The 57671-nt window shown below is 53.1% G+C and carries 50 protein-coding genes and 2 pseudogenes (1 of these 52 running past the window's edge); 23 read left to right on the forward strand and 29 right to left on the reverse strand.

The window, feature by feature from the left end; all coding sequences use genetic code 11:
- The first annotated feature begins 91 nt into the window (after nucleotides 1-91).
- Nucleotides 92-1299, forward strand: a protein-coding gene (locus OGV38_RS15340) for an IS3 family transposase (RefSeq protein WP_117086587.1) whose coding sequence is annotated in 2 segments (ribosomal slippage) — nucleotides 92-413 and nucleotides 413-1299 — 1209 coding nt in all. Because the reading frame shifts where the segments join, the coding sequence is not laid out codon by codon here.
- 37 nt (nucleotides 1300-1336) lie between these two features.
- On the opposite strand, the pseudogene OGV38_RS15345 reads toward OGV38_RS15340, so the two are convergent.
- From OGV38_RS15345 to puuD, 14 genes and pseudogenes are all read right to left on the reverse strand, one after another.
- Nucleotides 1337-2197 (reverse strand): annotated as a pseudogene (locus tag OGV38_RS15345) (integrase arm-type DNA-binding domain-containing protein); the annotation flags it as partial.
- 466 nt (nucleotides 2198-2663) lie between these two features.
- Complete coding sequence (cbdX, locus tag OGV38_RS15350) at nucleotides 2664-2753, reverse strand: cytochrome bd-II oxidase subunit CbdX (protein ID WP_016151902.1); 90 nt, start codon at nucleotides 2751-2753, stop codon at nucleotides 2664-2666.
- Nucleotides 2754-2766: 13 nt separating this feature from the next.
- Nucleotides 2767-3903 carry a cytochrome d ubiquinol oxidase subunit II gene (gene appB, locus OGV38_RS15355; RefSeq protein WP_137352770.1) on the reverse strand — a complete coding sequence of 379 codons (1137 nt, stop codon included), beginning with the start codon at nucleotides 3901-3903 and terminating at the stop codon, nucleotides 2767-2769.
- An 11-nt stretch (nucleotides 3904-3914) separates the two neighbouring features.
- Nucleotides 3915-5459, reverse strand: a complete 1545-nt coding sequence (gene appC, locus OGV38_RS15360) for a cytochrome bd-II oxidase subunit 1 (RefSeq protein ID WP_286473870.1) — start codon at nucleotides 5457-5459, stop codon at nucleotides 3915-3917.
- Nucleotides 5460-5548: 89 nt separating this feature from the next.
- Nucleotides 5549-6406, reverse strand: coding sequence for a hydrogenase expression/formation protein (locus OGV38_RS15365; RefSeq protein WP_016151905.1), 858 nt, complete (start codon nucleotides 6404-6406; stop codon nucleotides 5549-5551).
- The gene (gene hyaE, locus OGV38_RS15370) at nucleotides 6399-6806 is read right to left on the reverse strand and encodes a hydrogenase-1 operon protein HyaE (RefSeq protein ID WP_046276294.1); all 408 of its coding nucleotides are present in this window, start codon (nucleotides 6804-6806) and stop codon (nucleotides 6399-6401) included. The genes OGV38_RS15365 and hyaE overlap by 8 nt, the downstream gene beginning before the upstream one ends.
- 5 nt (nucleotides 6807-6811) lie before the next feature.
- Entirely contained in the window at nucleotides 6812-7393 is a 582-nt protein-coding gene (gene hyaD / locus OGV38_RS15375; RefSeq protein WP_047357642.1) for a hydrogenase 1 maturation protease, read from the reverse strand.
- Nucleotides 7390-8124, reverse strand: coding sequence for a Ni/Fe-hydrogenase b-type cytochrome subunit (gene hyaC / locus OGV38_RS15380; protein WP_286473872.1), 735 nt, complete (start codon nucleotides 8122-8124; stop codon nucleotides 7390-7392). The genes hyaD and hyaC overlap by 4 nt, the downstream gene beginning before the upstream one ends.
- Before the next feature lie 18 nt (nucleotides 8125-8142).
- Entirely contained in the window at nucleotides 8143-9936 is a 1794-nt protein-coding gene (hyaB, locus tag OGV38_RS15385) for a Ni/Fe-hydrogenase large subunit (RefSeq protein ID WP_286473875.1), read from the reverse strand.
- Complete coding sequence (gene hyaA, locus OGV38_RS15390) at nucleotides 9933-11060, reverse strand: hydrogenase 1 small subunit (protein ID WP_286473878.1); 1128 nt, start codon at nucleotides 11058-11060, stop codon at nucleotides 9933-9935. Before hyaA ends, hyaB begins: the two co-directional genes overlap by 4 nt.
- 208 nt (nucleotides 11061-11268) lie before the next feature.
- Nucleotides 11269-12549 carry an NAD(P)/FAD-dependent oxidoreductase gene (locus OGV38_RS15395; RefSeq protein WP_016155784.1) on the reverse strand — a complete coding sequence of 427 codons (1281 nt, stop codon included), beginning with the start codon at nucleotides 12547-12549 and terminating at the stop codon, nucleotides 11269-11271.
- A 2-nt stretch (nucleotides 12550-12551) separates the two neighbouring features.
- The gene (gene puuC / locus OGV38_RS15400) at nucleotides 12552-14039 is read right to left on the reverse strand and encodes an aldehyde dehydrogenase PuuC (protein WP_016151912.1); all 1488 of its coding nucleotides are present in this window, start codon (nucleotides 14037-14039) and stop codon (nucleotides 12552-12554) included.
- Between the two features lie 137 nt (nucleotides 14040-14176).
- The gene (gene puuR / locus OGV38_RS15405; RefSeq protein ID WP_016151913.1) at nucleotides 14177-14734 is read right to left on the reverse strand and encodes an HTH-type transcriptional regulator PuuR; all 558 of its coding nucleotides are present in this window, start codon (nucleotides 14732-14734) and stop codon (nucleotides 14177-14179) included.
- A gap of 25 nt (nucleotides 14735-14759) precedes the next feature.
- Nucleotides 14760-15524 (reverse strand): gamma-glutamyl-gamma-aminobutyrate hydrolase, encoded by a 765-nt coding sequence (puuD, locus tag OGV38_RS15410; RefSeq protein ID WP_286473882.1) that lies wholly within the window; start codon nucleotides 15522-15524, stop codon nucleotides 14760-14762.
- A 211-nt stretch (nucleotides 15525-15735) separates the two neighbouring features.
- On the opposite strand from puuD, the gene OGV38_RS15415 reads away from it, so the two are divergent.
- The 3 genes from OGV38_RS15415 to OGV38_RS15425 all read left to right on the forward strand — a co-directional run bounded on the left by OGV38_RS15415 (nucleotide 15736) and on the right by OGV38_RS15425 (nucleotide 19658).
- Nucleotides 15736-17154 (forward strand): glutamine synthetase family protein, encoded by a 1419-nt coding sequence (locus tag OGV38_RS15415; RefSeq protein ID WP_046276299.1) that lies wholly within the window; start codon nucleotides 15736-15738, stop codon nucleotides 17152-17154.
- A 386-nt stretch (nucleotides 17155-17540) separates the two neighbouring features.
- Nucleotides 17541-18929, forward strand: a complete 1389-nt coding sequence (locus OGV38_RS15420; protein ID WP_286473885.1) for an APC family permease — start codon at nucleotides 17541-17543, stop codon at nucleotides 18927-18929.
- Nucleotides 18930-19094: 165 nt separating this feature from the next.
- The gene (locus OGV38_RS15425) at nucleotides 19095-19658 is read left to right on the forward strand and encodes a DJ-1/PfpI family protein (protein ID WP_016151930.1); all 564 of its coding nucleotides are present in this window, start codon (nucleotides 19095-19097) and stop codon (nucleotides 19656-19658) included.
- 49 nt (nucleotides 19659-19707) lie between these two features.
- Here OGV38_RS15425 and OGV38_RS15430 read toward each other — a convergent pair whose 3' ends face one another.
- Together OGV38_RS15430 and OGV38_RS15435 are read right to left on the reverse strand one after the other, a co-directional pair.
- Nucleotides 19708-20454, reverse strand: a complete 747-nt coding sequence (locus OGV38_RS15430) for an SAM-dependent methyltransferase (RefSeq protein WP_109017856.1) — start codon at nucleotides 20452-20454, stop codon at nucleotides 19708-19710.
- Nucleotides 20455-20467: 13 nt separating this feature from the next.
- A complete protein-coding gene (locus OGV38_RS15435; protein WP_131347817.1) occupies nucleotides 20468-20725 on the reverse strand; it encodes a YjhX family toxin in 258 nt (85 codons plus the stop codon).
- Nucleotides 20726-22044: 1319 nt separating this feature from the next.
- Here OGV38_RS15435 and pepT point away from each other — a divergent pair.
- From pepT to foxA, 8 genes and pseudogenes are all read left to right on the forward strand, one after another.
- The gene (gene pepT / locus OGV38_RS15440; RefSeq protein ID WP_016155790.1) at nucleotides 22045-23301 is read left to right on the forward strand and encodes a peptidase T; all 1257 of its coding nucleotides are present in this window, start codon (nucleotides 22045-22047) and stop codon (nucleotides 23299-23301) included.
- On the forward strand, nucleotides 23298-24659 hold the full coding sequence (dcuC, locus tag OGV38_RS15445) for a C4-dicarboxylate transporter DcuC (protein ID WP_286473888.1): 1362 nt from the start codon (nucleotides 23298-23300) through the stop codon (nucleotides 24657-24659). Before pepT ends, dcuC begins: the two co-directional genes overlap by 4 nt.
- Before the next feature lie 528 nt (nucleotides 24660-25187).
- Nucleotides 25188-25823: a DUF2913 family protein gene (locus OGV38_RS15450; RefSeq protein ID WP_016151935.1), complete on the forward strand. Its 636-nt coding sequence runs from the start codon at nucleotides 25188-25190 to the stop codon at nucleotides 25821-25823.
- 91 nt (nucleotides 25824-25914) lie between these two features.
- On the forward strand, nucleotides 25915-26154 hold the full coding sequence (locus OGV38_RS15455) for a hypothetical protein (RefSeq protein WP_016151936.1): 240 nt from the start codon (nucleotides 25915-25917) through the stop codon (nucleotides 26152-26154).
- Between the two features lie 220 nt (nucleotides 26155-26374).
- A pseudogene (locus OGV38_RS25135) lies at nucleotides 26375-27139 on the forward strand (HAMP domain-containing protein); the annotation flags it as partial.
- Between the two features lie 57 nt (nucleotides 27140-27196).
- Nucleotides 27197-27931 (forward strand): methyl-accepting chemotaxis protein, encoded by a 735-nt coding sequence (locus tag OGV38_RS25140; RefSeq protein WP_436968436.1) that lies wholly within the window; start codon nucleotides 27197-27199, stop codon nucleotides 27929-27931.
- Between the two features lie 286 nt (nucleotides 27932-28217).
- Nucleotides 28218-29201 carry a helix-turn-helix transcriptional regulator gene (locus tag OGV38_RS15465; protein WP_032931274.1) on the forward strand — a complete coding sequence of 328 codons (984 nt, stop codon included), beginning with the start codon at nucleotides 28218-28220 and terminating at the stop codon, nucleotides 29199-29201.
- Nucleotides 29202-29322: 121 nt separating this feature from the next.
- Complete coding sequence (gene foxA / locus OGV38_RS15470; RefSeq protein ID WP_269518785.1) at nucleotides 29323-31431, forward strand: ferrioxamine B receptor FoxA; 2109 nt, start codon at nucleotides 29323-29325, stop codon at nucleotides 31429-31431.
- Between the two features lie 106 nt (nucleotides 31432-31537).
- Here foxA and OGV38_RS15475 read toward each other — a convergent pair whose 3' ends face one another.
- From OGV38_RS15475 to OGV38_RS15490, 4 genes are all read right to left on the reverse strand, one after another.
- A complete protein-coding gene (locus OGV38_RS15475) occupies nucleotides 31538-32047 on the reverse strand; it encodes a hypothetical protein (RefSeq protein ID WP_223307927.1) in 510 nt (169 codons plus the stop codon).
- 183 nt (nucleotides 32048-32230) lie between these two features.
- Complete coding sequence (locus OGV38_RS15480; protein ID WP_047499123.1) at nucleotides 32231-33325, reverse strand: 4Fe-4S binding protein; 1095 nt, start codon at nucleotides 33323-33325, stop codon at nucleotides 32231-32233.
- A gap of 219 nt (nucleotides 33326-33544) precedes the next feature.
- On the reverse strand, nucleotides 33545-34933 hold the full coding sequence (locus OGV38_RS15485; protein WP_286473897.1) for a diguanylate cyclase: 1389 nt from the start codon (nucleotides 34931-34933) through the stop codon (nucleotides 33545-33547).
- A 79-nt stretch (nucleotides 34934-35012) separates the two neighbouring features.
- Entirely contained in the window at nucleotides 35013-35645 is a 633-nt protein-coding gene (locus OGV38_RS15490; RefSeq protein WP_016151943.1) for a LysE family transporter, read from the reverse strand.
- Nucleotides 35646-35918: 273 nt separating this feature from the next.
- On the opposite strand from OGV38_RS15490, the gene yahO reads away from it, so the two are divergent.
- Nucleotides 35919-36194, forward strand: a complete 276-nt coding sequence (gene yahO / locus OGV38_RS15495) for a DUF1471 family periplasmic protein YahO (protein ID WP_016151944.1) — start codon at nucleotides 35919-35921, stop codon at nucleotides 36192-36194.
- Nucleotides 36195-36226: 32 nt separating this feature from the next.
- Here yahO and prpR read toward each other — a convergent pair whose 3' ends face one another.
- Nucleotides 36227-37837, reverse strand: a complete 1611-nt coding sequence (prpR, locus tag OGV38_RS15500; RefSeq protein ID WP_046275626.1) for a propionate catabolism operon regulatory protein PrpR — start codon at nucleotides 37835-37837, stop codon at nucleotides 36227-36229.
- 252 nt (nucleotides 37838-38089) lie between these two features.
- Between prpR and prpB the strand changes: the two genes are divergently transcribed.
- From prpB to prpE, 4 genes are all read left to right on the forward strand, one after another.
- Nucleotides 38090-38971: a methylisocitrate lyase gene (gene prpB / locus OGV38_RS15505; protein WP_016155797.1), complete on the forward strand. Its 882-nt coding sequence runs from the start codon at nucleotides 38090-38092 to the stop codon at nucleotides 38969-38971.
- Between the two features lie 64 nt (nucleotides 38972-39035).
- The gene (gene prpC / locus OGV38_RS15510; protein WP_016151947.1) at nucleotides 39036-40205 is read left to right on the forward strand and encodes a bifunctional 2-methylcitrate synthase/citrate synthase; all 1170 of its coding nucleotides are present in this window, start codon (nucleotides 39036-39038) and stop codon (nucleotides 40203-40205) included.
- Between the two features lie 38 nt (nucleotides 40206-40243).
- Nucleotides 40244-41695, forward strand: a complete 1452-nt coding sequence (locus OGV38_RS15515; RefSeq protein ID WP_269518777.1) for a bifunctional 2-methylcitrate dehydratase/aconitate hydratase — start codon at nucleotides 40244-40246, stop codon at nucleotides 41693-41695.
- Nucleotides 41696-41734: 39 nt separating this feature from the next.
- Nucleotides 41735-43621 carry a propionate--CoA ligase gene (prpE, locus tag OGV38_RS15520; RefSeq protein WP_286473902.1) on the forward strand — a complete coding sequence of 629 codons (1887 nt, stop codon included), beginning with the start codon at nucleotides 41735-41737 and terminating at the stop codon, nucleotides 43619-43621.
- A 44-nt stretch (nucleotides 43622-43665) separates the two neighbouring features.
- On the opposite strand, the gene OGV38_RS15525 is transcribed toward prpE, so the two are convergent.
- The 4 genes from OGV38_RS15525 to OGV38_RS15540 all read right to left on the reverse strand — a co-directional run bounded on the left by OGV38_RS15525 (nucleotide 43666) and on the right by OGV38_RS15540 (nucleotide 49686).
- The gene (locus OGV38_RS15525; RefSeq protein ID WP_016151950.1) at nucleotides 43666-43938 is read right to left on the reverse strand and encodes a YceK/YidQ family lipoprotein; all 273 of its coding nucleotides are present in this window, start codon (nucleotides 43936-43938) and stop codon (nucleotides 43666-43668) included.
- 154 nt (nucleotides 43939-44092) lie between these two features.
- Nucleotides 44093-45346: an MFS transporter gene (locus tag OGV38_RS15530; protein WP_153646530.1), complete on the reverse strand. Its 1254-nt coding sequence runs from the start codon at nucleotides 45344-45346 to the stop codon at nucleotides 44093-44095.
- Nucleotides 45347-45398: 52 nt separating this feature from the next.
- Nucleotides 45399-48482, reverse strand: coding sequence for a beta-galactosidase (locus tag OGV38_RS15535; RefSeq protein WP_286473905.1), 3084 nt, complete (start codon nucleotides 48480-48482; stop codon nucleotides 45399-45401).
- A gap of 121 nt (nucleotides 48483-48603) precedes the next feature.
- The gene (locus tag OGV38_RS15540) at nucleotides 48604-49686 is read right to left on the reverse strand and encodes a LacI family DNA-binding transcriptional regulator (RefSeq protein WP_047497888.1); all 1083 of its coding nucleotides are present in this window, start codon (nucleotides 49684-49686) and stop codon (nucleotides 48604-48606) included.
- A gap of 164 nt (nucleotides 49687-49850) precedes the next feature.
- Here OGV38_RS15540 and OGV38_RS15545 point away from each other — a divergent pair, with 164 nt between their 5' ends.
- Nucleotides 49851-50459 (forward strand): class I SAM-dependent DNA methyltransferase, encoded by a 609-nt coding sequence (locus OGV38_RS15545; RefSeq protein ID WP_046275621.1) that lies wholly within the window; start codon nucleotides 49851-49853, stop codon nucleotides 50457-50459.
- On the opposite strand, the gene OGV38_RS15550 is transcribed toward OGV38_RS15545, so the two are convergent.
- Together OGV38_RS15550 and OGV38_RS15555 are read right to left on the reverse strand one after the other, a co-directional pair.
- Nucleotides 50456-51406, reverse strand: coding sequence for a GlxA family transcriptional regulator (locus tag OGV38_RS15550; RefSeq protein WP_269518769.1), 951 nt, complete (start codon nucleotides 51404-51406; stop codon nucleotides 50456-50458). The two genes, OGV38_RS15545 and OGV38_RS15550, sit on opposite strands and share 4 nt — an antisense overlap.
- Before the next feature lie 18 nt (nucleotides 51407-51424).
- On the reverse strand, nucleotides 51425-52201 hold the full coding sequence (locus OGV38_RS15555) for an MBL fold metallo-hydrolase (RefSeq protein WP_286473909.1): 777 nt from the start codon (nucleotides 52199-52201) through the stop codon (nucleotides 51425-51427).
- A 377-nt stretch (nucleotides 52202-52578) separates the two neighbouring features.
- On the opposite strand from OGV38_RS15555, the gene OGV38_RS15560 reads away from it, so the two are divergent.
- Together OGV38_RS15560 and OGV38_RS15565 are read left to right on the forward strand one after the other, a co-directional pair.
- Nucleotides 52579-52824: a DUF2543 family protein gene (locus tag OGV38_RS15560; RefSeq protein ID WP_019076120.1), complete on the forward strand. Its 246-nt coding sequence runs from the start codon at nucleotides 52579-52581 to the stop codon at nucleotides 52822-52824.
- An 86-nt stretch (nucleotides 52825-52910) separates the two neighbouring features.
- Complete coding sequence (locus tag OGV38_RS15565; protein WP_016151966.1) at nucleotides 52911-53387, forward strand: cold-shock protein; 477 nt, start codon at nucleotides 52911-52913, stop codon at nucleotides 53385-53387.
- Between the two features lie 127 nt (nucleotides 53388-53514).
- Here OGV38_RS15565 and OGV38_RS15570 read toward each other — a convergent pair whose 3' ends face one another.
- Together OGV38_RS15570 and OGV38_RS15575 are read right to left on the reverse strand one after the other, a co-directional pair.
- Entirely contained in the window at nucleotides 53515-53823 is a 309-nt protein-coding gene (locus tag OGV38_RS15570) for a putative quinol monooxygenase (protein WP_019076121.1), read from the reverse strand.
- A 135-nt stretch (nucleotides 53824-53958) separates the two neighbouring features.
- Entirely contained in the window at nucleotides 53959-54771 is an 813-nt protein-coding gene (locus OGV38_RS15575) for a DNA-binding transcriptional regulator (protein WP_046275638.1), read from the reverse strand.
- 192 nt (nucleotides 54772-54963) lie between these two features.
- Here OGV38_RS15575 and OGV38_RS15580 point away from each other — a divergent pair, with 192 nt between their 5' ends.
- The 3 genes in view from OGV38_RS15580 to mhpC are tightly spaced (at most 28 nt apart) and all read left to right on the forward strand, a layout consistent with a single transcriptional unit that may run on beyond the window.
- Nucleotides 54964-56628: a bifunctional 3-(3-hydroxy-phenyl)propionate/3-hydroxycinnamic acid hydroxylase gene (locus OGV38_RS15580; protein WP_286473911.1), complete on the forward strand. Its 1665-nt coding sequence runs from the start codon at nucleotides 54964-54966 to the stop codon at nucleotides 56626-56628.
- Between the two features lies 1 nt (nucleotide 56629).
- The gene (mhpB, locus tag OGV38_RS15585; protein ID WP_046275617.1) at nucleotides 56630-57574 is read left to right on the forward strand and encodes a 2,3-dihydroxyphenylpropionate/2,3-dihydroxicinnamic acid 1,2-dioxygenase; all 945 of its coding nucleotides are present in this window, start codon (nucleotides 56630-56632) and stop codon (nucleotides 57572-57574) included.
- A gap of 28 nt (nucleotides 57575-57602) precedes the next feature.
- Nucleotides 57603-57671 carry the beginning of a 2-hydroxy-6-oxonona-2,4-dienedioate hydrolase gene (mhpC, locus tag OGV38_RS15590; protein ID WP_269518762.1) on the forward strand. Its footprint extends 798 nt past the window's final position, so only the first 69 of its 867 coding nucleotides appear in the window; it begins with the start codon at nucleotides 57603-57605; its stop codon lies off the right edge, out of view.

The raw sequence follows: 57671 nt of genomic DNA on the forward strand, positions 1-57671 counted from the left end.
TGATGTAGCCCCCTGAAACACCGGACAGTAGCTGTATCTCCAGATAAGAGATAGGCTTGAATATATGTCTAACACTAACGCCAATTTTGAGATGACCGGGATCCTGTTAGGGCAAGAAGTCCGTAAACGTAAAACTCCTCAGGAGAAGATCGCCATTATCCAGCAGACGATGGAGCCGGGTATGAATGTCTCCCATGTCGCCCGCCTGCATGGTATCCAGCCCAGCCTGCTGTTTAAGTGGAAGAAGCAATATCAGGAAGGCAGCCTCACCGCCGTTGCGGCTGGAGAGGAAGTCGTTCCTGCTTCTGAGCTTACTGCTGCTCTGAAGCAGGTCCGGGAGCTTCAGCGCCTTCTGGGCAAGAAGACGATGGAAGTTGAGATCCTGAAAGAAGCCGTGGAGTACGGTCAGTCGCGAAAATGGATAGCGCACGCGCCCTTGTTGCCAAAGGACGGGGAATAGCCATGGTCTGCCGGACCATGGGCGTGTCGCGTGCGCAACTGTCACTGCGGATTAACCGTTCTGCCGACTGGCAGGACAGGCGCTGTAACCGGCGTAATGAAGAAGCAGACGCAGAAATACTGTCGGCTATCCTCAACATTATCAGCGATATGCCGAGTTATGGTTATCGACGCGTGTGGGGCATCCTGCGCAAGCAACGTCGCACAGAGGGACAGCTACCTGTGAATGCCAAACGGCTTTACAGGATAATGCGTGAGCATAACCTGTTGTTGTTGCATCACAAACCAGAGCGACCGAAGCGTGAACATAAGGGCAAGATAGCGGTGGCAGAAAGCGATATGCGCTGGTGTTCAGATGGCTTCGAGTTCGGCTGCGACAACGGCGAAAAACTGCGGGTAACGTTCGCGCTGGACTGCTGCGACCGTGAGGCCATAGACTGGGCAGCAAGCACGGGAGGCTATGACAGTTCGACCGTGCAGGATGTGATGCTGAGGTCGGTGGAAAAGCGCTTCGGCGACAGGTTGCCCGACACAGCGGTGCAGTGGCTGACGGATAACGGTTCAGCGTATACCGCGTATGAAACGCGGAGGTTCGCGAGAGAGCTGAATCTGGAGCCCTGCACAACAGCGGTGAGCAGCCCGCAGAGTAATGGCATGGCCGAACGGTTCGTGAAAACGATGAAAGAAGACTATATCGCGTTCATGCCAAAACCGGATGTGAGAACAGCACTGCGAAACCTTGCAGTAGCGTTCACGCATTACAATGAAAACCACCCGCACAGCGCGCTGGGATATCACTCCCCGAGGGAATACCGGCGGCAGCGGACATCGTTAACTTAAGATACAAAAGCTGTTCGGAGATGGAGGGTCAAGATCAACGCCGTGCACCGGTGAGCAAAAGTACCTGGAGATAGGCCGATGCAATGGGATTATTGAGGCTACGTACGGCACTGAACCAGATTTTTAACTGTTCTTTTTGTAAGCAATCTCCCGCTTTACTCGCTGATACTGGAACCACTTTTCTCACGTTATGATCTTGTGCAATATCGCCATGGATTATTCCCTGATATTTTTTCTGGTAATTAGCCCATTTGATAAATGCACGCAACAGACGGTAGGCATGAGCAGTGACGGTAGGCCGATTTTGTCTCTCTGTACTTAGCCATGCGGCAATGTTCTCTGGTGTTAGTTCCGATAACGGTAGGTCGAGTAAGCTAGCCAATGGTCCAGCCGAGGTTGGGCCCCGGCCTCTTTTTTTACTTTCGCCTCCACGGCTGGACAAGTTAATGTGATCGGCAATGTATCGAGTAGAATATGGGCGTTTAGTTTTTGCGCTGATTCCGGCTCTCAATTCTTCAAGGTAATCTTCCCAAGCGCTTGTGAAGGTTACCTTCGTTTTACGAGATTCAGCCTGCTGTGATTCCGCTTCAGCAATTTTTTCTGCCTTAGCTATACGCGGATCTATCCCTGTATCGATTAATGTTTGCAGCCGCCTGGCTTCGGCCCTGGCATCATCAATTCTCCAATCGTTAATGTTGCCAATGGTCATGCGAAGGGTTTTTCCCGCATATACGCTTTGGAACACAAAAGCTTTTGTTCCGCGAGTTGCCCTACATGCCAGGGAAGTTACGTCCGCATCCCAAAGAAATGCCTGGGTTTTTCCTTCAGATAAAGCAAGTTTTCGAATGCGCTCGAAGGTGAGTTTTTGTCTTGGAAGTGCCATTTTGGGGCTCCAGATGAGAAATGTTACATCACCATAATGTAACGGCTAGTGTAAGTAAAATGGGGGAATAAACATCAACGCGTGTCAATTTTTATCAACAGGTGTTTTTCATAACACAATGTTTTATAATGAATTGCTTGTTTTAATAGTAGGTTTTTAAAGGGGTGAAAATATAATAACATCGCATTCGTAATGCGAAGGTCGTAGGTTCGACTCCTATTATCGCACCATTCAATCAAGCAGTTACAACTCCACATCTTCAATGTAATCCCCTTCTTTTTGTCTCGCGCACTGGTTTAGCACTCTATAGCTTCTCATTTCCTTTCCGCTCTTCGAACACGTCCATTGCAGCACCGCTCTGCGGTTTATAGAAAAGCTTGGTGCTAACCAGGGTTTGGGTACAGCCATGCTGCTTTTGTGTGAACGAATAAAGACTCCCCGAATAAACAGGGGAGCCTGGAAGCGTAACGCACGCGCAGGGCTATTTCTGCCGTGACTCAAGCCAGACCAGCGCCAGCGTGGAGAGCGTACACATCAGCAGAATGCCGACAAACCAAAACAGATACCACATCGTACAGTCCTCCCTAATAAAGTTCGTGGTTGTGGCGGCGGATGGTTTCTACGTTGATTCGTCCCAGCATCTTGTAATAACTCCACAAGGTATAAAGCAGAACTATCGGTAGGAAAATCAGCACGATAACCAGCATGATACTGAGCGTCGTCTGGCTGGAGGTACTGTCCCACACCGTCAGGCTAGAGAGTGGATACGCGCTGGATGGCATCACAAATGGAAACAGGGTGATTCCAGCGGTGAAGATCACACAGGTCTGGGTCAATGAAGCAAACAGAAATCCCCACACGGCCCGACGTTGCCCGCAGGCATAGATCGCGAGCATTGGAAAAATCATGCCCAACAGCGGAATAACCAACAATAGTGGTGAATTTTCAAAGTGCGCCATCCACGCGCCCGGTGCGGTCGTTACTGCCTTTAATAGCGGGTTGGACGGACCATTAGGATCCTGGCTAAGCAGCACATAGCCGTCGATCCCCGTCCACAGCCAGTACCCGGCTAACAGGAAGCAGAGCACCACTAACATCGCGCTGCGGCGGGTGGCAGACAGCGCGCGCAGGTGAAGAAGGCCGTCGGTTTTCAACTGGAGCCACACGCCCCCCTGCATAATGACCAACATCAGGCTTAATGCGCCGCACAGTAGGGCAAAAGGAGAGAGCAATTCCCAGAAAGTGCCCAGATATTGCACATGTAATTGTGGTGTGAACACAAAAGGCACCCCCAGGAACAGATTGCCGAAGGCGACGCCGAAGATAACCGGTGGCACCAGGCTGCCGATAACCAACCCGGTGTCCCACATGGCGCGCCAGCGTGCATTCGCTATTTTACCGCGATAATCAAAGGCCAATGGACGAAAGAAAAGGGCGCACAGCACCAGAATCATCGCCACATAAAACCCCGAAAATGCGGCAGCATAGACGCGCGGCCAGGCTGCGAATAATGCGCCGCCCGCCAGAATGAGCCACACCTGGTTACCTTCCCAGTGCGCCCCTACGCTATTGATTAACACCCGACGTTCATCATCGTTGCGCGCGATCAGCGGTAACAGGCAGCCGACCCCCATATCAAACCCGTCAGTGACCATAAAGGCCACCAGAATAATGCCAATCAGCAGCCACCAAATGAGCCGCAACGTTTCATAATCCAACATGATGCTCTCCTTTATTCCTGTGGTTGTGCCGGTTGTTGACGTTGCATCGCATCTGGACCAAGACGCGCGTATTTTTGCATCAGGTAGACTTCGGCAATTAAAAACAGGGTGTAAAGCGTGAGGATTAGCCCCATGGAGAAGGCCAGTTGGCCCGCGCTCAGCGCAGAGTGGGCGTACCAGGTCGGCAAAATATCCTGAATCGCCCACGGCTGGCGGCCAAACTCCGTCATAAACCAGCCTGCTTCAATGGCAATCCACGGTAGTGGCAGGCTCCACAGCGTTATGTGCAGTACCCAGCGATGCTGGTCGATACGCCAGCGTAAGGTCTGTATCAGCGCAATCGCCATCACCAGCAGCAGAAGGGAACCGCATCCAATCATGATGCGAAAGCTCCAGAACACGGGGGCAACTTGCGGAATAGCGCCGCGTTGTGCGGCCTGATATTGCGCTGGCGTGACATGGTTCATGTCAGGGGCGTAGTTTGCTAACAGGATGCCGTAACCCAGATCTTTTTCCACGGCGTGAAAAGCGTGCAGTAGCTGAGGCGTGCGGTTACCTTTGGCGATTTCCTGCATCAGCAACCATGCTTCCCGACCCCGCTGCAGGCGGGGTAGCGCGTCTGCCATCAGGTTCTTCAGCCCCGGAACTGGCGTATCTAAAGAGTGAGTCGCCAGGATACCCAGCAGGGCCGGTATCTTCACGGAAAAGGCGTTACGCTCTTGCTCCTGCTGCGGCCAGGCTATCACATGAAAGGGCGCAGGTGCCGGTTCGGTTTGCCATTCCCCTTCCATTGACGCCAGTTTTACCGGCTGGCGTTGGGCGACCTCATAGGCTGAGCTATCTCCCAGTTGCAGAGTGCCGAGGATAGCCAGTGTGCCAAAGACGGAACCTACCGCGAAGGAGCGCAGGGCGAACTCGCGAGCGCGACCACGCAGCAGATACCAGGCGCTGATGGACATCACAAACATGGCGCCTGTGACATAACCGGACATCACGGTATGCACAAATTTCACCTGGCTGATGGGGTTAAAAACCAGCTCGCTAAAGCTGCTCATCTCCATGCGCAGGGTATCAATATTAAAGTGAGCGCCCGTTGGATATTGCATCCAGCCGTTGGCGTTGAGGATCCACAGGGCCGAGATATTGGAGCCAAACGCTACCAGCCAGGTCACCAGTAAATGCTGGTACTTGTTTAAGCGCTGCCAGCCGAAGAAGAACAGCCCCACGAATGTGGATTCAAGAAAGAAAGCCATCAAGGCTTCCATCGCCAGCGGAGCACCGAAAATATCGCCCACATAGTTGGAATAGAGCGACCAGTTAGTCCCGAACTGAAACTCCATGGTCAGGCCGGTCGCCACACCGAGCGCAAAGTTAATACCGAATAACTTTCCCCAGAAACGCGTCATGTCGCGGTAGACTGTTTTGCCCGTCACCACGAACAGGGTTTCCATGATGGCCAGCAAAAAAATCAGCCCCAGCGTCAGGGGAACAAACAGAAAATGGTACAGCGCGGTCAGCGCAAACTGCCAGCGCGATAAGTCAATGACGTCCCACATGCGAACTCCATCAGGCATTAGAGAGTGAATAGATAAGGAAGAAAACGCCAGACCCGCAGCAGAAAAGTATGCGGGTCGGGAGAAGGGGATCAGGCTGGCGGGCCGGATGCCAGCCAGCTACAGACTTCATCCAGGCGCTGGAGCGAGTCGAGCAGATCCTCCGGAGCAGCCAGTACCAGTTCCGGTAATGGACAGATCTCATAACTCTCGAGCAGAAGCCCTTTCAGGGTATCCAGACAGCGCACATGCCAGACATGGCGCAGCGCCGTGGCGTCGATTTGGCTCTCGCCGTAGCCGATGGTGCGGATCTGGATGCGCCCTTCGCCACACAGGCGGGAGAGGAACTGGCGATCCGCATCGCTAACCGGGAGTTGGGTGAGGTTAATGCTATGAGGTTGCGTGGCCGGATCGCGCACGTGCGCCAGCAGTTCCTGAGCCAGCGTCAGGCCATTCATCAACCCATCGACGGGCGGAGGCAACAGGCTATCGTCTGGCAGCGTCGTGATTGTTGCTGCCTGCCACAGCGCCCGTGGCGCACTGCCTGCCTCCAGATGCTCCTCCCATTGACCCAAGTCATTCTGGCAACGCACCCGCCAGATTCCGCAGAAAATAGACTCCTGAATCTCGCTCGCCCTGCCGTCAGCCTGCTGGATACGCACGGAAACTTCGCCTTCGCCGAGCAGCGTATTCAAAAACGTGAGGTCGTCTGCGTTGAGCGTGGATAAATCCCATCCCAGCACGTCCTGTTTTGCGGGAATTTTCTGGCTTAGCTGGTGGCGCACGTCGGCTAACAATGCCATCACCGCCGGGCTGTGCGGACAGTTTTCCAGCCTCGCCATGCTGGGGCTGCTGTTGACCTGGCAGGTGAGGGGCAAGGGATTCATGCTGAAGCTGTCATCGCCCGGCTGGGTTCCCGGCCCCAGCAGATGAAAAAAGGTATCACTCATCTTGCAGGCTCCGGGGGATGCGTTCTTCAACGAGGGGGCGCATCAGGTTGAGCAGGTCGGCCCACGGGTGGATGCCGCTGAGAATGCCGCGCAGCTCGCCGTGGATAAATACCAGCGTGGCCGGGAAGCGGAATACGCCAAAACGATCGCCGATAGCCTCGCTGTGCTCGAGATCCGCCATAGCGATTTGCCAGTCAAACTGGGGAAACTCGCGGAGCAACTCGGCAATCATTACCGGGTTATCGCTGACTTCTGGCGTGCGGCGGGGATCGCTACTGAGCAGCACCACGACATCACGCACACGCGTTACCCAGTCATCCAGTTCAGATGCGGTCAGCGGTTGCCAGCCGCGCGCCAGCATGCGTTGCCATAGCGCAGAAAATGGTTTGTCATTCAACATGTTGCTTATCTCTCCAGCGTTACACGATACTGGCGAATACGCACGCCTTCATAGTTTTCCAGCGACAGGCATTCATAGTTCAGGCAACGCGTTTCATCGATTGTCTGTGGCGCGATGCCCCACGCGGCCAGTTGCCTTAGCGCGGCTTGTTCTGCCGCCGGGAGCTGAGCGCGCGCGATGTCGGTCAGGCTGCCGCCATAGTCGTCCAGCTGCACCGGCTGTAGTCCTACGAGGGCGATGTGGGCGGGCAGATGACCGCGAATCTCCGCCAGAGCAAGCACTTCGGAGAAGCTGTTCTGATGCAGACTCATTTTTTTGGCGCTGAGGTAACTGGGGACTTGTTCACCGGCGTAGGATTGCAAAGTGCCTGGCGTGAGTCCGTAGTCGATGGCGTCCAGCAGCAACAAATGGCTGGCCTGCTCAACGTAGCCCAGCAGATTCAGCCCTTGCGTGCCGCCGTCGACAATCTCTACCCATTCCGGCCAGTGATAGTGGGCGTACAGGCGTTCGGCAACGCGAATGCCAAATCCTTCATCTGCCCACAGCAGGTTGCCTAAGCCCATCACGATGACGTTAGGTTCGCTCATGACGCCTCCTTATCATGCTGGCGTTTGGCAAATTTGTGGCTACGATAGCCGTTGATCATGGTTGAGATGACGGTATCGTCAGACATGATGTCCTCGCGGATAGCCATATACACATGACCGATGATGAAGGCGGCGATGAACCACATCCCCAACCGATGCCAGCTGTGGATATCGAGAGAGTTACCGCCGGTCCAGTAGAAAAACTCCGTCACATAGCGGAAGGGGGTAAAAATGGCGTACTGGCTATGCTCGCTGTATAAGGCAAAACCGGTGAGGATCATAAAAACTGAGAGCAGGAAATAACCGAACATCGCCGCCTGCGCGACGGGGTTATGGCCGATATCTTCTCCCGGTTTTTTTTCCAGAAACAGATACCAGCGCACCACCGAAAAGGCACCCTGCCACCAACTGCGACGCCAGACCGGCACGACAAACAGCTCGCGTGAATAGCGATTGCCGACGAAGGCCCAGTAAATGCGACCCAGCAGTATCACCGTAAACACCATGGCTGCGGCGAAATGCACTAACCGGATGTCGCCCATGTAGAACAGGTAAGTGGCCTCGCCGTTGACCGACGGCAGTGGTCGGCCAATGAAGTATCCGGTTACCATCAAAACCAACATGCAGCCCACTGTCAGCCAGTGCCACAAGCGTACGGGCGCTTCAAACACATAGTGGCTGACGGCGGTATCACGCGCCTCCCCGATGCGTGGGGATATCTTTCCAGTCATCGTTCCGTTCCTTAACGCTTAGCGAACCTGGACTGCGATAAGTTCGCTGCCGTCGTCGCCGAGGACGTGGGTTGAACATGCCAGGCAGGGGTCGAAGCTGTGCAAGGTGCGCAGGATCTCCAGTGGTTGATCCGGTATCGCCATTTGGGTGCCCATCAACGCCGCCTCGTAGGCGCCAATTTGCCCCTTCGGATCGCGCGGGCTGGCATTCCAGGTGGTCGGCACCACGCACTGATACACGTCGATCTTCTGGTCGCGAATCGACGCCCAGTGACCGAGTGCTCCGCGCGGCGCCTCGGTAAAACCGATCCCACGGCACTGCTGCGGCCAGCTTGCAGGCTCCCATTTTTCGGTATTCGCCGTAGCCAGATTGCCGTTTTTCAGGTTGGTCATCAGCTTGTCGAAGAAATATTGCAGCTTGCTCACGGCCCACTGCGCCTCGTGCGCGCGGCACAAAATACGCCCCAGCGTCGACTGCATACCCGACAGCGGCAGTTTGAGTGCGGACATCATGCGATCGACGGATTCAATCGTGGCGGCATCCCCTTTGTGATAGGCAATCAGCGTACGCGCCAACGGTCCAACTTCCATGGCGTGTCCGCGCCAGCGCGGGGCTTTAATCCACGAGTAGCGTTCCTGTTCGTTGAGCTGCTGGATATCGGTATCGCTGCCTTTGACATCGCCGGGGTTGTACCAGGGTTCAGTAATCCCCTCGAACGGGTGACGACCTAATTGATCGTCCGGATAACGGTACCAGGCATGATCGACAAACTCCTGAATTTGCTGCTGATCGGCCAGATCCACCGGCATGACGTTGTTAAAATCACCGTTAATGACCGCGCCGCCAGGCATCAACAGGCTCTTCGCGCTGAAGTCGTTGGCAATATCCGGGAACGCGCCGTAGCTTAAGACGCACTTATCAGACAGCCCGGTGCCAATCTGGCTCCAGGGTTTGTTGAACTGGCCGATAGCCAGCGCGTCAGGAACCATGACGTTGTTGATGAAGTCGGCGGTGCGGGTGATGATCGACTGTACCAGGTTAAGGCGTTCCATATCGACCGCACCAACCGCGCCGCTCTGATCGATATTGATAGCGCATGGCATGCCGCCGACAATCCAGTTAGGATGCGGATTCTTGCCGCCAAACACCGTATGGATTTTGATAATCTCGCGCTGAAAATCGAGCGCTTCCAGATAATGGACAAAGCCCATCAGGTTAGCCTCTGGCGACAGTTTGTACTGCGGATGCCCCCAATAACCGTTGCGGAAAATCCCCAACTGACCGCCGTCGACAAATTTCTTCAGGCGGTTTTGTACGTCAAAGAAGTAGCCCGGGGAGGACATCGGCCAGGCTGAAAGGCTTTGTGCCAACTGTGATGTTGCGCGCGGGTCGGCTTTCAGGGCATTCAGAACGTCAATCCAGTCCATTCCGGCTAGCTGGTAAAAGTGGACCAGGTGGTCGTGGCACCACAGCGTCGCCAGCATAATGTTGCGAATGATGTTGGCGTTATCGGGCACCTTGATGCCAATGGCATCTTCAATGGCATAGACCGATGCGAGCGCATGTACGCCAGTGCACACCCCGCAAATTCGTTCGACAAACGCCCAGGCATCGCGCGGGTCGCGCCCTTGCAGAATAATTTCCAGTCCACGGAACATGGTGCCGCAGGACACCGCGTTGGTGATGATGTTCTGCTCATCAATGTTCACCTCACAACGCATATGGCCTTCAATGCGCGTAATGGGGTCGACAACCAGGCGCCGGCCGGCATTATTGACCGTATATCCCTGGGTTTGATACGAATTGCTCATGCCTGTTTATCCTCATTGTCTGGCGACTGTTGTCCGGCGTCGGCTAATTGCTGTTTGTGGCGGTTATGTTGATTGACGGCGCTGGCGACTGCGTGGACACCGACGCTGGCGGCCACCACGCCAAGCGCGGTGAGGCCCACGGTATCGGCGGTTGAATGCGTCCCCATCTGCGGGATATCGACCACGCGGCTGTAGAACGAACCGCGATCCCAGAAGCCGTTCTCTGAACATCCCAGACACCCATGACCGGACTGGATGGGGAAAGAAACGCCGCCATTCCAGCGGGTGGTGGAGCAGGCGTTATAAGTGGTAGGCCCTTTGCAGCCCATTTTGTACAGGCAATAGCCTTTTCGGGCAGCGTCATCGTCCCAACTCTCAACGAACTCCCCGGCGTCAAAGTGGGCGCGGCGGTAGCATTTGTCGTGAATACGCTGACCATAGAACATCAGCGGACGCCCCAAACGATCGAGTTCAGGCAGACGATCAAACGTCACCATATAGGTAATGATGGCGCTCATGACATCCGGAATCGGCGGGCAGCCGGGCACTTTCACGATTGGTTTATCGGTGATCACCTTATCGATCGGCGTTGCCTGGGTTGGATTAGGCCGGGCAGCCTGCACGCAGCCCCAGGAGGCACAGGTTCCCCAGGCAATAATCGCGCTGGCGCCTGCCGCGGCTCTTTTTGGCTTTTCAATAAACGGTCGCCCGCCGCTGATGCAGAACATTCCTTGTTCACCCAGCGGAGGATTGCCCTCGACGGCCAGAATGTATCGGCCGTGGTAGCGGCTCAGAATGTCTTCAAATACCTCTTCGGCCTGCGTTCCGGCGGCGGCCATCAGGGTGTCGTCGTAATCAAGAGAAATCAGGGAGAGGATGACGTCTTTGGCGAGTGGGTGAGAGGAGCGGATAAATGATTCAGTGCAACAGGTGCATTCCAGCCCGTGGATCCAGACGACCGGGATCCGGGGTTTGTTTTCCAGCGCCCAGGCTATTCTGGGCGTCATTGCGGCTCCCAGCCCAAGCGATGTTGCTGCGAGGCTGCAATATTTGAGAAAACTGCGTCGACTCACCCCTTTGCGGCGCATCGCCTGATAAAAGGTCTCCTCGTTATTCGTATTCATAACACGCGTTTCTTCCCCCGTTGAGTTCTGGCCACGTCGCCAGCGATAATCTAAAAAAGCCTATCCGATCAGCGGGGAGAAACAATGTAAAGTGTAGGGTTATGTCCTATTGCGATATTTTCGTGCCCGTTACCTGTTTTTCACTGTCCGGGAATAAAAAAACGCACAGGGGAGACCGCCCTGTGCGTCGGGTTTATTGCGGAAGAACTTAAACCCCAAGGCGATCGCGTAAGCTGTAATATGCCGCCCCCATGGCGGTAAACGGAATGCGCAGGCTGCGCCCCCCCGGGAACGGGTAGTGCGGCAGTTTGGCGAAAGCGTCAAAGCGCTCGGCATCCCCGCGCAGCAGTTCAGAAATCAGACGTCCTGCCAGGTGGGTACAGGTCACGCCGTGGCCGCTGTAGCCCTGCATATAGTAAATGTTGGTATCAAGACGGCCAAACTGCGGCATGCGAGATAGCGTTAACAGGAAATTACCGGTCCAGCGGTAATCAATTTTTACCCCCTGCAATTGCGGGAAGGTTTTCAGCAGTTTCGGCATTACCAGACGTTCAATATCGTCCGGATCGCGGGCGCCGTAGACCACGCCGCCGCCGTACAACAGGCGGTTATCACCGGTCAGACGGTAGTAATCCAGCAGATAGTTACAATCTTCCACGCAGTAGTTTTTAGGAATCAGCGAGCGCGCCATCTCCGCAGACAACGGTTCGGTGGTTAACACCTGTGTGCCGCATGGCATGCTGCTTTTTGCCAGCGCAGGCTCCAGTTTGTCGCCGAGGTAGGCGTTGCCCGCGACGATCACAAAGCGGGCCGTAACCTGACCTTTTTCGGTGCTGACCACCGCCGGGCTGGTGTGCTGGATACGGGTGACCGGCGACTGTTCGAAGACGCGCCCGCCGTTCAGACGAATGGCGTTAGCTTCGCCAATCGCCAGGTTCAGCGGATGAATATGACCACCGCTGTGGTCGAGCAGCGCGCCGACATAACGATCGCTGCTGACTTCGCGACGAATTTCGCTGCTGTCTAACAGTTCAAGCTGCGTGTTGCCGTAGCGTTCCCAGTTCGACTTCTGCTCCTCCAGCGTTTCCATCTGCTTGTGGTTCAGCGCCACAAACAGTCCGCCAGGGCGATAGTCGCATTCGATCTGATAACGCTTGATACGTTCGCGGATGATATTACCGCCTTCAAACATCATGCTGCCAAGCATTTTGGCGGCGTCCGGACCATAGGTGCGCTCGATGACGTCGATATCGCGACTGTAGGAGTTCACCAACTGACCGCCGTTACGTCCGCTGGCCCCGAAGCCGATACGCGCGGATTCCAGTAGCACTACGTCGTAACCCATCTCCGCTAAGTGCAGGGCGGAGGAGAGTCCGGTATATCCACCGCCCACGACGCAAACATCACAGCTAACCGACTCGCTAAGGGTGGGAAACGGTTCGTACTGATTGGCGCTTGCGGCGTAATAACTGCTGGTATGTTCAGTCATGATTAAGGCTCCAGGGAGATCCAAATGGTTTTCAGTTCGCTAAATTTTTCCAGCGCATGCAGGGACTTATCGCGCCCGTTGCCGCTTTGCTTATAACCGCCGAACGGCACAGTCATATCACCATCGTTGTAGTTATTAACGAAGACCGAACCGGCCTTCAGGCGACGGCTCATGCGGTGGGCGCGCGACAGATCGCGGGTCCAGACCGCGGCCCCCAGGCCGTAGTCACTGTCGTTGGCCAGCGCCAGGGCTTCGGCTTCGCTGCTAAAACGGGTGACGACCAGTACCGGGCCGAAGATCTCATCGCGGCTGACGTGGGCTTGCGGGGCTGTATCGACAAAAATAGTCGGGCCGATAGCCGCTGGGTGGACGTGGCTGCGACCATCCAGCGCCAGCGTGCCTTGTGCTTCACCGTCGCGAATAAAACCGTGCACGGTGTCGGCATGCGCGTTGTCGATAAGCGTGCCCATCGTGGTTTCCGGATCCAGCGGGTTGCCCGGCTGCCAGTTTTTCGCCTGCTCTTTCAGCAGGGCGATGAACTCGTCGGCAATACTCTCTTCCAGTAACAGACGCGTACCGGCGATACAGACCTGACCCTGGTTATAGAAGATGCCTGCTGCAGCATTGGCGGCGGCTTTCGGCAGATCCGGGCAGTCGGCAAAAACGATGTTGGCACTTTTACCACCGGCCTCCAGCCAGACGCGTTTCATATTGCTGTCGCCAGCGTCTTTGAGCAGTTGCTTGCCGGTGCGGGTCGAGCCGGTAAAGGTGATCACATCAACATCCGGATGCTGCGACAACGCCTGGCCCGCTTCGTGGCCATATCCGCTCACCACGCTGAGAACGCCATCTGGCAAACCTGCTTTTTTTGCCAACGCAGCAAGGCGAATGGCGGTCAGCGGTGATTTTTCTGAAGGTTTGAGGATCACGCTGTTGCCTGCAGCCAGTGCCGGGCCAAGTTTCCAGCAGGCCAGCAGCAGGGGAAAATTCCACGGCACGATGGCCGCAATGACGCCCACCGGCTCGCGCACAATCAGCGCCAGATCGCTCACCGAGGTGGTGGCCACTTCGCCATAGACTTTATCTATTGCTTCGGCGTACCAACGGATGGCGCGTGCCGCGCCTGGAATATCATCACGCAGGCTATGGCGAATCGGTTTACCGGTGTCGAGCGTTTCCAGTAGCGCCAGCTCCTCGTGATGCTGCTCCATTAAATCGGCGAACTTGTGCAGGACTGCCTTGCGCTCTGCGGGTGATGCTTGCGACCAGTCTCCGCGTTCAAACACGGTGCGGGCTGCGGTGACCGCGCGGTCTACATCCGCTTTTTTGCCGCGGGCGACTTTGGCGAGCGGGCGTTGTCCTGCCGGATCCTGCGTAATAAAGGTTTCGTTATCGGCGGCTGCGCAATATTCGCCGTTAATAAATAAACGGGTCTCCGGCGAATAATGGCTGGCTTTTTCACGCCAATATTTAAGATTCTGAAAGTTCATAGCTACTCCTTTTATATCAATAAGATAAAGTTCGTTGCTGATCTTTTCAGGCAAAATCAGGCTGCACGATGCCCCAGGGATGTACCCTGTTAATGCGCGTTATTTAAGAAGGCCTGAGAAACTCAGGCCGCTACTTATTAGAAAGTGGTAGGAGTGTGGGCACTGATGATGCGGCAGATCCCTGCCGAGGTGTTGCTGAAGCTGTGTGGTATACCGGTGTTAATGGCATAACTTTGCCCTGCAACAAGATGATACGTTTGACCGTTGATGGTCAGTATCACTTCACCTTCAAGTATTGTCCCAATCTCTTCACCCTGGTGTTTAATTCTCTCCCCGGTTGTCGTACCTGGCTGATAGGTTTCAAACATCATGGCCAGCGTACGATTCGGATTTCCGTTGTGTACCAGCTTCATGGATACTCCCTGACTCCCGATCTCAATCAAATCATCTTGATTGATAACCACCTGCGGTTCGTCAGGCTTTTCCGGTTCCGCGAAGAACTCGGAGAGCGACAGCCCATAAACTTTCAATAGCTTTTGCAGCGTACTGATGGCAGGACTGACTTTATCCTGCTCTATGGTGCTGATGGCGCTATGCGTTAACCCAGACAGTTCGGCGGCACGACGCTGTGAAAGACCCAATTGCTGGCGGATCTCTGACAAACGTTTACCCGGCGCCAGGCCGTCATCGCTCATAATTGCATTTCCTTAACTGTAGTGGTCAGAGTCGCTGTTTTTCAGCGAGGTGGTTCTGACAAGCGGTGATAAAACCTTCAAGTAACAAACGCGACAGGGCATATTCGCTACTGTTCCATTCCGGGTGCCACTGCACGCCAAGCGCGAAAGGATGGTCGTGAACGCTGGCTGCTTCCACTAATCCATCCTGCGAGCGTGCTTCCACGCGCAGTTGCGGGCCAAGGGTTTTTGCGCCCTGACCATGCAAGGAGTTAACCCAAAACGTGCTGCAACCTGGTATTAGCTGAGATAGCAATCCTCCCTGTTGAACCTGGACTTCATGAGATGGCGCATATTGCTGCTCCACCGGGAGTTCCGCATCTTCACGATGTTCCAGGAACTGTGAGTGATCGCACAGGCGACGATACAGAGTCCCGCCAGTGGCGACAACTAATTCCTGTAAGCCCCGGCAGATGGCGAAAATGGGAATGCGCCTTTCGAGCCCGGCGGTAATTAGCGCCATGCTCAGAAGATCACGCCCGGGATCGGCGTCAGACTCATCGCCATTTTCACCATAAAGGTGCGGCTGCACATTGCTTGGGCTTCCTGGCAGGAAGATACCATCCAGTTTCGGTAACAGCGCGTTCAGTAATTCGGGTTCCGCAAGCGCCTGGGGAATCGCTATCGGTAATCCACCGGCGTTTAATACTGCATTCAGGTACTTTTCTTGCAGAGTCTGGGTCTCGTGACCCTTAAGCCTGTTCCTACACATCACTACACCAATAACTGGCTTGTCAAATATATTGCCCATGATCGACCTCACGTTTTGGAATAAATTATTGCCAAACGGTTCCTTGTTATGCCATTCCGTTCATTATTTTCTCAATCTAGCAGTGGAATAACCTTCTAGCAAACTTAATTTAACATTTGACAAACAATTTGTTTGCATCCAGAGTCGAAGAGTGGACATTATATTTAACAGTCAAATCACAGAACAGCTTACAGGCCAACGGCGGTGAATCATGGAAACCAATATCGTAGAAGTTGAGAATTTTGTTCAGCATTCTGAAGAGAGACGAAGTAGCGCGTTTGCGCGTGAAGTTAAGCAGTATCTGGAGCGCTATCCCAACACGCAGTTCGTGGATGTGCTGTTAACCGACCTGAATGGTTGCTTTCGTGGTAAACGCATTCCCGTTGCAGGGTTACACAAGTTAGAGAAAGGCTGCTATTTCCCGGCATCCGTTTTCGCGATGGATATTCTTGGCAATGTGGTCGAAGAGGCGGGATTAGGGCAGGAGCTTGGCGAACCGGATCGGACCTGTGTCCCGGTGCCTGGCACGTTAACGCCTTCGGCCGCCGATCCGGAATGTATTGCGCAGATGATGCTGACGATGCTGGATGAAGATGGCGCTCCCTTTGACGTTGAGCCGCGGAACGTACTTAACCGACTCTGGCAGAAACTTCGCCAGCGCGGTCTGTTCCCCGTCGTAGCGGTAGAGCTGGAGTTCTATTTACTCGATCGTAAGCGCGATCCCGAAGGTTATCTGCAGCCGCCGTGCGCGCCGGGAACGGACGATCGGAATACGCAAAGTCAGGTTTACTCGGTTGATAACCTGAACCACTTTGCTGATGTGCTAAACGATATCGATGAACTGGCCCGTTTGCAGCTGATCCCGGCTGACGGCGCGGTGGCTGAAGCCTCCCCTGGGCAGTTTGAAATCAACCTCTACCATACCGATAACGTACTCGACGCCTGCGACGACGCGCTGGCGCTGAAACGGCTGGTACGGCTGGTGGCGGAGAAACATAAGATGCATGCCACGTTTATGGCAAAACCTTATGAGGAGCATGCCGGTAGCGGGATGCATATCCACATCAGCATTATGAATAATAAAGGCGAGAACGTGTTAGCCGATGCGAATGGCGATGATTCCGCGTTACTAAAGCGGGCGCTTGCCGGGATGATTGATCTGATGCCTGCGTCAATGGCGCTGTTGGCGCCGAATGTGAACTCTTATCGCCGCTTCCAGCCGGGGATGTATGTTCCGACCCAGGCTTCCTGGGGGCACAACAACCGTACGGTGGCGCTGCGCATTCCCTGCGGCGATCGTGATAACCATCGGGTTGAATATCGCGTGGCGGGGGCTGACGCCAACCCGTATCTGGTGATGTCGACCATTCTGGCGGGGATCCTGCATGGGCTGGATAACGAGCTGCCGTTGCAGGAAGAGGTGGAAGGCAACGGCCTGGAGCAGGAAGGGCTACCGTTCCCGATCCGCCAGAGCGATGCGCTGTGGGAGTTCATGCAAAATGACAGTCTGCGTGAGTTGCTCGGGGAGCGTTTTAGCCATGTGTATCACGCCTGTAAACACGATGAACTGATCCAGTTTGAACGCCTGATTACCGACACTGAAATTGAGTGGATGCTGAAAAACGCCTGACAGGAAAGTGGCCCGGCGGCGGAATGTTTGTCGGGCCTGTCGCATTGTTTAGTCATTGAAAAAAAGAAGTCGCATCATGCGGTCTGAGCGGAGCCAGCCCGTCAATATTGCAGGATCACCTGCCATTTCCCGGATGTCGCGTAATGGAGCGGCTTGCGACAACGGGTCTTCAGATAACCGACAGAGTTTGTGACGAGGAAATGTGATGATGCCAATGTTTAAAAACCCGCCCCGCGTGAGCATCCATGGCTCCCGCAGTAAGTACGGACCGCATCTGTGCCGTGCAACATTGACGCCTTTCTTTTGGCTTTCCACCCCGACACGACCCAGGTCTGCAGTACCCACGTTTCGAACGCAGATCTGGGCCCGTGGCGGGGAGGAAAGCTATGTCGACTAATTCTTCTGTGGATCTCGCGGCCCTGCCGGGCAAAGCACAACTGCGTAAATCCCTCAAGCTGTGGCAGGTGGTGGTGATGGGGCTGGCCTATCTCACACCGATGACGGTATTTGACACCTTTGGTATTGTTTCGGGTATCAGCAATGGCCATGTTCCGGCCTCCTATCTGCTGGCCCTGGCGGGCGTGCTGTTTACCGCCATCAGTTACGGAAAGCTGGTACGCCAGTTTCCACAAGCCGGTTCTGCCTACACCTATGCGCAAAAAGCAATCAACCCGCATGTGGGGTTTATGGTCGGCTGGTCGTCACTGCTTGATTACCTGTTCCTGCCGATGATTAACGTCCTGCTGGCGAAAATTTACCTTTCCGCGCTGTTCCCGGGCGTTGCGCCATGGATTTGGGTAGTGATGTTTGTAGCGATCCTCACCGCGGCCAATTTGAAAAGCGTAAATCTGGTGGCGAACTTCAATGCGCTGTTTGTACTGGTGCAGGTCGCGATAATCGTGGTGTTCATTGTTCTCGTGGTGCAGGGGCTGCACAAAGGCGAAGGGGTTGGGACCGTCTGGTCGCTGCAACCGTTTATCAGCCAGAATGCGCATTTGATCCCGATTATCACCGGGGCGACCATCGTCTGCTTCTCGTTTCTCGGTTTTGATGCAGTAACTACGCTCTCTGAAGAGACACCGGATGCCGCGCGTACCATTCCAAAAGCTATTTTCCTTACCGCGCTTTACGGCGGACTGATCTTCATTGCTGCCTCGTTCTTTATGCAGCTATTTTTTCCAGATATTAGCCGATTTAAAGACCCGGACGCGGCGCTGCCGGAGATTGCGCTGTACGTCGGCGGCAAACTGTTCCAGTCTATTTTCTTGTGTACGACCTTTGTGAATACGCTGGCGTCAGGTCTGGCGTCCCATGCCAGCGTTTCGCGTCTGCTGTACGTGATGGGCCGCGATAACGTCTTCCCGGAGAAGTACTTCGGCTATGTCCATCCGAAATGGCGTACACCCGCGCTGAACGTCATTATGGTCGGGATTGTGGCACTCTCGGCCCTGTTTTTTGACCTGGTAACCGCCACGGCGTTGATTAACTTTGGCGCACTGGTGGCCTTTACGTTCGTTAATTTGTCCGTGTTTAACCACTTCTGGCGTCGTGAAGGACGTAAGCATACCTGGCAGGAAAAGTTGCACTACCTGGTATTGCCAATGGTCGGCGCCGCCACCGTTGCCGTACTGTGGGTGAACCTGGAGGTGACATCGCTGACGCTGGGACTGGTATGGGCTGGCGTGGGGGTGGTGTATCTCGCCTACCTGACCGGACGTTTCCGTAATCCGCCGCCGCAGTTTGACGCCGCGAAATCTGAGCAAGCCTGGGAGTGATAGAAACTTCAGGTATTAACAACAGGGCACGCCGTCAGGGGCAACCCCCTTCAGACGTCCGGTGATGGCGTGTCCTGCGGTATTTATTAATGTCGTGAAATGCGTGGGCTATAGTAAAGATGGCCGTTATTTCTCATCATTAATAACCGTGAGCGGGGGATGTGAATGAAGAAGATACTGATGCTGGTCGGCGATTATGTCGAAGATTATGAAACGATGGTGCCTTTTCAGGCGTTGCAGATGCTGGGCCATCGTGTTGATGCCGTCTGTCCGGATAAAAGTCAGGGGGACTACGTTCAAACCGCTATTCATGATTTTGATGGAGCGCAGACCTACAGTGAAAAACCGGGTCATCGTTTTACGCTGAATGCGAATTTTGCCGAGGCGCGGGCCACCGATTACGACGCGCTGCTGATCCCCGGTGGACGTGCTCCGGAATATCTCCGGCTGAATCCGGATGTTATTAAGCTGGTGCAAGATTTCAACGCTGCCGGTAAGCCTATCGCCGCGGTCTGTCATGGACCTCAGCTGTTAGCGGCGGCGGGGGTGTTAGAAAACCGGACCTGTAGCGCCTATCCGGCCTGTGCGCCAGAAGTTCGTCTGAGCGGCGGGCATTACGCAGATATCGGCATTGATCAAGCCCACGTGGATGGCAATCTGATTACCGCGCCTGCATGGCCCGCGCATCCGCAATGGCTGGCTAAATTTGTTGAAGTATTAATGAAGTAAGCAATGAAAAAAGTCGGTATAACCTGTCTGGTTATACCGACTGGACATATTACCTCTGTATGAGTGCGAACACGCCCCAGCCAATGTACTCCCGGGTGAAGGCTACGTGGCGTGCTGGTGAACTCCTCAGTTGCTCTCTGACTTCCGGGGCAAATTCATCGTCCGGATTTGCCTCCAGCCACCGGCGCATCGTCAGCCATTTGGCCGCCTCGTATCTGTCCCAACCCTCCTGGTCAGCCAGTACCATTTCAACCACGTCATAACCGAGCAGGTCGAAAGATGAAACGAGCTCTGGCAGAGAAAGAAAATCGGTCACTGAAGTCGCGCCGCAAGCCTGGGCGATGCTCTCCGTTGCAGGCGTCTGACGCCAGTAAGGTTCGCCGATGAGCATAATTCCGCCTGGTTTGAGACTTTGTTCCAGTTGTCTGACCGTTCCAGCGACGCCGCCGGCAATCCAGGTCGCACCAACGCAAGCGGCAATATCGAATTTTTCTTCGGCGATATAACCTGTTGCATCGGCATGAATAAAACGCACGTGCTCATTGACACCCAACTCTTTGGCCCGCAGGGTGGCTTGCTCACTGAACAGCCGGCTCATATCAATACCAACGCCGGAAATACCGTGATCGCGTGCCCAGGTGCACAACATCTCACCCGAACCGCTGCCGAGGTCCAGAATGCGTGTTCCCGGTGCCATCCGTAAAACCTGGCCTAACGTGGCGTATTTCTGTGCGGTGAACGGATTATGAATGCGATGTGCGCTTTCGCTGATGGTAAAAATCTTCGGGATATCCATCTCTCTCTCTCCTTTAGCGATTATCAAGTTGGGCGCGAACGTTGTTCAGGCCGGTCGTATTAATACGGTAGGGCTGCCCATTGACGGATTTGATCAGTTTTTTGGTTTTGAGTTTTTTGAAGACGGCGAGCGTGCAGTCGCAGAGCAGCAACCCTTCACGGCTATAGCATTCGACGGAAGTGACGCGGCCAGAGGCATCGCGGACGTGAGCAATACGGCCACCTTTGGCGAGAACGTGTAAGGTACGTTGTTCCTGACGGGATAAATTCATACTGGAAAACCTGTTTAATCATCATGTGCAAAACGTGCAAACACACAGCGGTGTCCGCATTCGAATTCGGCGCATTGATAACCAGTCCGGCCTGAAAAGGTCGGGAAGCTGATTATCAGATGATTACATTCTCCAGCATCAAAGCCTCGGGTTGAGTTGAAAGGTATTTACATGCTGAATAATACCTGCAAGAAACAGTAGGGGAACCTCCTTGTAGTGGAAGTGTGATCTGTAACGAAAAATTGTATTTCTTTTATTTAATGACTTTTTAATTCTCGTTATGTAAATCGCATTTATTCATTAAATTAATTTAATGTTTCAGCGTCGCCAGAAACGCTATCGGTAGCCATACAGCATTGCTATTCTTTTTTTATCACCTCATTGATTAGTATGATTTACTCTTTTTGCTGGTTAATTTTGTTCTTTGATAAATGCTCCTTTATCATAATTGTGGTTTTAAATGAAATTTGCAATTTAATGTTTTTAAGAATTTTCTTAACGTGGCTAAGTGTGTATACTCGGTCCTGCAAGAAGCGCTTCTGTTATCATTAAAACTATAAGTATGTCCTTAACACCCGTATTACCTCTGCCCTGAATCTCTTCTCGGGGGAGAGGTTTTTTTTTGCCTGCATATTATTTAGCTTATCGTCATAAATAGAATTTTTAATATTATCGTTATTGATGTTAAACATTATTGATTACGACGATTTAGCTCTACTGACCCCTACGGCAATATTGAAATAGTATCAGCATGAATCTATTTCATAGTGAATAGTATAATTCTGGCTATGTTTATGTGGGTATTATATAGCTTTCCTTATAACTGCCTTTTTTTCAGCGCGATAGAAGTTTTTTGCTTTTGAGGTAATTGTGATTTTGTTCACGGATTTTAGTGCGCGAAGTGGCTATTTGTAGAGAGGTGCAAACGGTTGCATGTTGCTGATACAGTATTCGTTCATTAAAAAAATATAGCGATGGTATGTCTTATGCCAGTACAGAGTACAGGAATCTAAATGATTTCTATTACCTCATAGGTATAGGGATGCCGGTTATGACTTCTGTTAGCTTAACACCATGGGAAATAGCAGTAAAAACAGACAGGGAATATGATTTTATCAATCAGAAAGGAGTTTTTTAATCGCAGGTATAATCACTAACCTTTTTATCTTCCTTTATATAAATCGTTGTCGTAATGCCCATAAAATCAGCGTTCTGGGATGAGCGCTGATTTTATTTGGTTCTCAGATTACTTACCCCACGCTGCATGCAGAACACCTCTCGCAGTACCTCATAAATGATACATTAAAGGATCTCCTGGAATGGATATTGTTGAACGCTTTATTAACTACACGAAAATCAATACCACAACATCAAGGGAAAACGGCGCTAATGGGATAATGCCTTCTTCTCCTGGTCAAATGGAACTGGCAAAACTGCTTGCAGCAGAACTTGAAGCATTAGGAATGGAAAACATTGAGGTCAGGGATACCGCTATAGTGACGGCAACCTTACCTGCAAATACTGATGACACGATCCCGGTGGTCTCTTTTTTTGGTCATCTGGATACCAGTGCGGAACAGACGGCAGACACCAAAGCACAGCGTCTGCATTATCACGGCGGGGATTTATGCCTGAACAAAGAGCTGAATATTTACCTGCGCGAAAGTGAATTTCCGGAACTGAAAAATTATATCGGTGATGACCTGCTGGTGACCGACGGGACCAGTCTGTTGGGCGCTGATGATAAAGCAGCCATCGCCGCGATTATGAATGCTCTTGAGTATCTGGTCGCACACCCGGAAATTAAACACGGGCCGGTAAAAGTGGGTTTTGTCCCGGATGAGGAACAGGGCTTGCGTGGCGCAAAAGCGTTTGATGTTGCCGCGTTTGGTGCTGATTTTGGCTATACCCTGGATTGCTGCGGTATCGGTGAGTTTGTTTACGAGAACTGGAATGCGGGCGATGCGGAAATCATCTTTACCGGCCAGTCCGCACACCCGATGTCGGCCAAAGGTAAGTTAAAGAATTCGCTGCTGATGGCGCATAAGTTTATTGCCATGCTCCCAGGGGGAGAAGCGCCTGAATATACGGAAGGGCGCGAAGGGTATTACTGGGTAAAACAGCTACAGGGTAACAGTGCACGCACGGTACTTAAGCTGGATATCCGCGATTTCAGTGAAGAAGGTTATAAGGCGCGTATGGCGTTTATTCGCCAGCTTGCCGTCAGCACCTGTGCCCTGTGGGGGGAAAACAGCGTGGTCTGTCATTTAGCCGATCGCTACGCGAATGTGTTGAACAGTTTGCAGGGGGATGCTCACTACCCGATTGATATTGCATTCCGCGCGTATCAGAAATGCGGCATAACGCCCGCACCTGTCGCCATGCGTGGCGGGTATGATGGCGCGGTACTGTCGCAGAAAGGATTGCCGTGCCCGAATATTTTTACCGGTGCTCATAACTTCCATTCAATTTATGAGTATCTGCCGGTGCGTTCTCTGCGGGCTGCCAGTGATGTGGTGGTGGCGGTGATTGAGGAAACTTATACTGAGTTCGCGCAGCGGAGAGCTCAGTCATGATTCAGGTGTTAATCGCACTTCTGGTGATCGTGGTGGTCGCGCGTCTGATTCTGAAAGGTTACCGTGCTGAACCGGTGCTCTTCATTGCGGGCTTAGTCTTGATGATTTGCACCGCGTTAACCGGATGGGGTTCCGTATTACCGAAGGGGGTTGCCAGTACGGGAATTTCCTTTCTCGATCCTTTCGAGGTAATGCGCGATCTCTTCAGCACGCGCGCCGCCGATCTCGGCCTGATGATCATGGCGTTAATGGGATTTGCGCATTACATGGATCATATCGGCGCAAATGAGGCGGTCGTGCGGGTAGTAACGAAACCCTTACGGGCGCTGCGTTCACCCTATGTGCTCCTCTTTTTCTCCTACCTGCTCGCCAGCCTCCTGCAGTTGGCCATTCCTTCTGCAACCGGGCTTGCCGTGTTGCTGATGGGGACGATGTTCCCCATTATGCTGGGGTTAGGGCTCTCAGCGGCCTCGGCTGCCGGGGTCATTGCTACTTCGCTTGGCGTGGCTTACACCCCGACGGCAATCGATGCTATCAGGGGCTCTAAAGCAGTGAATATGGATGTAGTGGAATATGTTGTTTACCACCAGGGACCCGCCGCGCTGGCAACGGTTCTGGTTGTCGGCGTGTGCCATTTTTTCTGGCAGCGGCATTGCGACCGTAAAGCAGGGACGTTACCGCGGGAAATCGGTAGCGCAGAAGTGACTGATTCAGGAAAATCCCCGGCTTTTTACGCGCTGCTCCCCATGCTTCCGATACTGATGGCAGTAGGATCATCCGAAATGTTCGTCAGGGGTATCAACCTGAATATTATCACCATTGTCCTCATTTCAATGACCATCTGTATGCTGATTGAATGGCTGCGGGTGCGTGATTTAAAGTCGGTATGCGAAGGTTTCAGCCATTTCCTGAAAGGAATGGGCACTGCGTTTACCGGTGTGGTTGGACTGTTGGTTGCGGCAGGGGTTTTTGCTCACGGAATTAAAGTCATCGGTGCGATCGATCAGCTCATTCTGATGGCCGAACACGTGGGATTACCGCCGTTTGCCATGGCGGTAGTATTTGCGCTGGTGACGCTGGCCGCGGCTATCATTATGGGGTCGGGGAATGCGCCATTCCTCGCCTTCGTTGAGCTCATCCCGCAAATTGCCGCCAGTATGGGCGCTAACGCCGTTGCCATGATCCTGCCGATGCAGCAGGCATCGCATATGGGACGGGTAATTTCACCGGTATCCGGCGTCGTGATTGCCGTTTCCAGCGGAGCGAAAATAACCCCATTCGATGTGGTGAAGCGTACCGCCGTACCGCTGATTGTGGGGTTCGTTACTCACACCCTGATCATCGGTATTTTCTATTAACCGTTCCAGCGACAAGCCAACTTCCGGTTCATTAAATCCGGATGTTGGCTTTTTGAATTAGGCGAAATTTAAAAGCGTTAATATTACTGATACCTGTATAAAAAAGCCTGGCCTGCTGCTGTGAGGCTGTCTGTTGCTCAGCGGAGGATAAAATGCGATTCCATTAGGATGTTTAATGGCTGTTTAACGTTGGAATGGGTGTTTGTCTGGGGTGTCTGGTCAAAACTATTAGGACACTTCTTCTAATCAGCAATTTTTGAAGTTTTATGATGATCATATTTTTAACAGTAGGTGGAATTGATAACCTGTGAGTATTATTAGTTTTTATCTTTATCGTATAATTCTTATTATTTATCGCTGAGCCATCCGGGCATCAATGATTAATAAGAGTGATGTGTTAAGTTTGCAATTTTATTACATAGGGATAAATTAATCTGGATCATATTTTGATGTTTTTAGTTGTAGTATTTTTTAAAATGAAATAATGCAAGGTTTACATGTAATAATGATTTATTTGGGCAGGTTTAAGTGGTAAGGGATTCAGGAAAAGTTAGTACGTTACGACACCATTATCAGGATGACCTGGAAGCGTTTACCTGGAGTGCATTGGTAGCAATTGGTATCGCAATACGGGACCGTAAGATTCATTCTAAAATGTCAGAGCATCTTTTTATTATGCAATGGCTGGCCATCGCTAAAAAAAGAAAGCTCTTCTCAAGGAACGTAATCAATGAACTTCAATGGCTAATTGATGAAGGCAAGAAAAAAAGCCTCAATGCACAACTTAAATTTAAAATAGAATATCTATACTCGACTTCGAGTGGCGATGTATCGATGCAAAACGACTATTTTAAGTTTACTCATACGATTGAGGTGTTGAGAAATAATGGCTGGGAAAGCTTTCTGCTTACGCCAGAGAAATGGCGAGATCTGCATGAAAAGATTAAGGTAAGAGAAGGTAATTTTATTTTTATGGATGACACTCGGCTGCAGGCGTGTTTTGGCGTGCAGGGTGAGATTGTCAAACCCTTCTGTATCCGGGTATATGGCGATGTTGAGTTTGCAAAGTTAACGTTCATTAAACATAACCTTCCGGCTGAATTTGTAAAACACGTTTCAAATGAGTTTTATCACTTCCATTTTCTTCTGGTAAGTAATGCTTAACTGACAATGTGGACAATGTGCTGTTAATGCAAAGAATAGATTGATCGACTTGTAAATTTATCGGATAGAAACCACGCGCCAAGGACAGCGAATGTTTACTCGAAAGTTAGTGATTGCCAACGAATGGATAAGGTTGTCTGATATTCCAGACAGTGTGTCCATTTCTTTTCGGGGCGTTCTCGAGATAACTGAAAGTACAGGTGTGCCAGACGCCAGCACGCCGTTGTTACGTTTAGAAAATGAAATGGCACCGATCACCGTCGATTCGTTGTCCTGGGTGCGGGTGCCTGTCGATAGTCAGAAAGACATTACCGTTTATATCCATAAATAATATTAATGTTGAATAGTTTTGGCCTTATTTTTGCCAATGTTAGAGGGCTGCTGTTTATCGCAGTATGTCCCCCTGAGTAATTAATTTATTATGTGAGAATGAATGCGGAAACTTTCTAATAATTAACCATTTTACAGGTTAAGGTATTGCGTGATGTGTCGATAACAATTAAGTCGTAGAGGATTTTTATTGTTATGGAGATGTTTAAATGTTAAAGAATATGAGAATTAAAACCAGCCTGTTATTATTACTGTTGTTATTTACCTTCATGCAGTTCTTTTCCAATGGATTTGAGTTAGTTGATCTCAAAGGAAATCAAAAAAATACGTTATTACTACATAACATCATTAAGGAGCAGGATACCCTGCATAAGGTCGTTGAGGCTGTTTATAAAGTCAGAAGCGTTCGTGATAATATTCAACAACATAATGCGACCGATGCCCGACAGACAGTGAATCAAATGCAAGAGCAGATGGCGTATGCCAGAAAACAGTTCGATATTTTCTGGGGTATTCCTGGATTGACGGCTGACGATCCGCAAATCGGTAAAGTCATCAGAACGGCTTTTGAGCAACAAATGAATGCTGAGCAAAAGTCTATTGATACATTAAATCAGACGCTTTCCAGCAACAGTATTATTAATGCACAAGAAAATGCTAATGCGGAACTGCTCGCGGCTCGCAAAAATTTCGATAACGAAGTGACGAATTATTACAAATCAACAATGCTGATTGGTGAGAAGATCGTTGCACAAACACACGTTCAGTTTAATACCTCGATCCTGAAAGTATCCGTGATCCTGGTCATTACGGTACTTATCTTCTTTATCTGTAATTTCTGGTTGAACCGGACCATCATTCAGCCTTTAAAAATCGTTTCTGAGCATTTTGCGCGGATTGGTAAAGGCGATCTCAGCCATCCTGTTAAGGTGTCGGGTAACAATGAAATCGGCGTACTGTGCTTAAATTTGCATAATATGCAAAAAGGCCTGCGGGAGACTGTCAGCACTATTCGCGATGGCGTTGAGTCTATTAATATCGGTATGCAGGAAATTGCTTCCGGTAATTCCGATTTATCAACCAGAACGGAACAGCAGGCTGCGGCAGTCGTTGAAACGGCGGCCAGTATGGAGCAGATTTCAGTCACAACAAAAAATAATACTGATAAGTCACATCAGGCATCCGTCATGACCAGCGAAAGCACGGAAATGGCATTGCGTGGCGAGCGTTTAATGAGTGATATGGTTGAGAAAATTCACCTGATCAGCCGTAATGCGCAAGGCGTGAACGAAATATCCAATGTTATTGATAGTATTGCTTTTCAAACCAATATCCTGGCATTAAACGCGGCGGTGGAAGCCGCACGCGCTGGTGAGTCCGGGCGTGGGTTTGCCGTTGTGGCGAGTGAAGTTCGAACGCTTGCTCAGCGCAGCGCCTCCTCGGCGAAAGAAATCAGTGAATTGGTTGCCAAAGCGGCAATTAGCGTTAAGGAAGGGGTAGAGATTGCCGAAAACAGTGGCGCCATGATGGCGGATATTGCGAAGGCAATACGCAACATTAATGTCTTAATGGAAGATATCTCCGGAGCCTCGGGGGAACAGAGTCGCGGCATCGAACAGATCCGGGTTGCGGTAACGCAAATGGAGCAAGTGACTCAGCAAAACGCCTCGCTGGTTGAGGAGATAGCCGCCACGACAGGCAGTGTGGAAGAGCAGTCGGCAATGCTATCCCAGGCTGTGGCGGTGTTCCAGGTGGAGGAAAACCAGCCTTCAGCATAATAAATAGAGTACAAACTCGGCGGGTATCGAGGTGCGTTTGACGTGCCCGTTTATGACAGTGAGAAAGGTTGAGCTGCACACGGCTCACAGACCGCAGTTCATCAGGTGTCAATGTTGCCTGATGAGCTGCGTGAGAAAAATATCGGGAATGACGTTCTCCAACGCGATTTGAAATCGCATACGTCATGTTGATAATAATTCTCATTATTATTGTTGTGTTGTACAGGTAATGGTAATGTTGCTTCAGTTATCAACCGTTAATCCCATTTCCTGTGCAGAAGACAGCATGAACAACACCACCGCCCTGAATACGTCCAGACGCGTAGCCCGCACCTTCTCCGTCAGCGAGTTTATGGATTTTGGTGAGCGTTACGGGATCGATTACCGCTTTCCCCTGCTGGCGCAAAAGCCGGATTTGTCGTCTTGCAGCCCCGTTCTGCAGGGGGAGGTTGAGGAGATGACGCTCCCCTGCGGGATGTGTGTCACGCACTCTGATGTGCAGGTGCTACAACCCTACGAAACCACCTCCCGCCACAGCAGTCCTCTGTATATGCTGGTGGTTCTGGAAGGCTGCGTCATCCTGACGCTCAACGGGCAGGAGCATGTGGTGCGTTCCGGGATGGCGTTTAGCTCACGCCTGAGCGAGCATCAGACGATGCGTGCCCGCCATCATGCTGACTGCAAACTGCGCACGTTATCGCTCGGTCTGTATCCCGACGGCGCGTGGCGCACGGGGTTGCTCGAATCGTTGATGCGTGAGTGGGAAAGATGCGAAACGCCGACGCTTATCTGGCAGGTGCCGGGGTTTTTACTCAGCGGCCTGCAGTATGCGCAGCGGAGCACGATCGGCCATGTTTCTCGCCAACTGATGCTGGAAGGGCTGATATTACAACTGTTCGGCCATGGCCTCAGCGTGTGTCAGGTTGAGAGTGGCAAGCGGCTTGCGGCAAGCGGTGAACAGCAGCGGCTGGAGGTCGTTCGTCGTCTTCTGGAGCAGAGTCCCGAGAATGACTACACCCTCAATGCCCTGGCCCAACGCGCGGCGATGAGCCCCAGCAGCCTGCGCAGCAAGTTCCGTGCGGCCTATGGCTGTTCCGTCTTTGACTACCTGCGTGATTGCCGTCTTGAACGCGCGCGCGGCTATTTACTGGAAGGATACAGCGTACAGCAGGCGGCCTGGATGTCGGGTTATCAACATGCTACCAACTTCTCTACCGCATTTCGGCGTCGTTACGGCTTTTCGCCTGGCGATGTGCTCAAACTTTGCTAATCCATTTTTACGTTTTTCGCACGTGCCTTCCCGACAATTTGGCACTGCGCATAGGCAACCTGGCATCCTGCATAGCTATCTCCGTTAGCAAAAAGGTAATAATTCTCACTTACAATTAGACATGCCTTTGGAGATATTCATGTTCGCGAAGACTCGGTTGGCGCTATTGGTGGGATGGGTGACCGGTAGCGTGGCTTTTCCACTGCTGGCGCAGGAAACAACAAAAAACGATACGGTGGTTGTCACCTCGCAAATGCAAAGCGGGGCCACGAAGCTCGCCACGCCGGATCTTGAAACGCCTCAGTCGGTATCGATCATTACCCGTGAACAGTTTGAAGAGCAGGGCGCAACCAGCGTGCGCCAGGCCGTAAGCTATACGCCGGGGGTGTACAGCAATCAGATTGGTGCCTCCAACCGCTTTGACTATATTGTGCTGCGTGGTTTCTCGGATGGTAGCCTGGACAACGTCTATCTCGATGGCCTGAAGATGATGGGGGACACCAACTCACACAGCTCGCTGGTGGTCGATCCGTGGTTCCTCGAAGATATCGAAGTGGTACGCGGCCCGGCTTCCGTACTGTATGGCCGTTCTTCTCCGGGCGGTATTGTCGCGCTGACATCACGTAAGCCGTCGTTTGATGCCGGCGGAGAAGTGAAACTGTTTGCTGGCAACAATAACCAGCGCGGCGCGGCGTTTGACGTCACTGGGGCGCTGGATGATAACGATCGCGTGGCGGCACGACTGAGTGGAATGACGCGTTACGCGGACTCGCAGTTTGGCCCATTGAAGGAAGAACGTTATGCGCTGATGCCCAGCCTGACCTGGCGCATCACCGACCAGACGCGTCTGGATCTGATGGCTTATCTGCACCGTGACCCGGAAGGCGGAAGCCACTCCGGTCTGCCGTATGACGGCACCGTGGTTCCACATTACGGGCAAAAGATCTCCAACACCTTTTACGAAGGCGAGGATGATTACGACAAATACGATCGCCGTGAAAACATGGTGGGCTACAACGTTGAGCACCTGTTTGATAACGGCTGGTCGGTGCGGCAAAAACTGCGCTACCTGCATACCGACGTTGAGCTGAATCAGGTGTATGCGGCGGGCTGGCTGAATGAAACCGAGCTTAACCGCGGCTACTCCGGCTCCGATGAAAAAATGTCAGCGATTACGCTGGATAACCAACTCGACGGCAGCTTTGATACCTGGCAGGTCAACCACCGTGTGCTGGTGGGGATCGACTATCAGGATCGCAGCAACAATACCACCGGTTACTACGGTGCATTCCCGCCGATTGACGCCTTTAACCCGGTATACGGCGCGCAGCCTGATTACATCAACATGTATGCGCGTGAGAAGCACAAGCTGCGCCAGACAGGCTACTATTTGCAGGATCAGATGTCATGGGATCGCTGGCGTATTACGCTCGGCGGTCGCTACGATCAGGTCAGCGTTTCTAACATTGATAAGATCAACGATACCCGCAGCGATCTGGACAAAAACAACTTCAGCACCCGTGCTGCGCTGCTCTATTTGTTCGATAACGGCTTTGCGCCGTATGTGAGTTATTCCACCGCCTTTACGCCAACCAGCTTTGCCGATGAGAACGGCAATTTGCTGGATCCGATGAAAGGCAAGCAGTGGGAAGCCGGGCTGAAATATGAGCCGGAAGGACTCAACAGTCAGTTCAGCGCGTCGGTATTCCGTATCAATCAGACGAATATCGCCACCAAAGAAGAGCCGACCGATCCGTACCGCTCGATTGGGGAAATTGAGTCTGAAGGGGTGGAGCTGGAGGCCATTAGCCAATTGACGGAGAGCTTCCGTCTGCAGGCGGCGTATACCTATACCGACATTCGCTATAAGAAAAGCAGCCCGGAAGAGCAGGGTAAGCGCGCAGTGTACGCGCCGCGTAACCAGGCCAGTACCTGGCTGAGCTACGATGTGAAAAGCGGTTCGCTGGATGGCCTGACGCTGGGCTCAGGCGTGCGTTATGTCAACGGTATTGCCAGCGATCGCCTGAATACTCACACTCTGCCGTCCTACACGCTGGTGGATATGGCAATTGGCTACGACTTAACGAATATCGGTATTAAAGGGTTGAGCGCTCAGTTGAACGTCAACAACCTGACCGACAAGCGCTACGTTGCAGCTTGTAATTCGCTCTCATACTGCTACTTCGGTGCCGAGCGCAGCATTGTCGGCAGCGTTTCATGGAAGTTCTGAGTATCGTTTTTTAGCCGGATGGCGGCGCTGGCGTCTTATCAAGCCTACAGATGCGTGCAAATTGTAGGCCTGATAAGCGCAGCGCCATCAGGCTGGGGGATTGCGGTTATTGTGTAAAACCGTTTTGCATACAAATCTGCGCGCTGGTTCTCAGGGTAAAGGCGACTTTGTCTGGGTACTGGCTGTAATAGTTATGCTCTTCTTCCAACCCTTTCGCCTGCGCCAGACGTACCGTTTCCAGCGAGCAGGTACGGTAGATCAGGTCTTTATTCATATTGGTCTGCTTTTCACGCTGTTTATCTGCGGACAGCGCCAGCCAGCTCTCGGACAGCGAGTAATCGTAGACCACCCGGTTTCCTTTCGCCTGCACATTTTCAATGGTAATGAATTCGTCGATTTTCAGTCTTGGCTGCCCACGCATTTTTTTCTTATCTTCTGCTGCGGCATATTGGGCCAGCGCATTAATATCCATGCCTGCTATTTTCTGTTTATAGATATCGACATAAGCGGCGGGCTGCTGATAACGCTGAGCGTAAGCGTTTCTTAATTCTCCATCGCTTACCGTACAACCCGCCAGAAACAGAGGTAAAAGCAGCGCCAGTTTTATTTTAGTCATGATGTTATCCCGTTCATTATTGTGGTCCCAGTCGCCCATAACATAATAAAAAAATGATTACGGGTGATATTTAAGGTTGTATAAACGGGGGCACGATGACACAAGTGCAATAGTCTTAAAATGGCGTTACAGGCAGGAAACCCTGCCAGAATTGGCAGGGGTTTTGAGCATACTGGTAAAGCATTAATGGCCGATCATTTTTGCTTTCGGGATCAACTGGAAATACAGGTGGTCCGGTACCGGCGTATCCCAGACATTGGCATAAACCGCGTAACCAATGGTGGCAAACAGAATCCCCAGCACCAGTATTGTCATGGCAATACCCGACAGTGCCGTTTGTCGCCATAACGCTTTACCGCTGCCTTTTGCACCCGGCGGTGTCTGCAGGGAAAAGCTCAATGTTGAAGCCACCGGGCAGGATTCAACACAGGTCATGCAGCCAGTGCATTCCACAGTACGCACCTGAATCAGTCTGTCGACCGGGATTTTCGATGGGCAATTTTTCGCGCATTTCCCGCAATCAATGCAACTGTCGGCGTTGCGGCGGATTTTAAACGGCGAGAACAGCGAGAACAGACCAAGCAGTGCGCCGTAAGGACAAAGATAACGACACCAGGCGTTGCGAATAAACAGGCTCAGGAGACTGATAACCACCACGGAGATGAGCGTGGCGGAGCCAATATGGCGAAAGAAATCGAGCATCTTCACATCGATGATGATTCCATAGGCTGACGTCAGAAAGTACTGAATCCCCTGGGCGGGCATCGACAGGGCGATATACAAGAAAAACCCCAGCAGCAGATACTTCAGGCTGAGCAGCGGGATATCCAGCCAGCGCGGTAGCGTAAAGTTACGACCGAATAATTTTCTCCCCAGATTACCGAGCAGTTCGGAAAGCGTCCCCACTGGGCATAACCATGAACAGAAAGCTTTTTTTAACAACAGGCTAATCAGGATAAACGCAACTAACAGCAGCATAGAGGCGGCATGGATGGGCGGAAGAAAACCGGTCTCTAGCGTATAGCGGAAATTCATCAAACCCGCTATCGGCAGCCATCCCTCAATACCGCCGGGCCTTGGAATATAAACGCTGGTGCCGGCGGTTTCGAAATAGCGGACCCAATACCAGAACGCCACGCCAATATAAATATTGATAGCCAGCAGGAGAAACTGGGTGGCTTTTCGCCAGCTGCTGGCGTTGCGCCAGTCATTCCACGGCAGTTTGCCCCCGGTCGTGCCTGGGCGGCGCTGCCAGCGCGTTCTCATCTTCCCGTTCATGGTTTTATAGTATCCCTCATATTTCCCCTTCTGCATTCAGAAGGCGTCATCACCGGGATATGCTAGCGCTATTCAGATTTGGTGTATTTGATTTGCATCTTATTACGCGGCTGTTATTTTCTTCATGCCAATATGCCTGAAAAATAATAACAGCCCGATATTTATCACAGGTCAGATAAATACCCTGAACGGGGTATTTATTTCTCTGCAGGGCAACGATTATTCCTGATAAACCTCAACGCGGTCGCGGCCATTACTTTTCGCCAGATAAAGTGCGCGATCGGCTTTATCAACCAACTGTTTATAGTCGGGATGATAGTCATATTCGGCAATACCAATACTGACGGTAATAGAAAACGTTTCTGTCGCTGAGGCTGCCATGCGCATCTCGGCAATTTTCATACGCAGCGTTTCCAGAATAATACTGGCCTGTGTTTCATCTGACTCGACGAGCAGAATCATAAATTCTTCGCCACCGTAGCGGAATACGTAATCGCTGCTGCGGATATGATCGTAAATGACCGCCGCGACGTTTTTGAGCGTCAGATCGCCAGTATTATGCCCGAAGTTATCGTTAATTTGCTTGAAGTAGTCGATATCCAGCATCGCCAGGGTAAAAGGCTTACGCGTATGTAACGCCAGCGAGATCTCGCGCCGCATGATGGTCGGAATAAAGCGGCGATTAAGCAACTGGGTCAGCGAATCTTTACCATTTTCCTGCTTAACCAGCGCGTCGAACATTGAGGCGAGCAGGAAATGGATTTTTGCCGATAGCTGGCGTACATCCTGCAATAAGCTCATCCGCTCGGGTTCTGTCGGCTGATGCTGATGCGACAGGGTTGTTGTCAGACGACTGTCGATCTCTGCAATCAGTGATTCCATCTTATTCAGCAGATTGCTGTTGCCGAGGATATGTTTTCCCTTATGTGATAACCACATACCGAAGTCAGAATTCGCCAGAAACACCATCTCACCGAAAGGCATTCCGGTGGCGATGTTATAGATAAACTGGTTTTCCCAGTCGGTAAACGAACGGATTTGCCGCTCGCGCTCGACGTTAACGTCATCGTAAATAGTCTGTAGACGGTACTGCTCCTGCGTGTGCATAGAGTTTTGAAAACTGGGGGAATAGGAGACCGTCATGGCCTCCAGCGCAGTATCCATTGCCAGACTGCTGAAACAGATAGCATCGCTCAGCAGGGCGGGAGTGGAATCCACCTTTGTTTTTAACACCCTGTACAGCTCATCTTTCAGCTTGCGCGCGCCGCGGTTAACCAGATCGATGGGCAGGCCGATACGGGCATGCACCACACCAATTTTGCGCTGTTTGGCCAGCAGTTGTGAGAGATCTTCGTGGGCGCTGCCAAGTACGCTGCGCAGCCAGTCAAACATGCTGCCGCTGAGGCGGGTACTGACCTGTTCTGTATTGAGGAACAATGCGCTCTCCGCATGGGAGAGCATATAGTCATAAAAAACGGTTACTAAATGGCGGATCTCTTCATCGCTTAACGATGTCAGGAGTGTGTGAACTTCAGGCGATGTTTGACGTAACAGCGCCTGCCATTCTGTAAGGAGTAATGTGTCGTTTACCGGTTCAACCTGTTCCATCTTACTGCCACTCAACGTGCGATTAAAAATTCAGGCGGTATTACGGACAATTACCTCACGATGGTCAAGTTAAACTCTCTTATCGATGACTAATACCTTCATAAATAAGCCTGAGCGCGAAGACACCAATAATGGCGCCAATCACCCGGCTGGCAACCCGTTGGATTCGGCCATACGCACGGCGCACGGCGGGCAACGAAAACGCCTGGCTGAGAAAAATACGCCAGATAACGGAAGACAACACAATGCCGGCCCAGGCCATCAACCTGGCCCACGTTGGCGTGTCTGCGCTTAAGGTGACCGAGAAGATACTAATAAAAAACAGCACGGTTTGCGGATTAGATAAATCCGTTAATAACCCACGGCGGAAAAACACATACCAGGGGGCGGAAAGCGGCTGCTGTAGCGTTGGCATTTGCGGTGTCGCCTGATGCCGGATGCTGTTCCAGGCGAACCACAGCAGATAGGCGCCGCCGACAATCTTAATCAACGAAAAAATCTCCTCACACTGAGTGATAAGCGTCGCCATGCCAAAGAGCCCGAGGCCGGAGTAGAACGCATCGCCTAAGGCGACGCCCAGACCGGTTATCACGCCCGCGCGTCGCCCTGACGCCAGGCTGGTTTGCACCACCACAAACAGGTTCGCGCCGGGGTTAAAAAAAGTTAAAACAAACAGGCTGACGGTGAGTACGACGGCGTGCAGAGGTTCCATAGACAACAATTCCTCAGATTCTCATAAAGTTAACACTATAATTTCAGTGCGCTGCCTGTTCTGAGGATCAACTCACACTGGCTATTGAAACTTTGAACAGGTTGACGCGCTGCTACCCGGTGACCGGTTTTTTCTGCGCCGCAAAATCTCTATATATTCCTGCTGAATGTGGATTTTTTATCCAGGCTGGACTAGTTATTAATCATCCTTGAATCGCGTTATGTAATGTTCAGGGATCGATGATGGCGTAATAACAAAACCTGGAGCTGGTCTATGAAAACTGGAATTAAAGTACTTATTGGTGCATTAGCTTTTGTCGTGACCAACGCATATGCCGCGGAATTTATGACAAAACTTGAATTTGAAAAGGTTGAATCGCAGTACACAAAAATCGGTGATATCTCAACGAGTAATGAAGTTTCTGTCTCAGACGCTAAAGAAGAGCTGCTGAAGAAAGCAGAAGAGAAAGGGGCCGATGTGGTGGTATTAACCTCCGGTCAAACGGATAATAAAATCCATGGCACAGCCAATATCTACAAGAAAAAATAATACGCTACTGTAAAAATCACGATACCCGCCGGTCATTGTATCGGCGGGTTTTCTTTTAATCTGCGCCAGAAGGTGGTTCGGCTTACCCCGAGATATCGTGCAGCCGCGGTTTTATCGCCATTGAATTGCGCCAGCACCTGCTGCGGCGTCAGCGATGAGGATACCTGCGGCGCGTCAGCAGCAACGGCCAGTTCCGGTAACAGCTGCTGCAGGAATTGTACGTTCAGCTCCGGCTGCGGCTCGACGCTTAAAAACAGCGCCAGGCGCTCCATCATATTACGCAGTTCACGGATATTCCCTGGCCAGCCATAATTCAGTAACGTCGGTTGACTCAGACCCAGCCCCTTGCGCACAGGTTCAGAAAACGGCACCTCCAGTTCCGCCAGTGACTGTTTTAAAAAGCCTTCCGCCAGCGGCAGGATATCGGGCAATCGCTCGCGTAGCGGCGGTAGCGTGAGGCGTAAAATACTCAGGCGATAAAACAGATCGGTGCGAAATTCTCCCTGTTTTATCTCCTGCTCCAGATGACAGTGGGTGGCGCTAATCACTCGTACATCGACCGGAATCGGCTGATGTCCACCGACCCGGGTGACCTCTTTTTCTTCCAGCACGCGCAGCAGTCGGGTTTGTAACGGCAGCGGCATTTCGCCTATCTCATCAAGAAACAGCGTTCCGCCGTGGGCGATTTCAAACAGGCCCGCGCGTCCTCCCCGACGGGAGCCGGTAAAGGCGCCATCCTCATAGCCGAACAGTTCCGCTTCCAGTAATGATTCGGTGATTGCCCCGCAGTTGACGGCAACAAACGGCGGCGAAGGTTTACCGCGCCGATTCTCCTGACGGGTGAAAAACTCACGATGAATTGCCTGCGCCGCCAGCTCTTTGCCCGTGCCGGTTTCGCCCTGAATCAGCACCGGTGCACGCGAACGGGCATAAAGCATAATGGTGTGCCGCACCTGTTCCATCTGTGCCGAGTGCCCGCGCATATCCCCCAATGCATAGCGGGTGCGCAGCGTATCGCCGGAAACGTACGGACCGTTTCTGCGCAGCGTCAGACGAGTCATATCGAGCGCATCGACAAAGGCCTGGCGCACGGTGGCCGCCGAATAGATAAAGATGCCGGTCATGCCTGCTTCTTCAGCCAGGTCGGTAATCAACCCCGCGCCCACGACCGCCTGCGTGCCGCTGGCTTTCAGCTCGTTGATTTGCCCACGGGCATCTTCTTCCGTGATATAGCTGCGCTGTTCAAGCTGCAAATTGAAGGTTTTTTGAAAAGCGAGCAGCGCGGGGAGGGTTTCCTGATAGGTAATGACGCCAATCGACGAGGTGAGCTTTCCCGCTTTGGCCAGCGCCTGTAGCACGTCAAACCCGCTGGGTTTAATCAGGATCACCGGAATCGATAAACGGCTTTTCAGATACGCCCCGTTGGAACCCGCGGCAATGATGGCATCACAACGCTCGGTGGCTAACTTCTTGCGGATATACGTCACCGCTTTTTCAAAACCAAGCTGAATAGGGGTGATAGTTGCCAGATGGTCGAACTCCAGGCTGATGTCGCGAAACAGTTCGAACAGGCGCGTGACCGAAACGGTCCAGATAACCGGTTTGTCGTCGTTCACCCGCGGCGGAAGATGCGTATCAGCCATAACCATCCTAAAAAGTAAGGCACCGAGTATTAGGGTTTAGTTGTGTTTCATGAATGTTGCAATGAAACGTGAAGGAACGTTTCATGAAACGATAGCTGACACGCTTTTGTGCAACAAAGATACAAGGATTTAATTTAATATATTGTTTTTAAAGGTAAATATATAAATTAATTAAAAATTAAGGTCTTTGGCATACCCCTTGCTTTAAATAAATCAACGAATGATAACAAGTTGATAACAAAAGGACGGGATATGTCTCTACACTCCCCAGGGCAGGCGTTTCGCGCCGCGCTCAGCAAAGAAAACCCATTACAAATCGTTGGCACCATCAACGCCAACCACGCTCTGCTGGCCCAACGCGCCGGATATCAGGCGATTTATCTCTCCGGCGGCGGCGTCGCGGCGGGTTCGCTGGGTCTGCCGGATCTTGGTATTTCTACCCTTGATGATGTGCTAACCGATATTCGCCGTATTACTGATGTTTGCCCGCTGCCATTGCTGGTGGATGCGGATATCGGTTTTGGATCGTCAGCTTTCAACGTGGCGCGGACCGTGAAGTCGATTTCCAAAGCCGGTGCCGCCGCGCTGCATATTGAAGATCAGATCGGCGCCAAACGCTGCGGTCATCGCCCGAACAAGGCGATCGTCTCGAAAGAAGAGATGGTCGACAGGATCCGCGCCGCCGTGGATGCGCGTACCGATCCCAACTTTGTGATCATGGCGCGAACCGATGCCTTGGCGGTGGAAGGGTTAGAGGCCGCCATCGAACGTGCCCAGGCGTACGTCGAAGCAGGCGCGGATATGTTGTTCCCGGAAGCCATTACCGAGCTTGCCATGTACCGTCAGTTTGCCGATGCGGTACAGGTGCCGATCCTCGCCAACATTACCGAATTTGGTGCTACGCCACTGTTCACCACTGATGAACTGCGCAGCGCGAACGTCGCGATGGCGCTGTATCCACTCTCGGCCTTCCGCGCCATGAACCGCGCTGCGGAAAAGGTTTACAACGTGCTGCGCCAGGAAGGAACGCAAAAGAGCGTTATCGACATTATGCAGACGCGCAACGAGCTGTACGAAAGCATCAATTACTACCAGTTCGAAGAGAAACTCGACGCGTTGTATACCAAGAAGTAACCGTCGTAGCCGCCATCCGGCAATAAATTTGTACCCTACATATTATAAAAATGACGAGGACAACATGAGCGACACAACGATCCTGCAAAATAGTACCCATGTCATTAAACCTAAAAAATCGGTTGCGCTGTCAGGCGTCGCCGCCGGAAATACCGCGCTGTGTACCGTTGGCAAAAGCGGTAACGACCTGCACTATCGCGGCTACGATATTCTCGACCTGGCGCAGCAGTGCGAATTTGAAGAAGTCGCGCACCTGCTGATCCACGGGAAATTGCCCACCCGTGATGAGCTCACCGCCTATAAAAGCAAATTAAAAGCGCTGCGCGGACTGCCCGCAAACGTGCGTACCGTTCTGGAAGCGCTGCCTGCTGCCTCGCACCCGATGGACGTGATGCGCACCGGCGTCTCCGCGCTGGGCTGTACGTTGCCGGAAAAAGAAGGGCACACCGTCTCCGGTGCACGCGATATTGCCGACAAGCTGCTGGCATCGCTCAGTTCTATTCTCCTGTACTGGTATCACTACAGCCATAACGGCGAGCGTATTCAGCCGGAAACTGACGATGATTCCATTGGTGGACACTTCCTGCATCTGCTGCATGGCGAAAAGCCGTCGCGAAGCTGGGAAAAAGCGATGCATATTTCGCTGGTGCTGTACGCCGAACACGAATTCAACGCCTCCACCTTCACCAGCCGCGTGATTGCAGGGACCGGATCCGATATGTATTCCGCGATTATCGGCGCGATTGGCGCATTGCGTGGTCCGAAACACGGCGGGGCGAATGAAGTATCGCTGGAGATCCAACAGCGCTACGAAACGCCAGACGAAGCGGAAGCGGATATCCGTAAACGCGTTGAAAACAAAGAAGTGGTGATTGGCTTTGGTCATCCGGTTTACACCATCGCCGACCCGCGCCATCAGGTGATAAAGCGCGTGGCGAAACAGCTTTCTCAGGAAGGCGGTTCGCTGAAAATGTACAACATCGCCGACCGTCTGGAAGACGTGATGTGGGAAACGAAAAAGATGTTCCCCAACCTCGACTGGTTCTCGGCAGTCTCCTACAACATGATGGGCGTCCCGACTGAAATGTTCACACCGCTGTTTGTCATCGCCCGCGTCACCGGCTGGGCGGCGCACATCATTGAACAGCGCCAGGACAACAAAATTATCCGTCCTTCCGCCAATTACACCGGCCCGGAAGATCGTGTCTTTGTCGCGATAGATCAGCGTTGCTAATGCAAAACCTCTAAATATAAAAAACAGGAACCCTTGTCATGTCTGCACATATTTCGAACGTCCGCCCGGAATTTGACCGTGAAATCGTTGATATCGTTGATTACGTCATGAATTACGAGATCACTTCGACGGTAGCGTATGACACCGCGCATTATTGCCTGCTTGATACCTTAGGCTGCGGCCTGGAAGCGCTGGAATATCCGGCCTGTAAAAAACTGCTGGGGCCGGTAGTCCCAGGGACTGTGGTGCCGAACGGCGTGCGCGTTCCGGGCACCCAGTTCCAGCTCGACCCGGTGCAGGCGGCGTTTAACATCGGCGCGATGATCCGCTGGCTGGACTTTAACGACACCTGGCTGGCCGCGGAATGGGGGCATCCTTCCGATAACCTCGGCGGCATTCTGGCTACGGCTGACTGGCTATCACGCAATGCGGTAGCGGTGGGGAAAGCGCCGTTAACCATGAAAAAAGTGCTCACCGGAATGATTAAAGCCCATGAAATTCAGGGCTGCATCGCGCTGGAAAACTCTTTTAACCGCGTCGGTCTCGATCACGTCCTGCTGGTCAAAGTGGCCTCCACAGCGGTGGTCGCCGAGATGCTTGGCCTGAACCGGGATGAAATCCTCAACGCCGTGTCGCTGGCGTGGGTTGACGGGCAGTCGCTGCGTACCTATCGCCATGCGCCAAATACCGGCACGCGTAAATCCTGGGCAGCTGGCGATGCAACCTCGCGCGCGGTACGTCTGGCGCTGATGGCGAAAACTGGTGAGATGGGGTATCCGTCTGCGCTGACGGCGAAAACCTGGGGCTTTTATGACGTCTCTTTCAAAGGCGAATCGTTCCGCTTCCAGCGCCTGTACGGCTCTTATGTGATGGAAAACGTGCTGTTTAAAATCTCCTTCCCGGCCGAGTTCCACTCGCAGACTGCGGTAGAGGCGGCGATGACGCTGTACGAGCAGCTACAGGCTGCAGGGAAAACGGCGGCGGATATCGAAAAAGTGACCATTCGTACGCACGAAGCCTGTATCCGCATCATCGATAAAAAAGGCCCGCTGAATAACCCGGCGGATCGCGATCACTGCATCCAGTATATGGTCGCTATTCCGCTGCTGTTCGGGCGCTTAACCGCGGCAGATTACGAAGACGGCGTGGCGCAGGACAAACGCATTGATGCCCTGCGCGAGAAGATCAACTGCTTTGAAGATCCGGCCTTTACAGCCGATTACCACGATCCAGAAAAACGCGCCATCGCGAATGCCATCACCCTGGAATTCACCGACGGCTCACGTTTTGAAGAAGTGGTGGTGGAGTACCCAATCGGCCACGCGCGCCGTCGTAACGACGGGATGCCGAAGCTGGTCGAGAAGTTCAAAATCAACCTGGCGCGTCAGTTCCCGACCCGTCAGCAGCAGCGCATTCTGGATGTCTCCCTGGACAGAACTCGCCTGGAGCAGATGCCGGTCAATGAGTATATGGATTTGTTTGTTATCTGAAACCCGACTCATCAGGCGTAAGTTCAACAGGAGAGCATTATGTCTTATAGCGAGTTTTATCAACGTTCTGTTACGCAGCCGGAGTCGTTCTGGGCCGAGCAGGCCCAGCGTATTGACTGGCAGCAGCCGTATACGCAGGTACTGGACCACAGCAATCCGCCGTTTGCCCGCTGGTTTTGCGGCGGGACGACCAATCTGTGCCATAACGCCATCGACCGCTGGCTGGAGAAACAGCCCGAGGCGCTGGCGCTGATTGCGGTGTCATCAGAAACCGAAGAAGAACGCACGTTTACCTTTCGTCAGCTGTATGACGAAGTGAATGTTGTGGCAGCGATGCTGTTGTCGCTCGGCGTACAGCGCGGGGATCGGGTACTGGTTTATATGCCGATGATCGCCGAAGCGCACATTACGCTGCTGGCCTGCGCACGCATTGGGGCGATCCATTCGGTGGTGTTCGGTGGTTTTGCTTCGCACAGCGTGGCGGCGCGCATCGATGACGCCCGACCGGTGGTTATCGTTTCGGCGGATGCCGGGGCGCGCGGCGGCAAGATCCTGCCCTATAAAAAGCTACTCGATGATGCGATCGATCAGGCTCAGCATCAGCCGCGTCATGTGGTGCTGGTCGACCGCGGTCTGGCGAAAATGGCGCGGGTGGAGGGGCGTGACCTCGACTTTGCCGCGCTACGCCAACAGCATCTCGGCGCACGGGTGCCGGTTGTCTGGCTGGAATCGAATGAAACGTCCTGCATTCTCTACACCTCCGGGACAACCGGTAAACCGAAAGGCGTTCAGCGCGACGTTGGTGGCTATGCGGTCGCGCTGGCGACCTCGATGGACACCATTTTCGGCGGCAAAGCGGGCGGCGTGTTCTTCTGCGCGTCGGATATCGGCTGGGTGGTTGGGCATTCCTATATCGTGTATGCCCCGCTGCTGGCGGGGATGGCGACGGTGGTTTACGAAGGGCTGCCAACGTATCCGGACTGCGGCGTATGGTGGAAAATTGTTGAGAAGTATCAGGTCAGCCGGATGTTCTCTGCCCCGACCGCCATCCGCGTGCTGAAAAAATTCCCGACCGCGCAAATCCGCAATCACGATCTCTCCTCGCTGGAGGTGCTGTATCTGGCGGGTGAGCCGCTGGATGAACCGACCGCCAGTTGGGTAACGGAAACGCTGGGCGTCCCGGTTATCGACAACTACTGGCAGACTGAATCCGGCTGGCCGATTATGGCTATCGCCCGCGGGCTGGACGACCGACCGTCGCGGCTGGGCAGTCCTGGCGTGCCGATGTACGGCTATAACGTGCAGTTGCTCAATGAGGTGACCGGTGAACCTTGTGCGGCGAACGAGAAGGGGATGCTGGTGATTGAAGGGCCGCTGCCGCCGGGCTGTATTCAGACTATCTGGGGGGATGACGCGCGGTTTGTGAATACCTACTGGTCGCTGTTTTCCCGCCAGGTGTACGCCACCTTTGACTGGGGCATTCGCGATGCCGATGGCTATTACTTCATTCTTGGCCGTACGGATGACGTGATCAACGTGGCCGGACACCGGCTGGGGACGCGCGAGATAGAGGAGAGTATTTCCAGCTATCCAAACGTCGCCGAAGTGGCGGTGGTCGGTGTGAAGGATGCGCTGAAAGGTCAGGTGGCGGTCGCGTTTGTTATTCCAAAACAGAGCGACAGTCTGGAAGGCAGCGACATTGCCCATTCGGAAGAGAAGGCGATTATGGCGCTGGTGGACAGTCAAATTGGTAATTTTGGTCGTCCGGCGCACGTCTGGTTTGTGTCGCAACTGCCGAAAACACGCTCCGGCAAAATGCTCAGACGGACGATTCAGGCGATCTGCGAAGGCCGCGATCCTGGCGATCTGACGACCATTGACGATCCCGCATCGTTGCAGCAAATCCGTCAGGTGATCGAGGAGTAACGTCGTGTGATGCCCGGTGGCGCAATGCTTACCGGGCCTACGTTCTAATCAACTTTCTTATACGGCCCGTGATAGTAATCAAACGGCGCATAAACCGTATCGGCCACGAACGATAACGGCACATCAACAAATAACAGCGCTAAATCGAAATAGTTATAATCGTAAGCGCCCGGGTTTTTTAGTTTATCAATATCATGGCGCATTCCCACGTAATACGTATCTGAATCCTCGCCTGCCGTGCGCGCATCAATGCTGCCACATCCTGTAAGTAATACGCTGATAAAGAGCGTTGTTACCGCAACCGTCTTTTTGCTCATGCTATGACCTGGCTTTTCGCCCCGTTTTACCATAACGATAAAATGCGGCGTGTTGTCCTCGGAACTTAAACCACCAGGTCAGGACTCATCGTGTGAGGATGGCACATCGTAGGCCGGATAGACCACGTGAGTGGTGCATCCGGCAAAGAGGCTTTTACAGCGTGACGCTTTCGCGACGACGTAGCAGATAAAACGGCCCCGGTCCACTTAGGGTAAATACGGAAATCAACGTGAAGCTCAACGCAATTATCCCCAGCACCAGATACGCCCCCTGGAAACCAATACTCTCATACATTTTTCCGGCCAGAACTGACATGAAAATCATTGCTAACTGTTTGAAGAAACAGAAGCACACCAGGTAAATTGTGGCCGAGAAGCGCACTTCAAACTGACTGGTGATGTATTTGAAGCAACCGACGATCAGGAACGGTATTTCAAACATATGCAGCGTTTTGAGAATGACGACCTCCAGCGCAGAGGTGGCGAAGGAGGAGCCGATGATCCGCACCGACATTATCGTACCGGCCAGCAGTAGGGCATTCTTTCCGCCAATGCGGTTCACAATCAGCGGCGCAAAGAACATGATAGAGGCATTAAGTAATTCCCCCATGGTCGTGACGTAGCCAAACACACGGGTACCCTGTTCGCCGGTGGCAAAGAACGAGGTAAAGAAGTTGGCGAACTGCTGGTCAAACACTTCATACGTACAGGAAACGCCGACCACGTACAGGGAGAGGAACCAGAGTTTCGGTTGTTTAAATAACTCCAGCGCCAGCTTCAGACTGAATGCTGAGTTGTTGGCGCCTACCGCATCCGCAACTTTTGCAGAAGAGGGGGCATCTGTTTTTGAAAAGAGCAGCAGCAATGCCAGAATGACCGCACAGCCTGAACCTAACCAGAAGACAAACTGGTTATTGATGGTGAACATAATCCCGGCAATCGAGGCGCATAGCGCCCAGCCCACGCAGCCAAACATGCGCGCGCGACCAAATTCAAAATTGCTTCGGCGGCTGGCTTTTTCAATATAGGCTTCAATCGCTGGGGCGCCGGCATTGTAGATAAAGCCAAGGTAAATCCCGCCGACAATCGAACCCAGTAAAATATTAACCTGTAATAACGGGCCAAAGACGTAAATAAAGAACGGGGCAAACATTACCAGCATTCCGGTAATTACCCACAGCAGGTGTTTACGCAGGCCAAGCTTATCGGAAAGCAGTCCGAAAACAGGCTGGAATAATAACGAAAATAGTGAAATACAGGCGAAAATGATCCCGGTGTCACCTTTACTGATATGGTTTACATCGTGTAACCAGATAGGGAAGAAGGGGAAATAGGCACCCATAATGAAAAAGTAAAAGAAAAAGAAGAAGCCGAACATCCAAAAGTTAGTGTTTTTCAAATAATACATAATGGACTTCCTTACGATGAATGCGGGCAGGGGGGAACCTGCCCGATTATTATTATTTTTGACCCCAGACCAGCTGGTAGTGGTAGCGTCCGGCACTCAGCAGGAACTCTGGTGAAACGGAAGGACTCCAGGAGTCGTCACCGCCCACGCCCATATGGAAGCCATCAATATTGACCCAGGTACCTGCCTCCGGTTGCAGCAGATGGCGGTGGCTGGTTTCCATCAGTTGCTTCTGGCTAAAGCGGCTGATGTTGAACAGGAAGTCCCCTCGCCATTGATGCTCGCCGTAGCGTAGCTCACGCGTGTTGCAGCGCAGACCGTTTTCGCCAGGGAAAACATACGGGGTGTACATCTCATCAAGCGACAAATCCCAACGATCAAAACAGGCGGCGCTCAGGCGATCCGGGTAGTTCTCATGTGGGCCGAGACCTAACCAGTTCACCCGCTCAGCGACCTGCGCCAGTTGGCAGCTCAGGCCGATGCGGGCCGGATGTGGCGTGCCGCTGGCGACGTCGACATCCACCGTTATCTGCATCTCACCATTGCCGTCAATGCGATAGCTTTTTCGGCTGACGAACAGCGTTGCGCCCTGATACTGCCACGCATGTTCGGTGGCGATCAGTACCGCATGGCTTAGCGTGTCGGCAGCACAGTGCAGTAACGTTGCTTCGACCGGATAATGACCGGCGGCTTTCCAGCGTTCGACCCAGGCGTTAGGGTCGATGCGGGTTGACTCGCTCACGCCGATGTCGTTGTCCAGCGGCGCGCGGGTGAACTGGTCAGTAAGCGGGGTTAACAGCTGGGCTGCGTCGCCAATCCAGTACTGTGTCAGCAGGCCAGACTGACGGTCGAATTGCCAGCGCTTGTCGTTTACCTCAACAGTAAAGGTGTTTTCGCTCACGTTCAGCAGTGGTGCGGTACGGGCAATTGGCCGTGGCGCCAGGCTGAGTTTCTCTTCCAGCTTCCATTGCTGCCAGGCGCTAATGTGCCCGGCGTCTGACCATGCGGTGGCCTGAGGTTGCTCTACGCGTACCGTTAGCCATAGCTGGCCGGCGGTTTCCGGCAGCGGGACATCTGGCAGTGTAATCACCTGGCGACTCTGTGGGGCGATATCCAGCACGATTTCTCCGGCGGCCAGCGGGTTGCCATCCTGGGCAATCGACCAGTGCAGAACCTCGTTATCGCTGTGGCGGAACAGATATTCGCTGGTTACTTCAATCTGGCGTTTGGGTCCCGGCAGCAGCGTAAACTGGAAAAACTGCTGCACATGTTTGGCCTCGTATAATGCCGGATGCGGGGTGCGATCGGCGAACACCAGGCCGTTCATGCAAAATTGACGATCGTTAGGCGTGTCGCCAAAATCACCACCGTAGGCAGACCATGCTTTGCCGTTCTCATCATATTTAATCAGCGACTGATCTACCCAGTCCCAGACAAACCCGCCCTGTAGGCGCGGAAATTGACGGAACGCTTGCCAGTATTTGGCGAAGCCGCCAAAACTGTTGCCCATGGCGTGGGCGTATTCGCAGAGGATCAGCGGACGCTGTTCGCCGGGCATCGACAGCCACTTTTTAATCGACCATTTGGGTACCGCGGGGAAGGGCTGATCCTGATCGACGCGGGCGTACATTGGGCAAATAATGTCGGTTGCCGTGGTATTTGCGCCGCCGCCTTCATACTGTACCGGGCGGGACGGATCTTCTGATTTTATCCAGCGGTAGAGCGCGTCATGGTTGGCGCCATGCCCGGATTCATTGCCCAGTGACCAGATGATGATGCTCGGGTGGTTGCGATCGCGTTGCACCATGCGCGTGACGCGCTGGCTCATGGCTGGCAGCCATGCGGGATCGTCGGTGAGGCGATTCATCGGCACCATGCCGTGGGTTTCAATGTTGGCTTCGTCGACCACATACAGGCCGTAGCGATCGCACAGGGTGTACCACAATGGATGGTTCGGGTAATGGGAGCAGCGCACGGCGTTAAAGTTGTTCTGCTTCATCAGCAGAATATCCTGCACCATCGTCGCCTCGTCCATCACCTGACCGTTGACCGGATGGTGCTCATGACGGTTGGTGCCGCGAATCAACAGCGGCTTACCGTTGAGTAACAGCAGGCCGTTTTCAATACGAACCTGACGAAAGCCGACATCACAGGCTTCCGCTTCAATCAGCGCTCCGTCAGCGGTACGTAACTGGACCACAGCGCGGTACAGATTAGGCGTTTCGGCACTCCACAGCGCCGGGTTTTCGACGTTCAGACGCAGGGTAATCCGATCATGATAAGCGCCGCGTTCATCAATAATTTCGCTGCCGAGCGGGGAAGTCGTTTCGTGAGTGAGCGTTTCACCGTCCCACAATTGCAGAGTGACGCGTAAATCTTCGCTCTCGTTGCCCGCCACTCTGACTTCTGTTTCCAGCGTGGCGCGGCTGAAATCGTCGTTAAAATGGGTGTTAATGCGCAGGTCGCGGATTTGCGTAGCGGGCTTATGCAGCAAAGATACATCGCGAAAGATCCCGCTCATGCGCCACATGTCCTGGTCTTCCAGATAACTGCCGTCGCTCCAGCGCAGCACCATCACCGCCAGGCGGTTTTCGCCTGGCAGCAGATAATCGCTAAGATCGAATTCAGACGGCAGGCGGCTGTCCTGACCGTAGCCAACCCAGCGACCGTTACACCACAGATGAAACGCGGAATTCACCCCGTCAAAAATAATGCGCGTCTGACCTTCATCTAACCACGCGTCTTCGATACTGAATGTGAGCGAGTAACATCCTGTCGGATTCTGCGCTGGAACGTACGGGGGGTTAACCGGGATCGGGTAGGTGACGTTGGTATAAATTGGCGCGTCGTAACCGTCCATCTGCCAGTTAGAGGGGACGTTGATAGTATCAACCTGTGGCAGATCGCTCGTCAGCCAGCTTTCCGGCACGGCCTCAGGCGCGGAAAACCAGGCGAACTGCCACTTGCCATTTAGCGAGCGTAACTGAGTTGATCGCTGATTGGTGCGCGCATCATCCGCTGAGCGCCAGCTACAGAACGGCGGGTGCGCTTCCAGGCGGTTGAGCTGCGTGACGCCTGGATTTTCCCAGTCACGGCGGGCCAGTACAGCGGAGAGTGAATCTGTGTTCAGGTTCATAACGGTATCCTGTTTGAATTTGTTATTCGCTCACAATTTCAATCAAAATACGAATAAGCGATCCCAACTGTAAAGGACGGGGCACTCAATGAGTGAACTGACTCACACAATTGTTATGCGTTCACAATTTAGGTGTGAGCTGCGAAACTTGCCGCGCTAGCTGGATCAGTGAGTCGGCCAGCACCTGGGGTGAGAGGGTTTGCGTATCAGGAGGCAGAACCGTATTGCGCTTAACCAGGGTTACGGGCAGCAGTTGGTTGCCCACGCTTGAGGTCCCACGGGGAAGTTGCAGCAGTCTGTCGACGCTGGTTTCACCCAGTAACGGAAAATCCTGCCTGATGGTGGTCAGTGGTGGGATGTAGCAGGCGCTGTCTTCGGTGTCATCGTAGCCGATCACCGAGATATCAACCGCCACCCGCAGACCGAACTCGCTGATCGCCCGCATCGCGCCCAGCGCCATTTGATCGTTAGCGACCAGCATGGCGGTGGGGAGATTACCACCATTAAGCATATGCAGCGTTTGCTGAAAACCTGACATCGCGCTCCAGTCGCCTTCCAGCTCCGCGGTGGGTTGCAGCTGGTAGTGCGCCAGATATTTATGCCACCCCGCATGGCGAAGCCTTGCCGAAACCGAAGTGTGTGGCCCGCTCAGCAGGGCGATACGCTGATGCCCATGCTGCACCAGATGTTCAACGCCGAGACGTGCGCCGTCGTCATGGGAGAAAATCACGCTGTTAATTGGCGTCTGATCTGAGACATCGAGAAACAGCACCGGCACCGTACCGCAGGCGGCAGCCACGGCAATGGCGTCTTCTTCATCCAGCGGGTAGTTGATGATAAGCCCGGTTACGCGTTGAGAAAGCAGGTTGTGGACTGCGGCTTTACATGCCTCAACGCCGCTACGTTCGACCATGGCGATCACCACGCTGGCCCCGGACTGGTCGGCGCGGGATTTTATGGCGGCAACGATTTGCGAGGGGGCGTGCAGGGCAAGGTTCGCCGTCACGACGCCAATCAGCGGCGTCTGTTTGCCCGCCAGCTGCTGTGCGACACGGTTGGGGATGTAATTGAGCTCCGCCATCGCGGCCTCAACTTTCTGTCGGGTTTTTGCGGAAACGTGGCTGGCCTGATTCACGACGCGCGAGACGGTCTGGTAAGAGACTCCTGCATGGTCTGCCACATCGTATAGCGTTACCGGTTTCACGTTTATCACCCCTGTCATGACGTTATCTGCGCGCTATGATGCCACAGCGGGACGGTTTTGGGGTATTTGCGCATTGGTTCTGCGAGGCGCATTCCAGGGTTGCAGATCGTGTGCTGGAGGATTTATCGTCGTGATGCTTAACAGCATAAAAAAGTGAGGACATCGTGAGCGACTCTGCGGCAAACAACATTCTGTCCATCTACCAACGTCATGCGGAGGCCTTTGCCAGCCAGCGTTCACGCGCACTGTTCGAGAAAAGCTGGCTGGATAAGTTCATCACCGTGATGGGCGGGCAGGGCAGCATTGTGGATATTGGCTGCGGCAACGGTCAGCCGATTGCTGGTTATTTTATTCAGCAAGGCTTTCAGCTTACGGGAATTGATGGTTCTGCGGCGATGCTGGCGCGGGCCCGGCACTCTTTTCCCGCACAGCGCTGGCTGGAGCAGGATATGCGCGAGCTGGGACTTAACGAGACTTTCGATGGTCTGATCGCCTGGGACAGCTTTTTCCATTTAACTCAGCAGGATCAGCAAAAGATGTTCCCGATTTTTGACCGACTCAGCCGTCCCGGCAGCGCGCTGATGTTTACCAGCGGGACGGAAAACGGTATCGCGATGGGGCAATTTGAGGGCGAACCGCTGTTTCACGCCAGCCTCGCGCCGGATGAATACCGCGCATTGCTGTCAGCGCACGGTTTTGTGGTGGTAGAGATGGTGATGGAAGATCCGCACTGTGCCGGGCATACCATCTGGCTGGCGCAAAAACGTGGCTAATCGCCGCGAAAGGTTTTACGCCATTCAGCCGGGCTAACGCCAAAGTGGGATTTAAAATGCTGCCGCCAGGTGATGGGCGACTGGAAACCGACCTGTTCGGCGATGCGTTCAACGGGTAACTGGCTGGACTCCAGCAGTATCTGACTACGGCGTAGACGCTCGGCAATCAACCATTCGGCCACGCTTGACCCGGTGGCCTTCATAAAATGACGGGTTAAAGTGCGACGGCTCATCATCACCCGCTGCGCCAGCTCGTCGAGATTATGCGGTTCGTGGAGATGCTGGCGCAAATAGTCGAGCAGGACGTTGATGCGCTGATCCTGGGTGTTTTTCGCCACGGGTTGCTCGATAAACTGTGCCTGGCCGCCCTCACGATGCGGCGGCACAATCATCCGTCGGGCAATCTGATTCGCCGCCGTGCTGCCAAAACGCTGACGGATGACGTACAGACAGCAATCCAGCGCGGCGGCGGTGCCTGCCGAGGTAATTATGCCGTCGTCATCCACGTACAGCGCGTTAATATCCAGACGGGCTGCCGGAAAGCGCGCCTGAAAATCTTGCTCGAACTCCCAATGCGTAGCCGCCCGTTTGCCATCGAGCAGACCGGCATAGCCGAGGACAAATGCCCCCAGACATAGCCCGACAATCTGTGCGCCGTTTTGTCGCGCATGGTTGAGCGCATCAAGCAGGCTTTGTGGTGGACGATGTGCCGTGGTGCCCCAGTAGGGGAGCACCACGATGTCGGCGGCCTCCACCGCTTCATAGCCGTGATCTGCGGTAATGGAAAAGCCATCCTGCGAGGAAACGATACCTGGCTGTTCGGCGCAAAGTTGCACCTCGAAGCGTTTCTTCGCCGCCACTTTGTCACTGAAAATGATGCACGGCACCGAGAAGTGAAACGGGCTGAAATCTTCCACGGCAACAATGGCGACGTTAAGCGGTTGCATACGATTCCTTTGTGGATATTAAAACGTCAGGGTTTCGCCATCTTCCGGTACGTTAACAAATTGCGCAATCTGGTTATCGTGGGCGTACTCTTTTAGAGCCGCGCGAGTCAGAAGACAGTGGTTAATTGCCTCCATGTGGGTCGCCACAATTTGTGCTTCGGGCAGCGTGAAGTGGGTTTTTAGCACATCTTCTGCGCCCATGATGATTGGGCCAAACCCGATAACGTGGGCAAAACCTGCGTTCAAAATAACCACGCCAGGCAGGAACGTCCGCATGTTGGTTTCCACCTCGTCGCGCCAGAGAGTGTCCCCGACCAGATACAGCGTTTTTTCCGCCGGATGCTGGAAGATAACCCCGCAGGCATCACCCAGACGCTCCGCCATTTGCGGGATGGCGTAAGCGCGATCCGAACCGTGCTGGCCGCCGGTTTTACGCAGGGTGATGTCGCCGAGCGTGGTGCTGTGTGCCAGTACGGTCAGTTGCGTGAAACCCTGCTTTCGCAGCACCTGCTTATCCTGCTCATTTTGTACATAGATCGGTTTGTCTTTCGGTACGATACGAGCAGCAGCCTCATCCCAATGATCTTCATGCAGATGGGTCACGATCAGCACATCGACGTTGAGCAGGGTGTCGACATCAACGGGCAGTTCCACAGTCGGGTTGCGGATCTCGGCGCGTGCCGTTCCGGTAAAGCCCGGATAAGTCCCTTTTGCCGCCAGCATTGGATCGATCAGAAAGGTTTTACCGCCAAAGGTGATGCGCTGTGTGGCGTTACGGATTTGCGTGATGTTCATGGTGGTTGCTCCACATGTTGGGTCAGTGGTGTCATCGTAGAGTGTTGCCCAGAAGATGAATGTGGGCAAATGGGCGACTAGCGATGAGATTGGGCCAATAGCAGATGGCAGAGATCGATAATGTAATTAGAATTAAAGTAATTGAATATTTCCTTTGCGACTCTTTATTTAATTCGCAGCCATTATCTCGTACTGAAAAAACGTCATTTAAATAAGAGTAGATTTATTAAATTCGAAGCGGCTCCAGAAAATAGTGTTGTTATATGCAACGTATTGCAGCCAATAAAACATATCGCGAACCATGAAATAAGAATGCTATCATTCACACCAGACGCGGCAGGCAACTGCTGGCACACGCATTTACCCCGGAGCACCCGATGAACAACGACATTCCGCTAAAATTTTATGATATCGCCGACGAATACGCGACTGAAGCTGCAAAGCCGGTGAGCGATACAGAACGCGACGCACTGGCACTCTACTTCCAGCAGTTGATCACTCGTTTGATGAACAATGAAGAGATCAGCGAAGAAGCGCAGCAGGAGATGGCAACCGAGGCCGGAGTCGACGCACAGCGTATCGATGATATCGCGGAGTTCCTCAATCGTTGGGGTAACGAGTAGCCAAAGACATGGCCTGTGTTTTACACTGCGCGCAAATTGAGTAGGTATACTCTACAAGTAATAGGTTTAATCAGGCGGAAACAGCAATGAACGGAACAATCACAACGTGGTTTAAAGATAAAGGCTTTGGATTTATCAAAGATGAAAACGGCGACAACCGCTATTTTCATGTGATTAAGGTTGCTAATCCTGAGCTGATCAAGAAAGACGCGGCGGTGACCTTTGAGCCTACCACCAACAACAAAGGCTTATCTGCCTACGCGGTAAAAGTCATACCCGACAGCAAATACATCTATATCGCCGGTGAGCGTCTGAAGCTCACGGCGATCAAGTCTTACCTGGTCTACAGCGAAGAAGTCCCTGCTGAGACTCGTATCGACAAAGAAAATGCGGTGCTGTCCGTTGGTGTGCTGATGAACAGCATCCGACCGAAATCAGACGTGAAGCCTGGTGAAATGCGCACGCTGAAAAAGCTGGCCATCACCACCTTCCAGGGCACGACGCTGATCTTCTCGGAAGATGAAATCGATATCGACGAGACGGTGAAACTGCTTAAGGTCTGAAGCCCTTCAGAGTGAATGAAAACCGAAATCCAGCTCTTTTCAGAAGCGGGGTTTCGGTTTTTTTATGCGTATTTTTGTCAGAAGGGAATATCCATTTGAGCCAAATAGCAAATTCCATTCTGTTTTTTTATTTTGATGAGGCACCTGGAATTACCACGTCATCCATCAGTATGTAACGTGCTTCCTGGCGCGTGTATTGATCGATTAACGGCACAAGTCGCCGGAAATGCTCACTGGCACAATGTTCATCGAGAGCCGCGTGGTTTGGCCATTCTTCGATAAAAATAAAATGCCCCGGATCTTTTTCATCAATATAGAGGTCATAAGCAATGCATTGCGGCTCTTTCTTCGTCGCCGATATTAGCTCACGGTACAAAGGGAGAACGGTTTCAATATACTCAGGTTTGATGAAATCTTCGGCAATTACCTTTAACATGCAGCCTCCTGGCAGAAAACGAATGCACACTATGTGATGAAGATATATTTAGGGCAAGACGCCACAGTGTTATATCGGTCGGTGAGTGAGTTATCTCAGCTATTAATCCGATGATCCGCTTAACTGTGATCCATCTCACCTCCCGGCAACCAAAATCTCCTGCGACTCAACGCCGTCCTCTATCTGTTTCGCCACCTTTTGTAAGGCCGGAAGATGTTTTTCCGCGGCCTGTTCGATGGTCATGGCGCTGGCCATATACACCAGATTCAGGCAGCCGATCACCCGCTGTTCACTGCGAATGGGGACGGCGATAGAGGCGATTTTCTCCTCCTGATCCCAACCGCGAAAGTTCTGGCCAAAACCGTCTTTTCGCGCACGGCTCAAAATGGCGTCGAGCTTCAGCGGTTCGCGCGCCAACTGGAACTCATCTCCCGGTCGTGAAGCCAGCATTTCAATCAGTTCCTGACGTTCATTCTCCGGGCTAAATGCCAGCCAGGTCAGGCCGGATGCGGTTTTCAGCAGCGGCAAACGACGCCCGACCATCGCCCGATGAAACGACAGGCGGCTGAAGCGATGGGTGGTTTCACGCACCACCATCGCGTCCACATCCAGCGTGGAAACGTCGGTCGGCCAGATGACCTCGCGCAGCAAATCTCCCAACAGCGGGGCGGCGAGCGCAGAAATCCACTGCTCGTCACGAAATCCCTCACTGAGCTGACGGACCTTAATGGTTAAGCGAAAGCTGTCATCGGACAGACTGCGCCGGACGTAACCCTCATCCTGCAGGGTTTCCAGTAGTCGCCTGACCGTGGTGCGGTGCAGGCCGCTCAGCTCTGCCAGCAGGCCAACGCTGGCCCCGCCGTCGAGACGATTTAACATATTTAATAACATTAGTCCGCGTGTTAACCCGCGCACGGTTTTGTATTCAGTACCGTCGTCACTTTTCATATTTATTGACAAATCTACAGTTAAAACAACGTTGTGCACTTAGTGCACATCCAGGCATGTTTTGATTGTAGCGCAAAAACTCACTTCTATACTGACCGCACAATAAAAAATTATTTACATTCTTTTAACAAAAAACAATTGCGCCTCACTAGGGTATGCAATTGCATTTTGTCCGAGTAGTGAGGTTCTGAAATGACAACAATAAATCCAGATATCCAACCCGCTGTGCAGCACACCGTGCAGGTAGCGATTGCCGGAGCCGGTCCGGTAGGGCTGATGATGGCGAACTATCTTGGCCAGATGGGCATTGAGGTGTTGGTGGTGGAGAAGCTCGATACCCTTATCGACTATCCTCGCGCCATCGGCATTGACGATGAAGCGCTGCGCACCATGCAGTCCGTCGGTCTGGTCGAAAATGTTCTGCCGCACACCACGCCGTGGCATGCGATGCGCTTTCTCACCCCGAAAGGGCGCTGTTTTGCTGATATCCAGCCGATGACTGACGAATTTGGCTGGTCGCGCCGCAACGCGTTTATTCAGCCGCAGGTGGACGCGGTGATGCTGGAAGGGCTGTCGCGTTTTCCCAACGTGCGCTGCCTGTTCTCCCGCGAACTGGAAGCCTTCAGCCAGCAAAATGGTGAAGTGACGTTGAACCTGAAAGCGCCGGATGGCCAGCGTGAAACGGTGAAAGCTCAGTGGCTGGTGGCCTGCGACGGTGGGGCCAGCAACGTCAGACGTTCGCTGAATGTGCCATTTGAAGGCAAAACCGCGCCGAATCAGTGGATTGTGGTGGATATTGCTAACGATCCGCTCAGCACGCCGCATGTGTATCTGTGCTGCGATCCGGTGCGCCCGTATGTCTCCGCCGCGCTGCCGCACGCGGTGCGCCGCTTTGAATTTATGGTAATGCCAGGGGAAACCGAAGCGCAGCTCAGCGAACCGCAGAATATGCGCCAGCTTTTGAGCAAAGTGCTGCCGAACCCGGACAACGTCGAGCTGATCCGCCAGCGCGTATATACCCATAACGCACGTCTGGCCGAACGTTTTCGCATTGATCGCGTGCTGCTGGCGGGCGATGCGGCGCACATTATGCCGGTCTGGCAGGGGCAGGGGTACAACAGTGGCATGCGCGATGCCTTCAATCTGGCGTGGAAACTGGCGCTGGTGATTGAGGGTAAAGCCGGTGATGCGCTGTTGGATACCTACCAGCAGGAACGCCGCGACCACGCCAAAGCGATGATCGATCTCTCGGTGACCGCAGGCAACGTACTTGCGCCGCCGAAACGCTGGCACGGCGCGGTGCGCGACGGGGTTTCCTGGCTGCTGAACTACATTCCGCCGGTCAAACGCTACTTCCTTGAAATGCGCTTTAAGCCGATGCCGCAGTACCACGCTGGGGCGCTGGTGCGTGAAGGCGACGCGAGAACCTCTCCCGTTGGCAAGATGTTTATCCAGCCGAAGGTAACGCTGGAATCAGGTGAAGTGACGCTGCTCGACAACGTCATCGGACCGAATTTCGCGGTGATCGGTTGGGGCTGTAACCCGCTGTGGGGCATGAGCGAGGCGCAGATCCAACAGTGGCAGGCGCTGGGGGCGCAGTTTATCCTGGTGGTGCCGGATACACAGATACAAACCGATCAGGATAACCACGACGGCGTTACCCGCATTGGCGATACGCAAAACCGCCTGCGCACGTGGTTTGCCCAGCACAACGCCGCGCTGGTGGTGATACGCCCGGACCGCTTTGTGGCCGCCATCGCCATTCCGCAAACCCTGGGCAGTACCCTGAATAAACTGGCGTCGGTGATGACGCTCACCCGCGTTAATGCCCACATTCCCGCTGAAAAGGTGGCCTGATATGCACGCTTATCTTCACTGTCTTTCCCACTCGCCGCTGGTGGGTTACGTCGACCCTGCGCAGGCCGTGCTCGACGAGGTTAACGGTGTGATCGCCAGCGCCCGGGCACGTATTGCGGCGTTCGACCCTGAACTGGTGGTGCTGTTTGCCCCCGATCACTACAACGGATTTTTCTACGACGTGATGCCGCCGTTCTGTTTAGGCGTAGGCGCTACGGCGATCGGCGATTTCGGTAGCGCGGCGGGGGAACTGCCGGTGCCGACAGATCTCGCTGAAGCCTGCGCCCACGCGGTAATGAAAAGCGGCATCGATCTCGCCGTGTCCTACAACATGCAGGTCGATCACGGCTTCGCGCAGCCGCTGGAGTTTTTGCTCGGCGGTCTGGATAACGTGCCGGTGCTGCCGGTGTTTATTAACGGCGTCGCCACGCCGCTGCCGGGCTTTCAGCGTACCCGCATGCTCGGTGAAGCGATTGGCCGATTCGCCAGCTCGCTGAATCAGCGTGTGCTGTTTTTAGGCTCCGGCGGCCTGTCGCATCAGCCGCCGGTCCCGGAGCTGGCGAAGGCTGATGCCCATATGCGCGACCGCCTGCTCGGCAGCGGCAAACAACTGCCTGAAAACGAGCGCGAGCTGCGCCAGCAGCGGGTGATCAGCGCCGCCGAGAAGTTTGTGGCCGATCAACACACGCTGCATCCGCTTAATCCTGTCTGGGATAACCGCTTTATGACGCTGCTTGAACAGGGGCGTTTGCAGGAGCTGGACGCGGTCAGTAACGAAGAACTGTCCGCGATGGCGGGCAAATCAACGCACGAAGTTAAAACCTGGGTTGCTGCCTTCGCCGCTATTTCTGCCTTTGGCAACTGGCGCAGCGAAGGCCGTTATTACCGCCCGATCCCAGAGTGGATCGCTGGATTCGGCTCCCTGAGCGCCACCACACAGAACTGAAACAGAACTGAATATGCAGGAGAACATCATGACTTACCAACCGCAAACCGAAGCCGCAACCAGTCGTTTTCTGCAGGTGCAGGAAGCAGGCGAAACG

Source organism: Citrobacter sp. Cb080 (genome assembly GCF_030334745.1).
Taxonomy (GTDB): Bacteria; Pseudomonadota; Gammaproteobacteria; order Enterobacterales; family Enterobacteriaceae; genus Citrobacter; species Citrobacter braakii.

Coding starts and splice junctions, on each gene's coding strand:
- OGV38_RS15490 (WP_016151943.1), bottom strand. CDS start 35,645: ATGGAACCTCTGCACGCCGTCGTACTCACCGTCAGCCTGTTTGTTTTA.
- hyaE (WP_046276294.1), bottom strand. CDS start 6,806: ATGTTGAATGACAAACCATTTTCTGCGCTATGGCAACGCATGCTGGCG.
- OGV38_RS15485 (WP_286473897.1), bottom strand. CDS start 34,933: ATGGAACAGGTTGAACCGGTAAACGACACATTACTCCTTACAGAATGG.
- OGV38_RS15365 (WP_016151905.1), bottom strand. CDS start 6,406: ATGAGTGATACCTTTTTTCATCTGCTGGGGCCGGGAACCCAGCCGGGC.
- OGV38_RS15465 (WP_032931274.1), top strand. CDS start 28,218: ATGAACAACACCACCGCCCTGAATACGTCCAGACGCGTAGCCCGCACC.
- OGV38_RS15580 (WP_286473911.1), top strand. CDS start 54,964: ATGACAACAATAAATCCAGATATCCAACCCGCTGTGCAGCACACCGTG.
- mhpB (WP_046275617.1), top strand. CDS start 56,630: ATGCACGCTTATCTTCACTGTCTTTCCCACTCGCCGCTGGTGGGTTAC.
- prpE (WP_286473902.1), top strand. CDS start 41,735: ATGTCTTATAGCGAGTTTTATCAACGTTCTGTTACGCAGCCGGAGTCG.
- puuC (WP_016151912.1), bottom strand. CDS start 14,039: ATGAACTTTCAGAATCTTAAATATTGGCGTGAAAAAGCCAGCCATTAT.
- OGV38_RS15570 (WP_019076121.1), bottom strand. CDS start 53,823: ATGTTAAAGGTAATTGCCGAAGATTTCATCAAACCTGAGTATATTGAA.
- OGV38_RS15550 (WP_269518769.1), bottom strand. CDS start 51,406: ATGCAACCGCTTAACGTCGCCATTGTTGCCGTGGAAGATTTCAGCCCG.
- OGV38_RS25140 (WP_436968436.1), top strand. CDS start 27,197: ATGCAGGAAATTGCTTCCGGTAATTCCGATTTATCAACCAGAACGGAA.
- OGV38_RS15435 (WP_131347817.1), bottom strand. CDS start 20,725: ATGAATTTATCCCGTCAGGAACAACGTACCTTACACGTTCTCGCCAAA.
- OGV38_RS15555 (WP_286473909.1), bottom strand. CDS start 52,201: ATGAACATCACGCAAATCCGTAACGCCACACAGCGCATCACCTTTGGC.
- hyaC (WP_286473872.1), bottom strand. CDS start 8,124: ATGACTGGAAAGATATCCCCACGCATCGGGGAGGCGCGTGATACCGCC.
- yahO (WP_016151944.1), top strand. CDS start 35,919: ATGAAAACTGGAATTAAAGTACTTATTGGTGCATTAGCTTTTGTCGTG.
- OGV38_RS15515 (WP_269518777.1), top strand. CDS start 40,244: ATGTCTGCACATATTTCGAACGTCCGCCCGGAATTTGACCGTGAAATC.
- OGV38_RS15420 (WP_286473885.1), top strand. CDS start 17,541: ATGTCGACTAATTCTTCTGTGGATCTCGCGGCCCTGCCGGGCAAAGCA.
- OGV38_RS15455 (WP_016151936.1), top strand. CDS start 25,915: ATGTTTACTCGAAAGTTAGTGATTGCCAACGAATGGATAAGGTTGTCT.
- pepT (WP_016155790.1), top strand. CDS start 22,045: ATGGATATTGTTGAACGCTTTATTAACTACACGAAAATCAATACCACA.
- appB (WP_137352770.1), bottom strand. CDS start 3,903: ATGTTGGATTATGAAACGTTGCGGCTCATTTGGTGGCTGCTGATTGGC.
- hyaA (WP_286473878.1), bottom strand. CDS start 11,060: ATGAATACGAATAACGAGGAGACCTTTTATCAGGCGATGCGCCGCAAA.
- OGV38_RS15575 (WP_046275638.1), bottom strand. CDS start 54,771: ATGAAAAGTGACGACGGTACTGAATACAAAACCGTGCGCGGGTTAACA.
- OGV38_RS15565 (WP_016151966.1), top strand. CDS start 52,911: ATGAACGGAACAATCACAACGTGGTTTAAAGATAAAGGCTTTGGATTT.
- OGV38_RS15430 (WP_109017856.1), bottom strand. CDS start 20,454: ATGGATATCCCGAAGATTTTTACCATCAGCGAAAGCGCACATCGCATT.
- OGV38_RS15475 (WP_223307927.1), bottom strand. CDS start 32,047: ATGACTAAAATAAAACTGGCGCTGCTTTTACCTCTGTTTCTGGCGGGT.
- dcuC (WP_286473888.1), top strand. CDS start 23,298: ATGATTCAGGTGTTAATCGCACTTCTGGTGATCGTGGTGGTCGCGCGT.
- cbdX (WP_016151902.1), bottom strand. CDS start 2,753: ATGTGGTATCTGTTTTGGTTTGTCGGCATTCTGCTGATGTGTACGCTC.
- prpC (WP_016151947.1), top strand. CDS start 39,036: ATGAGCGACACAACGATCCTGCAAAATAGTACCCATGTCATTAAACCT.
- prpR (WP_046275626.1), bottom strand. CDS start 37,837: ATGGCTGATACGCATCTTCCGCCGCGGGTGAACGACGACAAACCGGTT.
- puuR (WP_016151913.1), bottom strand. CDS start 14,734: ATGAGCGATGACGGCCTGGCGCCGGGTAAACGTTTGTCAGAGATCCGC.
- OGV38_RS15395 (WP_016155784.1), bottom strand. CDS start 12,549: ATGACTGAACATACCAGCAGTTATTACGCCGCAAGCGCCAATCAGTAC.
- prpB (WP_016155797.1), top strand. CDS start 38,090: ATGTCTCTACACTCCCCAGGGCAGGCGTTTCGCGCCGCGCTCAGCAAA.
- hyaB (WP_286473875.1), bottom strand. CDS start 9,936: ATGAGCAATTCGTATCAAACCCAGGGATATACGGTCAATAATGCCGGC.
- OGV38_RS15525 (WP_016151950.1), bottom strand. CDS start 43,938: ATGAGCAAAAAGACGGTTGCGGTAACAACGCTCTTTATCAGCGTATTA.
- OGV38_RS15415 (WP_046276299.1), top strand. CDS start 15,736: ATGGAAACCAATATCGTAGAAGTTGAGAATTTTGTTCAGCATTCTGAA.
- appC (WP_286473870.1), bottom strand. CDS start 5,459: ATGTGGGACGTCATTGACTTATCGCGCTGGCAGTTTGCGCTGACCGCG.
- foxA (WP_269518785.1), top strand. CDS start 29,323: ATGCCTTTGGAGATATTCATGTTCGCGAAGACTCGGTTGGCGCTATTG.
- OGV38_RS15535 (WP_286473905.1), bottom strand. CDS start 48,482: ATGAACCTGAACACAGATTCACTCTCCGCTGTACTGGCCCGCCGTGAC.
- OGV38_RS15530 (WP_153646530.1), bottom strand. CDS start 45,346: ATGTATTATTTGAAAAACACTAACTTTTGGATGTTCGGCTTCTTCTTT.
- OGV38_RS15425 (WP_016151930.1), top strand. CDS start 19,095: ATGAAGAAGATACTGATGCTGGTCGGCGATTATGTCGAAGATTATGAA.
- hyaD (WP_047357642.1), bottom strand. CDS start 7,393: ATGAGCGAACCTAACGTCATCGTGATGGGCTTAGGCAACCTGCTGTGG.
- OGV38_RS15560 (WP_019076120.1), top strand. CDS start 52,579: ATGAACAACGACATTCCGCTAAAATTTTATGATATCGCCGACGAATAC.
- OGV38_RS15480 (WP_047499123.1), bottom strand. CDS start 33,325: ATGAACGGGAAGATGAGAACGCGCTGGCAGCGCCGCCCAGGCACGACC.
- puuD (WP_286473882.1), bottom strand. CDS start 15,524: ATGGGCAATATATTTGACAAGCCAGTTATTGGTGTAGTGATGTGTAGG.